The following is a 55,436-nucleotide window of genomic DNA, read 5'->3' as shown; positions in this document are numbered from 1 at the left end:
CCGCGGTCGGCTGGTCGGCGGCGTGGGCGAGCACCGCGTCGAGCGCGTCGAGCTCGGCGTCGCGCCCGGTGAACCCGCGAACGTCCAAAGGCAGTTGCGCCGGTGGGGTGGACCTGAGGTCCGCCGCCGGACCGCCCGCACTCGCGGGGCTCCCCGGACCACCCGCACTCGCTGCGCTTGCGGGCGTCGCGGGTGAAGCGGCGCCGGCCCCGGCGGGTTGCGCCGGCGCGGGCGCCGCACGCGCCTCGCCGGCGTTCCCGTGCAGGATCGCCCGGTGCAGCTCCCGCAGTTCGTCCCCCGGATCCAGGCCGAGCTGGTCGGCCAGCCGCCGCCGGAAGGCGGCGTAACAGTCCAGGGCCTCCGGGACGCGTCCGGTGGCGTGCAGAGCGCGCATCAGCGCGGTGACCAGCGGTTCCGCCAGAGGGTTCTCCAGCAGCAGGTCGGCGAGCGGGCCGATGACCGCGGCGGCCTCGCCCAGGGCCAGTTCCGCCTGCGCCCAGCGCACCGCCGCGTCCAGGTGCTGCTGGTGCCACGCCTGCCGTACGCGGTCCGCCCAGTCGCCGTCGATGCCGCCCAAGGGAGTGCCCCGCCACAGGCCGAGGGCCTGCCGCAGCAGCCCCGCCTCCTCGGTCCCCGTGCACCGCCCGTCTCTGGCCTGTCCGACCAGGCGCCGGAAGCGGTGCACGTCGATGCTGTCGGGATCGACCTCCAGCGCGTAGCCGCCGCTGCGGCGTCCGAGCCTGGCCGGCCCCTCCTCGCCGAGGCTCACCTGTTCCAGCACCCGCCGGATGCGGGCGAGGTAGACGTGCAGCGCGTGGCGGGCCCGCTCCGGCGGAGCCTCGCCCCACACCCGGTCGACCATGGTCTCCACCGGCACCGGCCGTGGCGCGTCCACCGCCACCGCCGCCCAGACCGTCCGCTGCCGCGGAGGTCCGAGATCCACCTGCCCGCTCCCCGACCATAACTCCAGCGGGCCCAGCATCCGTAACTCCACGTCGATCCCCCCGTAGCCCCGGTTTCGCCTGCTCACGCACTGACCTGGTGATTGAGAAAGTTGCAGGGTTTTGGCCACTTTCTTGGCCGATGCTGAACCCGGTGATCACCCCGTGTCAACGGGTTCACGGGGCGAGGTACGGACCGGAACGTCCGAGCAGCGTGATCGGCGATCCGGTCCAGAACGCGAAGGAGAGAGCATGAGCCGTCTCATCGACCGGATGATCGACCGGATCGTCCCGAAGGCCACCGTTTCCGCCTGCGACTACCGCGACGTCTGCAACGCCGCCGGCCACCCGGGCCTGTGGTGGCGCGAGTGCTGCGCCCAGACCGGCTGCCACTGGACCTACGTCGGCTCCTGCTGACCGGTCGCCGCGACGACGCCGGGCGGTGGCGGCCCCACGCCGCCGCCCGGCCGGCGCCTCGGCGCGCCCGCCGGGCCTCGTCACCTCGTCCGCAACGACGCGCTGATGGCCGTCACCGTGCTCGGCCTGCCGGCGCCCCAGGGCTCCCCGGCGCCGGCCGGCCTGGCGGTGGCGGCCGAGGCGGGCCTCGTCGGAGCGGTCCTGATCATCTCGTTCGACGACGTCGTCGACCTGTTCGCGAGGAGTTCCCGATGACCTACCTGGCCGCCGCCGTGGTGCTGCTCGGCACGCTGTGCCTGCTGAACCTGGTGCTCACGATCGGCATCCTGCGCCGGATGCGGGCGCAGGCCACGCTGACGGGCGGGCCCGCCGGGGCGCCGTCCGCGCTGGGGCCGGGCGCCGCCATCGGGACGTTCACCGCTGTGACGACGGACGGCGAACCGGTGTCCTCCGCGACCCTGACCGGGCTGGTGGGATTCTTCTCCTCCGGGTGCGAGCCCTGCCACACGCTGCTGCCGAGGTTCGTCGAACGTGCGCGAGAACTCGGCCGTGAGGATGTGCTGGCGGTGCTCGGCGGTGCCGACGAGGCGGCGCTGCGGGCCCTGCGCCCGGTCGCCCGGGTCGTCGTGGCCGAGCGCGACGGCGGGCCGGTGGCGCGCGCGTTCCAGAACACCTGGACCCCCATGCTGTACCTGATCGGCGAGGACCACCGGATCGCCGCCGTGGGCACCCGGATGGAGGAGCTGCCCCTCCCGAGCCGGCGCGACGACGGCGCGACTCCCCACGCAGGCGCGGTGGACGTCGCCGGGCTCGCGGGCAAGGGGCGCAGGTGAGCGCCGCCCCGGACGCCGACCCGCAGCACATCGGCGCGCGGCGACTGCGGGCCTCCGTCGCCCAGGCCCTCTCGCTCATCTGGCACTCGGCGCCCGCCGACGTGACGGGCGTCCTGCTGCTCACCCTCCTCGCGGCCGCCGCTCCGGTCGCCGCCGCCTGGCTGACCAAGCTGGTGCTCGACGGGCTGGCGACCCCGTACGGGGCGGTCGCCGGGCCGGCACTCGGGCTGATCGCCACCGGGCTGGGGGCCGCCGCCCTGCCGGTGGCGCTGCGCTACCTGAGGGCGCACGTCGGCCGGTCCGCCAACCTGGCCGCCACCGAGAGGCTGTTCGCGGCGACCGAACGCCAGGTCGGCCTGCGCGCCTTCGAGGACCCGGCGTTCCAGGACCGGCTCAGACTGGCCCAGGGGGCGACCGGGCGCATCGCCGAACTGGTGGACGGCATCGGCAACGGCCTCGGCGGCGCGCTCTCCCTCGTCGGCTTCGTGGCGTCCATGCTGGTCCTCAGCCCGGTGATGACCGCCGTGGTGGTCCTGGCGGCCCTGCCCGCGCTCGTCGCCGAGCTGTATCTCTCCCGGAGCCGGGCGGGCACGGAGTGGAGCGTCGAACGGTACTACCGGCGGGAGTTCTTCTACAGCCAGTTGCTCACCGGAGTCGCCGCGGCCACCGAGATCCGCCTGTTCGGCATCGGCGCGTTCCTGCGCGCCCGGATGACAGACGAACGCCGGTCGGCGAACGCGGCGATCCGGCGCATGGACCTGCGCGAGCTGCGCACCCAGGCGGGCCTGACGGCGGTGAGCGCCATGGTGGGCGGGATCGGCCTGTGGTGGGCGGTCGGCGCCGCGCGGCGCGGCGAGCTCGGCATCGGCGACATCGCCATGTTCCTCGCGGCCGTCACCGGTGTGCAGTCCGCCCTGGGCGCGCTGAGCTCGTCCCTCTCCGGGTGGCAGGCGCGGCTGCTCGCCTTCGCGCACTATGTCGCCGTCGTCACGGCCGAACCGGACCTGCCGCGCGCCGAACGGGGGCGGGCGCCGCGGCTGCGGAAGGGCGTGGAGCTTCGGGACGTGTGGTTCCGGTACAGCGACGACCATCCCTGGGTCCTGCGCGGGGTGAACCTGACCATCCCGCACGGGTGCGCCGTCGCGCTCGTCGGGCTGAACGGCGCGGGAAAGAGCACGCTGGTCAAGCTGCTGTGCCGGATGTACGACCCGACCCGAGGCCGGATCCTGTGGGACGGAACGGACCTGCGCGACATTCCTCCGGCCGCCCTGCGCGAGCGGATCAGCGCCGTGTTCCAGGACCACATGAACTACGACATGACGGCCCGCGACAACATCGGCCTCGGCGACCTGAGCGCGCGGGACGACCCGAAGCGCGTCAGGGAGGCGGCCGCGCGCGCCGGGCTGCACGACACGCTCGCCAGGCTGCCTCGCGGATACGACACGCCCCTCACCCGCACCTTCATGATGGGCGAGGACGAGGACGGCCCGGCGACCGGCGTCGTCCCCTCCGGCGGGCAGTGGCAGCGCCTCGCGCTGGCGCGCGCGTTCGTACGGTACGGCAGGGACCTGATGATCCTCGACGAACCGAGCTCCGGCCTGGACCCGGAGGCCGAGCACGAGATCCACACCCGCATGCGTGCCTACCGTGAGGGCCGCACCAGCCTGTTGATCTCCCATCGGCTCAGCGCCGTCCGCGACGCCGACTACATCGCGGTCCTGGAAGAGGGGCGGATCACCGAACACGGCTCCCATGACGTGCTGCTGGCCGCCGACGGCGGCTACGCCCGCCTGTTCCGCCTCCAGGCCACCGGCTACCAGGGGACCTGGTGAGGCCCGCGCTCCCGCCCGCCGGACACGGGGAGGCGCGCGGTCGGGTCCGCCGGTCAAGGAAGGCGCGCGATCGGGTCCGCCAGTTGCGGGTGGCGCGCGGTCCGGGCCGCCGGTCACGGGAGGCGCCGATGACACCGGCCCCTGTCGCCGCCGGAGGTGAGGAGGCGCCATGACGCTCGCCCTCTGTCTCGCCGTGGTGCTGCCGGCCGTCGGCCTGGCGGCGCTCTGGGTGCGGCGGGGCTTCCTGGCCACGACCGTCCACGGCACGAGCATGGAACCGACGCTGCGCCCCGGCGACCGCCTGCTCGTCCGCAGGACCAGACGCGTCCGCGCCGGCCAGGTCGTCGTCTTCCGCTACTCCGCGCCTTCCGGCTCTTCCGCCACGGCGCACGACGAAGAACCCGTACCTGGACAGGACGGCGCGCTCCTCATCAAACGGGCCGTGGCCGTGCCGGGCGAACGGGTGCCCGACGAATGGGAGCGGCCCGACGTCCACCACATGGCCGGCACGGTGGTGCCGCCCGGATCGCTCGTCGTGCTGGGCGACAACCGCGCCACCAGCTGGGACTCGCGGCACTACGGACTGGTGTCCGGCGACCGCTTCATCGGCGTGGCGATCCGCCGCCTCGGCGCAGGGCCCACTCCACTCCCGGGCAGCGGTTCATGACGACGTCGAGCCCGGCGTCGAGGGCGCGCTGGGCGGCGGCCTCGTCGACCACGCCGAGCGGGAGCCAGACCGCTCCGGCGCCCGCCGCGATCGCCTCGTCCACCGCCTGCCCGGCGAACTCCGACCGCCGGTACACCCCGACGACGTCCACCTTGACCGGCACCTCGGCCAGTGACGCGTATCCCTGCTCACCCAGCACGGTCCTGGCCGCCGGGTGGACGGGGAAGATCCGCTTGCCTCTGGTCTGGAGCAGCCGCGCCTGCTCGTAGGCCGTCCGCGACGGGTCGTCGCCGAGCCCGACGAACGCCCACGTCCCGGACTCGCCGAGCAGCCTTCTGATGACATCCACATCCGCGAAACGATCGTCCACGTCGTGCGTCAACGCCGGGAACCGGCCTCCGCTTCCCGCCCCGGAGAAGGCGCAGGTGGACCGGATCCCCGATGGCGTCGGCGTTGTGGCCTCAGAGCCTGGTTCCGCACGCGTCAGTCACCGGCGGCGCTCACGGCGGGGCGTCGTGCTGCCAGAGCTGCTCGCCGTCGTCGAAGTGGGAGGTGGGAGCGAGCCCGGCGCGGTGGGCGACGGAGGCGGAGGCGGCGTGGTCGGGATGGATGTGCGCCTGCACGCGGACGACCCCGCGGGAGCCGAGCCAGGCGACCATGGCCCGAGCGGCCTCGGAGGCGTACCCCTGCCCCTGCCAGAGGGAACCGACGACCCAGGCGATCTCGGCCCGCCGCCCGTCGTCCATGATCGTCGCCTGGACGTAGCCGACCGCGCGCCCGTCGGCCTGCCGGCGGATGATCCAGTTGTGCCATTCCTGCAGACCGTCGGGGGAGCCGCCGGCGACCTGCCGGGCGTACTGGGCGCGCAGTTGCGGAAGGGTGGGCGCGGAGCCGCCGATGAAGGTGTAGAGATCGTCGCCGGCCAGCACCTCGACCATCTCGTCGGCGTCGCCCGGCGCCAGCGGGTCGAGCCGAAGCCGGTCAGAGGTCAGTCGGGTGCTCGCCATGTCCGTCCCAGTGGTCGGTGGCCCCGGGCGTCCTCACCGGGGCGCCGGTGCTCGCTTCAGAGGCCGCGCCGGCGTTCGCGTCGCGCTTCGCGCCGGAGTTCGTGTTGTCGAGGCTCGCGTCGGGGTGGGTCAGGGCCATCAGGGCGGGGCGGGCGATGGCGGCGATGCGGGCGGGGGAGACCTCGCGCAGGGCGGTGAGATCGAGCAGTTGGTGGGCGATGGTCACCCCGAGCATCGTGCTGATCATCAGGGCGGCGCGCAGCTCGGGGTCCTGCGCCGATATCGCGCGGCCGAGCTGCTCCACCTGCTCGTCGAGCCGGGCGCGCACGCCCGCGGCGGCCTCGGGGTGGGTCAGCATGGAACGCATCATGGCCAGCGACGCCTGCGGAATCGGCCCGATCTTCATGCCGATCCTCGCCAGCAGCTCTTCGACCAGCTCGTCCAGGGCGCCGTCCAGCGGCGGGATCGCGGGGATGCGCACGGCCTGGTCGAACAGCTCCTGTTTGGAGCCGAAGTACTGCATGACCAGCGCGGGGTCCACTCCGGCCATGGACGCGATCGCCCGGATGGTGGCGCGCTCGAAGCCGCGCTCGGCGAACACGGTGCGCGCGGCGGCGAGGATGCGCTCCTCGGAGCGGCGCCGGCGCTCGGCGCGGCTGGTCGGCGTGTCCATCACCGCTTGACTCTACCGGTGTTGACCGATGTCGCCGTTTCGCTCTACAGTCGTTGACTCAACGGTTGTAGAGCGAATGGAGTCACCCGATGACGACCCGGTCCGACCGCACCCCTCGCGACGTGCTCGCCCTGTACCAGCAGGCCATGGCGGCCGGATCGGCCGACGATCTCGCCGGCCTGTACGCGGTGGACGCGGTCCACGAGTTCCCGTTCCGGGCGCCGGGGTTCCCCGCCCGCTTCCACGGCCGCGAGGAGGTGCGCGCCGGCTACCACAAGGCGTGGGACGCGAGCCCGGTCCGGCTGGCGGAGGTCGGCGACGTGGTCGTGCACGAGGCCGCCGACCCGGAGGTGATCGTGGCGGAGTGGCGCGGCACGGGGACGGTCGGACCCGACGGGCGGCCGTTCCAGGCGTCCGGGCTGCTCATGTTCCGCGTTCGCGGCGGCGAGATCGTCGAGATGCGCGACTACATGGACGTCTTCGGCACCTTCCACGCCATAGGCCGCCTGAAGGACATGGTGGCCGCCATGGACGCTCCGGCGGCGAGCTGAGCTGGCGGCCGGTCACATTCGGCCCCTTCTGCGGGAGGAATGAAGTAGTCAACTGGTCTACTACGAAGAGCCGACCGGCCGTACACTGAAGACATGGGACGCACCAGTGATGCGCGGGACAGGATCCTCGCCGCCGCCCAGTCGCTCATCGAGTCGCGCGGCTACTCCGCCCTGGGCGTGGCCGAGATCTGCAAGGCCGCCGGGGTGCCCAAGGGCAGTTTCTACTACTTCTTCGAGTCCAAAGAAGCCCTCGCGCTGGCCGTCATCGACGAGCACTGGAGCCGCCAGCGTCGTGACTGGTCCGCCGTCCTCGACGGGGACGGGGAGCCGCTCGATCGGCTGCGCCGGCTGTTCGAGATCACCGAGGCCGCGCAGCGCGCCGGCCAGCAGACCTGCGGCACCGTGTCCGGATGCCTGTTCGGCAACCTGACCCTGGAGCTGAGCAACCAGGCCGAGACGATCCGCGTCCGGCTGCAGGAGATCTTCGACGCGCAGGTCGACATGGTGGAGGCGGTGGTCGCGCAGGCCGGCGAGCGCGGCGAGGTCGACGTCCCGGACACCCGTGACGCCGCCCGGTCCCTGGTGGCCCAGTTGGAGGGGCAGGTGCTGTTCGCGAAGCTCTTCAACAACACCGGCCGCCTGGACGCGCTGTGGGCGAACTGCCTGGCACTGCTGGGCGCCCGTCCCCGGCAGGAGGCGCCGGCCCGCTCGTGACCGGCGGGTGGGGTCTGCCGGAGCACGGCCCGCTCGTGACCGGCGGGTGGGGTCTGCCGGAGCGTCCCCGTGAAGCGCGCGGGCGCGCGGCCACACCCCTCCGGCCGCTCCGGTGGGCCGGGTGTGGTCCGCGCGCCCGTGGCCGCTCCCGGGGGGAGCGGGTGCGCTCAGTGGCCGGCGTTCTGGCCGCCGTCGACGTGCAGGATCTCACCGGTGACGAACGGCGCGTTCTCCAGGTAGATGACGGCGTCGGTGATGTCGTCGATCTCTCCCATCCGGCCCACGGGGTGCAGGCCGGACAGGAACCCGTGGGTCGCCTCGGCGTGCATGGGCGTCTTGATGATGCCGGGGGAGACGGCGTTGACCCGGACTCCGCGCGTCGCGTACTCGATGGCCAGGGCCTTGGTGGCGGACTGCAGCCCGCCCTTGGTCAGCGAGGCCAGGGCCGACGCCAGGCTGGAGTTCGGCTGGTCGACCAGGCTGGTGGTGATCTGGACGACATGCCCGCCACCCTGGCGCAGCATGTGCGGCAGGGCGTGCTGGGTGGTGCGGAAGAACCCGCCGAGGTTCACCGCGACCAGCGAGGAGAAGTCCTCCTCGGTGTACTCGGTGAAGGGCTTGGCGACGAAGAACCCGGCGTTGTTGACCAGGGTGTCGATGCGGCCGAACCGTGCGACGCCCGCGGCGATGACGCGCTCTCCGGTGGCGGGGTCGGCGATGTCGCCCTGCACGGTGAGGACGTCCGGGTCTCCGGAGGGGGCGATGCCGCGCGAGGTGGCGACGACCGCGTAACCGAGCTTGCGGTAGGCGGCGACCAGGCCTGCGCCGATGCCCTGGGACGCTCCGGTGATGACGGCGACCTTCTGCCCGTGGCTGCTCATGATGACCCTTCTTCTGGCTGGTGGAAATTAGTAGACCGGTCGTCTATATTGAGCGATCAGGAGGCTCGCTGGCATCGTGGCGCGCTCATGTACTAGACGAACGGTCAACTATGAAAGTAGGCGGCCCGACGGGACATGTCAAGGGCGTGCGACGGCAGGCGGGGTATGGCGGAGAGCGGCCCGGCTCCGAAGCCGTCATGCGACTGGCTGCCGACACCGGAACCGTTCACGTGATCGCCATCGCCGGCACCGCGGACGGCTGACCGCCACCTCTGTCGCCGTCCCATGAGATCTCGTTCAGGAGAATGCGGAGGGACTCGCGCGAGCCGACATGATCGCTGACATGAAGAAAGGGCGGGTACTGGCCCGCCCTTCCCCTTATGCTGCTATCTGAGCTGATCCAACAGCATCTTCAACCGGGAGACGCTGCTCTGTAAATGTGCCGCCGCCTTCGCCGGCGGGTCGCCGTCCCACGGCTTCGCGATGAGCGAGCGGATCGGGACCGGACGCCCTGGGGTCAGCATAAGGGCCGCCATGACCAGCCGTTCCTTGGCTCAGCCGAGATCGTGCCGCCGCTCTCGGACGCACGGCTCCACCGGGCCGAGAATGCGAGATTCCATTCGAGTCCCTTCTCGGGACACCGCCCCTTTGTCCGGATTAATATCACCCCCGAGCCGATCGATCCAGTGATGCGCCGCGATCGGTAGCGCGCCTCGCGGAAGTCCTCGGCCGCCTCTTCCAACCGTCCGAGGTCGCGCAGCGCCAACCCCGTGCGGTTGAGCATCTTCGCCTCGGCCTGGACGTCGGAGCAGGCCCGGGCCGCCTCCAGCCCGAGCCGGTCCACCGCGAGCCGCTCGGCGCGGTGGCCCCGGTAGAGGAACAGCGGCCAGATCGCGTCGACCATCCGCCATGCCGTCTGGAACGCTCCCAGCTCGAAGGCCGCGCGCGCGGCGGCGCGCACGTTGGCGAACTCGTTCTCCAGCCAGTCCAGGGCCTCGTCGCGGCCGGTGAAGGCCAGGGGCTCCGCCGGCGGGTAGGCCGGCGGCGCGGACAGGCTCCGGTACGGCAGGACGGCGCCGCTCGCGGCGAAGGTGGCGTGCAGGAACCAGTCCAGCGCCCGCCGAACGGTCTCCTCGCGCACGGCCGGGACGTCGACCTCCTCGGCCGTCTCCCGCGCGTGGAGCAAGGTCAGGTCGTGGAACCGGTAGTGCCCGCCGGGGACGTCGTCCAGCAGGTTCGCGTCCACCAGCACCCCGAGCAGGTGGCGGGTGCGCGCACGCGGGAGCCCCACCGTGGCGGCGGCGGCCCGGCTGTCGAACGTCGGGCCGGGGAACAGCCCCAGCAGCCGGTAGACGCGGGCGGCCTCCGGCGAGCCGAGGCCGCGGTAGGACAGCGTCAAGGTGGCCCGGATCGTGATGTCCTCCTCCACCGACAGCGCGTTCAGGCGCCGCCTCTCGTGGCGCAGCGCGTCCGCCATCTCGGCCAGATCCCAGCCCGGCCGGGCCGCGAGCCGCGCCCCCGCCACGCACAGCGCGAGCGGGAAACCCGAGCACAGCTCGGCCAGCTCGCGGACCGCGTCCGGCTCCCGTGCGGCGCGGTCCTCGCCGAGGGTCCGCCGCAGCAGGTCCAGCGCCCCCTCGGCGCTGAGGCGCTCGAGCCGGATGCCACGGCCGCCGCGCATCAGCAGCCCGGCCAGCCGCCACCGGCTGGTGACGACGGCCATGCCCGCCGCCGAGGCGGGCAACAGTGGACCGACCTGGGCGGCGGAGAGCACGTCGTCCAGGACGACGACGACGCGGCGTCCGCTGACGAGGGACTGGTAGAGCGCCGCACGTTCGGCGGCGTCGGCCGGGATGCGTTCGGGGGAGATGCCGAACGCCCGGATGAACCGGCCGAGGACCTCCGCCGGCTCGACAGGCTCGCCCGCCGCGTGCCCGCGCAGGTCGGCGTACAGCTGGCCGTCGGGGAACGCCTGACGCTCGCGGTGCGCCCAGTGCAGCGCCACGGCCGTCTTCCCGATGCCCGCCGGGCCACTGAGCACGGCGACCCTGGGCGCCCCGGCGGCCTGGTCGTCCATGCGGACCGAGTCGAGAGCGGCCAGCGCCTCCTCCCGGTCGACCAGAATGCCGGCCGGGGGGAGCTGGAACGGCGGGGGAAGCGGCTCGAACCCGTGGTGGACCCGGATGCCGCCGTGGATCTCGCGGGCCTGGACGAGCGGACCCGTGAGCGACCCACTGACGTCGTTGACGTGACCGTCACGCACCTCGTCGTCGCCGGGACCGCCGTTCATGACGCCGCCGGCATCCAGAAGACCCGGCATAACGGGGATTTCGGTAAATCGGCCGAAAAAATGGAGCACCGTGATGACCGGTGAGAACTCCGAAGCCAGCGGATGACCGTCTCCCTGTCGGCACGAAACCGGACTTCCATGCTTGCTCGCGCCCGAACACCCCGTCAAGGCCGATCGCACGATCGGTCTCGGGGGACAGCGGCGACGGACGTCCCGCGGCCGCCGCGTCGGCCCTACCCGGAGCGCCGCGCCGCGGTGGCGTCCAGGAGCTGGGCGACGGTGCGGCGGGGCACGTCCTGCCGGGCATCGGCACGGAGCGGCGTCCCCTCGCGGAAGCGGTGGAGCACCTCCATGCGCACACGGTCGGCGTCGCCGCGCACGGCGCGCAGGAGAAGGGCGTTCTTGTCCTGCTCCGGCAGCCCTTCGAGCCACGCGGTCAGCGGGTCGTCCCGGCCGGACGGCGGCTCGGGGCTCGCCGTCGCGGCGGTCGCGAGCAGGTCGGCGTCCAGGCGCAGGAAGTCGGCCAGGGCCCGCTGGGCCGGGGTGAGCGAGGCCATGCCCGGGGGGACGGGGGGTTCCTGCTCGTCCTCCATCTCCTCGTCGAAGGCGTCCTCGTCGCGCTCCCAGGCGCCGATGGCGGCCAGCCAGGCCAGGTACAGCGGCCGCAGGTCGCCGGAGGCGAGTTCGGCGCGGAGGCCGGCCATGGCCGGGAGCAGGCGGTCGGGGGCCTCGATCGGGTCGGCGTCCTCGTCCTCGCTCCGGAAGTCGAGGATGAGGTGCTCACCCGCGACCCACGCCTCGACCCGCTCGTCGAGGAGGTAGGGCTCCACGGCGTCGATGCCGAGCAGCTTGCCGGGGATGCGCAGCATCACCTGGGCGGCGCCCCAGTCGGCGACGTACACGTGGGCGTCGTAGTACCGCTCCATCATCAGCGCCGGGTCTCCGCCGAACTCTCCGGAGGTGTCGTCGTCGGCGAAGGTCGTCGAGGTGACCCGGGCATCGGGGGAGATGGAATGCACCTCCGCTCGCTCGTCGTCGGTCAGCGGGCGGTCGATCGCCACGAACTCGTAGTACTGGTACTCGCTCACGGATCAGTCGCTCCAGTGCCGCTAGGCGTCCATCGGAAAACCGTCGGTCGCCGACAATAGCGTCGGCCGCCGACAATAGCGGGGAGCGGCCTCGCCTCCATGGCCGGTCCGCCGCGGTCGCGGCCGTGGAGGCGGGCGTCGACCGGCGCGCGCGTGCCCGGCGCGGCCACCGGCTCGTCGGGGGCCTACCCCCGCGGGGTGTAGCCCGGGCCGGAGGGATACGGGTGCCCGGGGTGCCGGTGGTGGTGACCGTAGGGATGCCCGTGGTGCCAGTGGTGGTGGCCGCCGTGGTGCCAGTGGTGGACACCCTGCGGCTGGCCGTAGTAGCACCCGTTGGCGTACCGGCCGTAGGGAGCCTGGGGGCACGGATGGGCCGGGGAGCCGGCCGCCGCGGTCATGGCGTCCGGGCCGCCGGACCGGGCCAGGGCGGCGGCCGGAATGGCGAGGCCGAACGCCGCCAGCGAGGCGGCGGCGAGAGCGGTCTTGAGCATCGGAGACCTCCGTGTCAGGTGATCGAGCCCGGCGTGGTGCCTGGACTCACGGAGCGCCGAACCGGCTGCGCAAGGGTCGCCGGAACGACGTCCACTCCTGATCACGCTAGTCACGGAACCGCGGACGATCACGTCGCGCGGGCAAAGGCCAGGACCGGGATCGTCGGTGATTCGACCGGCCGACGCCCTCATACGGCTACTCGGGGCTCGTCGCGGTGGCGGCGAGGCGGGCGCGGCGGGAGTCGCGGCGGTCGGTGAAGCGGGTGGCGGAGACCTCCAGGCGGCCGAGGAACTCCGACAGCTCCTCACGGGCCTTCTCGCCCTCCGGGGACAGGCCGGTGAGGTCGAAGACCGACCACTGGCGCAGCACGGGCAGCAGGACGTCGTCCAGATGCAGGCGCAGGTCGTAGATGCCCGCGTTGGCGATGGTCATGGCCTTGCGGGTGAAGCCCTCGATGCCGGCGCCGGGCATCTGGAAGGTGGTCACCACGTCGGTGACCGCGCGCATCGTCTGGCTCGGGGCCAGCTCGAACGCCGCGCCGAGCAGGTTGCGGTAGAAGAGCATGTGCAGGTTCTCGTCCGCGGCGATGCGGGAGAGCAGGCGCTCGCAGTCCGGGTCCAGCGAGACCTTGCCGGTGTTGCGGTGGGACACGCGGGTCGCCAGCTCCTGGAAGGAGACGTAGGCCAGCGAGTGCAGCACGCCCTCGTAGGAGTTGGCGAACCCCTCGCCCATGTGCACCATGCGGGCGCGTTCGAGGGCGACCGGGTCGACGGCCCGGGTGACCGTCAGGTAGTCGCGGATGGCGACGCCGTGCCGGCCCTCCTCGGCGGTCCACCGGTGCACCCACGTGCCCCAGGCCGCGTCCCGGCCGAACGTGGTGGCGATCTCGTGGTGGTAGCTCGGCAGGTTGTCCTCGGTCAGCAGGTTGACGACCAGGGAGACCCGGGCCTCCTCCGGGATGGCCGAGTGGGTGTCGGCCCAGGCCTCGCCCCCGAAGACGCCGTCGTAGTCGCGGCCCCTGGACCAGGGGATGTACTCGTGGGGGAACCACTCCTTGGCCACCTTGAGGTGCCGGTCCAGCTCGCCGGCGACCACCGGCTCCAGCTCGAACAGCAACTCGGTGTCAGTGAACTCGCGCACAGGACGTTCCCCCCGTTTGGCTTACCGGACCGTAACTTACGCTAGCGTAAGTTACGAGCCTTTGCGCGGTTCGCCGCGGTAGGTGCCGAAAGACCACAAGTTGCCCTCGGGGTCGCGAACGGCGAAGTCGCGGGAGCCGTAGTCGGTGTCGCGGGGCGCGTAGAGCGTTTCGGCCCCCGCCGCCGTGGCCCGGGCGTACAGCGCGTCGAGCTCGTCGGTCACGACGTACGCGCCGAAGGTGCCCGGCGGCAGCCACCAGGGGTTGTCCTCGCCGCGCTCGCGGTCGGAGCCCAGCATGACGCCGCCGCCGAGCGGCCAGTCGAGCTGGGCGTGGTCGACGCGTTCGCCGTCGCCGTACACGACGGTCTCCTCGAAGCCGAACGCCTCGACGAGGAAGGCGATGAGCCGCCGGGCGTCACGGGCGCGCAGCGTGGGCCATACCTGGGGAGGTGGTGTCTGGGTCATGCCGTCGAGTCTGGCGCGGGAGCCGTGCCGGAGGCTTGGACGAATCGGAACTCCTCCGTCAGCCACCTGCTCGGCGGACATCCCGCCAGCTCCCGGAACTCCCGGGCCAGATGCGCCTGGTCGTAGTACCCGTACTCGGCCGCCACCTCCGCCAGCCCGGCGAGACCCTCCCCGGCCGGACCTTGTGCCGAGCCGGCCGAGCCCCGCGCCGCACCGATCCGCTGGAGTTGGCGGCGCGCCCGGTCGAAGCGGATGACCCGGGCGGCGGCCTTGGGACCGAGCCCGGTCTCCGTGGTGAACCGGGCGGACAGGTGGCGGGCGCTCCAGCCGACCTCCCGCGCCAGCTCGGCGACCGTCATGGCCCCGCCGGTGGACATCAGCAGCCGGAAGGCCCGTGCGACCTCGGCCGGGACGTCGCGCCCGAGGTCGGCCCGGCGCAGCAGCAGCTCGTCCAGGATCGCGAAACGCCGCTCCCAGCTCGGCGCGGCGTTCAGGCGCTCGTGCAACTCGTGGGCCGCGTGGCCGAGGACCATGGCGGCGTCCACGTCCAGGTTGCGCAGCGCGCCCGCGGGCAGGCCGAACAGGGCGCGCGCGCCGAGCGGGCTCAGCGCGACCTGCACGCCGGCCTGCCTGCCCCCGTTGGCGATCAGGGCGGGCGTGGTGTGCAGGCCGCCGACCAGCGTCTCGTATCGGCCCGGCGACTGGGCGGGGTCGGGATGGGCCTCGACGACCAGCGGCTCGTCCAGGGTCACGATGAGCGTCAGATACGGGGACGGCAGCCCCCGATGACGGCCCGGCGTCCCGTCGAGCTCCCGGTACCCGTGGTAGTGGCCGATCAGGGGGCGCAACGCGGAAGCGGGCCTGCCCTCCACCATCTCCATGACCGCCTCCTCCCGCCGCCCCGACCACCGTACGCAGGACGGGCGCCGTGCGCACCCGCGACGCCCTCTCCACTGCCGGTGAACGCCGGTGAACAAGGTGCGGAACACCGCCGACCACCACGCCCCGGATACGGCGGTGCGCACCTCGAATCCCCGCCGGCCGCGATCTCCGCCGTTCCTATGGCGCGTACGGTTTCGAACGCGTCACGAGTATTGACAGAACGGACATCCGGAATTTACGTTCGGGCCTACTTATCCGGTTCAGTATGGCGGCTCGGCCGGCCGCACAGCGCCTGGTCAGGGGCGTGTGTGCGGGTGAGGCAGGAATCCTGGCCGGTCACGGAAACATCGAGCGCATCTCCGCCGGCCCGGTCTGGGAGCGCTCCCACAGCCCGTGGGGTTCGCCTCACGGGCCGATTCCATCGGGGCTTGGCGAACCGCGGACCTCCGCCGGACGTGCGGAGGAAGGAGAGATGTGATGCGAAACCGGTTACGGACCCTGCTCCCGATCCTGGCGACGGCGGGTGTGCTGGCCGCCGCCGGGTGCACCGGCGGAGGCTCCCCTTCCGCCTCCCAGAGCTCCCAGGCGGGTGGCGCCCCGGCGACCGGCGCCGCCGCCGACCCCAACTCGCTTCCCCGCAACGAAACCCTGTACACCAGCGGCGTGCAGTGGGGACCGCCGGCGAACTACAACCCGATCCGCGAGTGGGACCACGCCGCCGGCACCAAGGGCCTGGTCTACGAGACCCTGTTCCACTTCGACACCACCACCCTCAAACTCACCCCCTGGCTGGCCGAAAGCGGCTCCTGGACCGACGACACGACCTACACGCTGAAACTCCGGCCAGGGATCAAGTGGTCCGACGGCACCCCGTTCACCGCCAAGGACGTCGCGTTCACCTACGAACTCGGCAAGATGGAGACCAGCCCGTACCACCAGTTGTGGGAGTGGCTGAAGAACGCCGAGGCGGTCGACGACCAGACGGTGAAGTTCACCTTCTCCACCGCCAACTACCAGGAATGGGACTTCAACCTCTACGGCCGCGCCATCGTCCCCCAGCACATCTGGAGCAAGCTCTCGGAGGAGGACGTGCTGAACGGTGTGAACGACGACGCCGTCGGCACCGGCGCCTACAAGTTCCTCAGCAAGGACCAGGACCGCGTCGTGCTCCAGCGCCGTGACGACTGGTGGGGCAAGACGGCGCTGAAGATGGAGCCCAAGCCCAAGTACATCGTCGACATCGTCAACGGCAGCAACGAGGTCGCGATGGGCCTGCTGCTGCAGAAGGGCCTGGACCTCAGCAACAACTTCCTGCCCGGCATCGCCAACCTCGTGCAGGGCGGCAAGTTCGGCATCACCACCTACTACAACGAGCCGCCGTACATGCTGTCGGCCAACACCGCCTGGCTGGTGCCCAACACCAAGAAGAAGCCGATGGACGATCCGGCGTTCCGCAGGGCGCTGGCCGCCTCGATCGACACCAAGAAGATCGTGGAAGGCGTCTACGGCAACCTGGTCAAGGCCTCCGACCCGACCGGGCTGCTGCCGCAGTGGGACCAGTACATCGACAAGACCCTGACCGGCGGCGCGGGCTTCTCCTTCGACAAGGCCAAGGCCAAGAAGCTGCTCGCCGACGCCGGCTACAAGGACGGCGACGGCGACGGGTTCGTGGAGAACAAGGACGGCTCCAAGATCAGCCTGAGCCTCATCGTGCCGTCCGGCTGGACGGACTGGATGGAGGCGTCCCGGTCGATCGCCGGCAGCGCCAAGGACGCCGGAATCAACATCACCCCGGACTTCCCCGACTTCAACGCCCTGGTGGAAAAGCGCGGCAAGGGCGATTTCGACCTGGTCATCAACAACGAGCGGCAACTGTCCAACAGTCCGTTCACCTACTACCAGTACGTGTTCCAGTTGCCGGTGAACAAGGTGCAGAACACCGTCAACTTCGGCCGCTACGAGAACAAGAAGGCCTGGGAGCTGGTGCAGAAGCTCGACCAGGTCAAGACCGACGACGTCGAGGGCATGAAGTCGATCCTGTCGGAGATCGAGAAGATCCACCTGGACGAACTTCCGGCCATTCCGCTCTGGTACAACGGCCTGTGGTCGCAGACCAGCACGGCCGTGTGGAAGAACTGGCCCTCCTCGGCCCAGGGTGCGCCGAAGACCCCGGCCGTCACCTGGCGCAACTGGTGGGAGCTCGGCGGCTTCGAGACGCTGACCCAGCTCCAGCCCGCGGGCTCCTGAACTCGCATGCCGCCGCCCCTCCCCCTCCCGCCCGCGCGCGAGGGGGAGGGGCCTGCCCGGGAGGCATCTCGTGCGTCGTTACTTCGGCCGGAAACTACTGATCTACGGGCTGACGTTCGTCGTCGCCGTCACGGTCAACTGGATGATCCCGCGTTTCATGCCCGGCGACCCGGTCGCGAGCATGCTGGCCCGGGCCAACGTGTCCCAGCCGCAGGCCGTGGAGGCCATGCGCTCGTACTACTCCAGCCTGTTCGGGTTCGACCAGCCGCTGTGGCGGCAGTACCTGAACTTCTGGGGCGCCCTGTTCCGCGGCGACTTCGGCACCAGCATCTGGGTGTTCCCCACGCCGGTCGGCACCGTCATCATGGGAGCCGTGCCCTACACCCTGGGCCTGATGATCCCCTCGGTGCTGCTCAGCTACTTCGTCGGCAACCGCGTCGGCGCGTACGCGGCCCGGCGCAAGCTGCTGGACAACACCGTGCTGCCGATCGGCTACGTGCTGACCGCCACCCCGTACATGTGGCTGGCCGTGCTGCTGGCCTGGGGGCTCGGCGTCGTCGCCGGCCTCTTCCCGGTCGCCGGGGGCTACAGCTTCTCCATCCGGCCGAACTGGTCGCTGGACTTCCTGCTCGACCTGCTGCACCACTGGGTGCTGCCGTTCTTCTCGCTCTTCCTGGTCGCACTCGGAGGCTGGGCCATCGGGATGCGCAACATGATCATTTATGAGCTGGAGTCGGACTACTCCACCTACCTGTCCGCGCTCGGCGCGCCGCAGCGGCTGATCCGCAGGTACGCGTTCCGCAACGCCGTCCTCCCGCAGATCACCGGGCTGGCGCTCCAGCTCGGCGTGCTGGTGGCCGGCGCGCTGGTCACCGAGATCGTGTTCTCCTATCCGGGCCTCGGCAGCCTCATCCTCAAGGCGATCCAGAACCAGGACTTCTTCCTGCTGCAGGGCATCTTCCTGTTCATCGTGCTCGGCGTGCTGGTCGCCAACTTCGTCATCGACATCGTCTACGTGCTGGTCGACCCACGGACGCGCACGGGAATGGCGGGTGCGTCGGCATGACCGGACCACGCGAGACGCGGACACCTACGGGAACGGCGGGTGCGTCGGCATGACCGCTCTGCAGGAGATCTCCACCCGCAGGACGCCCGCCCCGGGCAGCGCCCGCCGCGAGGCGCTGTACTTCGCCCTGCGCAACCCCAAACTGATCGTCGGCGTCTCCGTCGTGCTGGTGTTCCTGCTGGCCGGCATCGTCGGCCCGCTGCTGGTGAGCGGCGCGCCCAACGAGTACGTCGGCCGGCCGATGGACCCGCCGTCCGCGCGGTACTGGTTCGGCACCACGACCTTCGGCCAGGACGTCTTCGCCCAGTTCGTCCACGGCCTGCGCACGACCTTCCTGGTCGGCGTCCTCGGCGGTGGGGTGGCGGCGATCGTCGGCATGGTGGTCGGCTTCGTGGCCGGCTACCGCGGCGGGATGGTCGACGAGGTGCTCAACATGATCACCAACATCATCCTGGTGCTGCCCGCGCTGGCCGTGCTGCTGATCGTCAACGCCTACCTGGGCATCCGCAGCGTCGGCGCCCAGGCGCTGTTCATCGGCCTGACCTCCTGGCCCTGGGCGGCCCGCGCCATCCGCGCGCAGACCTTCTCGCTGCGCGGACGGGACTTCGTCGACCTCGCCCGGCTGAGCGGCGCGAACACCTGGAAGATCATCACCAGGGAGATCGGGCCGAACATGAGCTCCTACCTGCTGCTGACCTTCATCCTGTTGTTCGGCAACTCCATCCTGATCGCCTCCTCGCTCGACTTCATCGGCCTCGGGCCGACCGAGGGCGTCTCGCTGGGCCTGATGTTGCAGAACGCCGGCCAGTGGAGCGCCATGCAACTCGGCCTGTGGTGGTGGTTCGTCCCGCCCGGCGCCGCCATCACCGCCATCGTCGGCGCGTTGTACGTTGCGAACGTGGGCCTCGACGAGGTCTTCAACCCGAAACTGAGGCGGACATGAGCCTGCGCGTCAGCGACCTGAGGGTGCACTACACGACGCTGAAGGGCGACGTGCGGGCGCTCGACGGGGTCTCCTTCGAGGTGGGGGACGGCGAGATCCTGGGCGTCGCGGGGGAGTCGGGGTGCGGCAAGACGACCCTCGGCAAGAGCCTCATCCGGCTGGACGGCCGGATGCGCCACGTCGGCGGCGAGGTCGAACTGGACGGCGAGAAGCTGCCCATCGGCGACGACCGGCGGATGAACCCGTTCCGCTTCCACAAGGTCTCGCTCGTCCCGCAGTACTCGATGAGCGCGATGAACCCGACCCGCAAGATCGGGAAGATGGTCGGCGAGCTGCTCAGGTCGCGCGGCGTGCCGCTCGACCAGGCCAAGCTGGAGGGCCGCCTGGAGCTGGTGGGCCTGTCGCCCGAGGTGCTGCGCCGCTACCCGATCGAGCTGTCCGGCGGCATGAAGCAGCGGATGGTGATGGTCATCTCGACGCTGCTGGACCCCTCGCTGCTGATCGCCGACGAGATCACCTCCGCCCTCGACGTCTCGACGCAGAAGGCGGTGGCCACCGCGCTGGCCGGCTTCCGCGACGGCGGGGTGGTGAAGAGCATGGTGTTCATCACCCACGACATCTCGCTCACCTACCAGATCGCCGACACGATCATGGTGATGTACGCCGGGAAGCTCGCGGAGAAGGCGCCGGCCAAGACGATCGTCGAGTCGCCCCGGCACCCCTACACCAAGCTGCTGATCGACTCGCTGCCCGAGGTGGGCGTCCGGCACACCGAGCGGCGGCTGACCGGCATCCCGGGCGGCCCGCCCTCCCTGCTCGACCCGCCGGCCGGGTGCCGGTTCCGCGACCGGTGCCCGCTCGCCTTCGACCGGTGCGTCCAGGAGCCGCCGGCGCGCGAGGTCGAGCCCGGCCACGTCGTCGCGTGCTGGAAGGCGGACGCCTGATGCTGGAACTGGACAACGTGACCAAGGTGTTCAAGGTCGGCGCGTTCGGCGGCACGACGCTGACCGCCGTCGACCGGGTCAGCTTCGAGGTCCGCCAGGGCGAGGTGGTGTCGCTGATCGGGCAGAGCGGCAGCGGCAAGAGCACACTGGGCCGCATGATCCTCGGCCTGACCCCGGTCACCGGCGGGACGATCACCTTCGACGGCGCCCCGGTCAAGCCCGGCAAGGCGTACTACCGCAACGTGCAGGGCGTGTTCCAGGACCCGTTCAGCACGTTCAACCCCGTCTTCAAGGCCGACCGGGTCTTCGCCATGATCCGCGAGGCGTACTTCCCCGGCGTGCCCGACGCCGACTGGACCGACCGCCTGGACGCCGCGCTGCGGGACGTGCGGCTCGACCCCGGCCAGGTGCTCGGCAGGTTCCCCCACCAGCTCAGCGGCGGCCAGCTGCAGCGCCTGCTCATCGCCCGCGCCCTGCTGCTGGACATCCGGCTGCTGGTGGCCGACGAGATCACCAGCATGCTGGACGCCTCCACCCGCATCGACGTGCTCAACGTGCTCGCCGACCTCAAGGAGCGCGGCCTCGGCGTGCTCTACATCACCCACGACCTGTCCCTCGGCCACTACCTGGCCGAGCGGACCGTCGTGCTGCGGCACGGCGAGGTGGTGGAGACCGGCCCGACCGAGGCCGTCTTCACCCGCCCGCTGCACCCCTACACCCGTCAGCTGCTGTCGGCGGTGCCGCGGCTGCACGCCCCGTGGGAGGATGCCGAGCCGGTCGAGGCCTGCCTCTACCACAAGCACGGCGCCTCCGGGCGGTTGTACGCCGCCGAGGAGGACCACCTCGTCGCCTGCGCCAGGCTGGGCGACTGCCCTAAGGAGAGCTAGTTTGAGCGCCTATCGTGCACTGCACGACGGCTGGACCCTCACCGCCGCCGACGCGGACGTCCCGATCTCGGACGTGCCAGGCGACGGTGTCCCGAACTCGGACGAGCCGGGCGCCGGTGGCCCCATCTCGGGGTTGCCGGGCACGGGTGTCCCGATCTCCGGGGTGCCGGCGGCGGTTCCCGGGTGCGTGCACACCGACCTGCTCGCGGCAGGGCTGATCGAGGACCCCTACCTCGACGACAACGAGACCCGGCTGTCGTGGATCGGCCGCACCGAATGGGTGTACGAGACCTCCTTCGCCTGGGCCCCGGACGAGCACGAGCGCACCGACCTGGTCTGCGCCGGCCTGGACACCGTGGCCACGGTCGTGCTCAACGGCGTCGAGGTGGGCCGCACCGCCAACCAGCACCGGTCCTACCGCTTCCCGGTGCGCCACCTGCTGCGCGAGGGGGACAACACCCTCAGCGTGCGCTTCGCCTCCGCCTACGCCTACGCCGAGGCGCAGAGGGCGGCCCTCGGCGACCGGCCCGGCGCCTACGACGAGCCCTACCAGTTCATCCGCAAGATGGCCTGCAACTTCGGCTGGGACTGGGGGCCGACGGTGGTCACCGCCGGCATCTGGCGGCCGATCGGTCTGTCGAGCTGGTCGGGCGCCCGGCTGGCCGAGGTGCGTCCGCTGGTCACCACCGACGGCCGCACCGGCCACGTCGAGGTCCGCGTACGGGCCGAGCGCACCACCGAGGAGCCGCACGAGATCACCGCCGAGGTGGCCGGAATCCAGGCTCGGGCGCTTCTGGCCCCGGGCGCCCGGGAGGCGGTGCTGCGGCTGGAGGTGCCCGACCCCGAGCTGTGGTGGCCGCGCGGCCACGGCGGCCAGGCCAGGTACGACCTCACCGTCAGCATGGGCGAAGAGCGGTGGCACCGGCGCATCGGCTTCCGCTCGGTCGAGTTGGACCGCGACGCGTTCGCCATCTCGGTGAACGGCCGGCCGGTGTTCGTCCGCGGCGTCAACTGGATCCCCGACGACTGCTTCCCCTCCCGCGTCACCCGCGACCGCCTGGCCGCCCGCCTCGGCCAGGCGGTCGAGATGAACGTCAACCTGCTGCGCGTCTGGGGCGGCGGCCTGTACGAGAGCGAGGACTTCTACGACCTCGCCGACTCCCTCGGCCTGCTGGTGTGGCAGGACTTCCCGTTCGCCTGCGCCGCCTACCCGGAGGAGGAGCCGTTCCGCTCCGAGGTGGCGGCCGAGGCGCGCGAGAACGTCTCCCGGCTCGCCCCGCACCCGAGCCTCGTGCTGTGGTGCGGCAACAACGAGAACCTGGAGGGCCACGCCGACTGGGGGTGGCGCGACCGGCTCGGCGGCCGCAGCTGGGGCGCCGGCTTCTACCACGACCTGCTGCCCTCGATCGTCGCCGAGCTGGACCCGACCCGCCCGTACTGGCCCGGCAGCCCGTACTCCGGCGCCCCGGACCTGCCGCCCAACGACCCCGCACATGGCACGATCCACATCTGGGACGTGTGGAACCGCGAGGACTACACCCGGTACGCCGAGTACCGGCCCCGGTTCGCCGCCGAGTTCGGCTTCCAAGGCCCGCCGGCCTACGCCACGCTGCGCCGCGCGGTCAGCGGCGAATTGTCGGCCGACGCCCCGCTGGTCCTGCACCACCAGAAGGCCATAGACGGCAACGCCAAACTCCTGCGCGGCCTCGCCGACCACCTGCCCCGCCCGCGAGCCTCCACCGACGGACACCACCCGACCAAGCCCAAGGGCACCGACGCCGGAACGCATCCGCCCCGGCCAGAGGGTGCCGACGGCGGTCACGATGTGGCCCGGCCGGAGAGTACCGACAACGGTCTATACGTGCGCCGGCCGGAGGGTGTCGAGGAGTGGCATTACCTGACCCGGCCGGAGAGGTTCGACGACTGGCACTACCTGACCCAGGTCAACCAGGCCCGCGCCGTCGCCTTCGGCATCGGCTGGTTCCGCACCCTGGCGCCGTACTGTTCCGGCACCATCATGTGGCAGCTCAACGACTGCTGGCCGGTCACCTCCTGGTCGGCCGTCGACGGCGACGCCCGGCGCAAGCCCCTCTGGTACGCCCTGCGCCGCGTCTACGCCGACCGCATCCTGGAGATCCGGGACGGCGCCGTGGTGGCGGTCAACGACTCAGACGCGCCCTGGCGCGGCGACCTGTCGGTGATCCGGTACGCCCTCGGGGGTGAGCCGCTGGCCAAGGGCACCTTCCAGGTGGCCGCCGAGCCCCGCTCGGTGGCTCGCGTCGAACTGCCCCGCCCCCTGGCCACACCCGGCGACCCGGCCGCCGAGGTGCTCGCCGCCCGCCTGGACGACCGGCGGGCGCTCACGTTCTTCGCCGAGGACGCGGCGGTCGCCTTCCCCGCGGCCGACTTCGACGCCCGCGCCGAACCGGCCACGGGCGGCTACCGGGTCACCGTGACCGCACGGACGATCGTCCGCGAGCTGGCCCTGTTCCCCGACCGCCTCGACCCGGCCGCCGAGGTCGACGACATGCTCCTCACCCTCCTCCCCGGCGAAACGGCGACCTTCCACGTCACCACCACCCGCGCCCTCGACCCCGCCGCCCTGACCACCCCGCCCGTCCTGCGCTGCCTGAACGAGCCCGCCGCAGGGTGAGACGCCGGAGTCCCGTGCGACACATCGCGGCCTCCCACGCCTGCCATCACACCGGGAGGCCGCCGCACGTGAATACTCCGTTGACCTAGACCGCGGTCTAGCATCTAGCGTTCGCGGCATGGCAAGCCACTGGATCACCAGCGCGGCCGGCCCTCCGCCGGCGTAGAGGGCAGCGAGATGGGCCAGGTCCGTCTCGCCGGGCCCGGCTCTCCATGGTGCTCCCGAGCCCGCGACCAGGACGCCGGCGTTCGGGGGCTTCACCGGCCCGTTCTCGAAGGGGGCCTCATGGTCACGGGGACGTGCTTCGGACACGGACGAGAGAGGGAGATCATGCATCACGGGGGTTGGTACTTCCGATTACTGGGTCCGGTCGAGGTGTGGGACGACGACGGCCCGATCACTCTGCGCCGACGCGCCCAACGCTGCCTGCTGGGCCTGTTGCTGCTGGAAACGGGGCGGGTCGTGCCGGTGGACCGACTGCTGGAACTGCTCTGGGACGGCGAGCCGCCGGACCAGGCCCGGGGGAGCCTGCACAGTCACGTCGCCAGGCTCCGGGGGACGCTCGATCCCGACCGGGCCGGATCCCGGGGGTTCCGGCTGCTGCGCCGGGGTGACGGATACCTGGCCGAGACCCACTTCAACGCGGTGGACGTCCATCGATTCCATGACCTGGTGGGACGGTCCCGTCGTGCGGCGGGCCCCAAAGAGCGGTCTCGGCTGCTGAGGGGCGCGCTGTCGTACTGGCGTGGGCCGTTGCTCGCCGATGCCGCTACGGATCGGCTGCGGGACCGGGTGGGCACCGGCCTTGAGGAGCTTCGGTTGTCGGCGACCGAGTCGTGGGTCGACGCCGAACTGGAGTGCGGCCGGCATCGCGAGCTCCTCCCGGAGCTCGCCGACCTGGTGCGGCGCCATCCTTTCAGGGAGGCACTGATCCGGGCGTACATGCTCGCGTTGTACCGCGACGGCCGTCAGCCGGACGCGCTGGCGGCGTACCGGACGGCCCGCCGGTGGTTCGGGCGGGAACTGGGCCTCGATCCGACGAGAGAACTCCAGGACCTGCACGACCGGATGATCCGCGCGGACGACTCCCTCCACTTCGCGCCTTCACGCTCTCACGCTCTGGGCGCCTGACCCCGTTCGCGGCGAGCCGCCGGGATGAGCAGCGGTCGTGGCAAGTCCGCGTCAAGCCGTGGTCGTCATCCTTCCAGGACAGCGGTCACCGCTCAGGCGCCGAGCGGTGCTCACGACATCGCATCAGTGGCCTTGGTGAGGCAACGGGATTCGCGAAACTCTCGCGCGCACTTCTCCGCCGCCGAGCGATACAGCCACAGATACAGAGGAGAGACATGTCCAGATCAAAAATCATGGCCGGACTGCTGGCCGGCATCGTCACCGTGATCGTGGCCGCCACCGGCCCGAGCCAGGCGATGGCCGACTCCAGCACCGACATCGGCCCTGGTCCGACGGTGATCGGCCCCGGTCCCACTACGGCGCGGGCGGACTCGTCAGGCGATCTCCCCGCGCCTCCTGCGCATCGAGTGCGCATCGAGCTCACCAACTCGGGAGGAGCGACGAGCGAGCAGGGGGGCGCCCCCAAGGCAGGAATCGCATCCCTCGCCGGTGGCGCCTATGGCAGCCCCAAGTATCGCTCCAGCTACTACGACGGCTCGAACGGCGCCGCGTTCTTGTGGCGGGCGCCCGGTTGTGGCTGGTGGAACTTCGGCAGCACGAGCCAGTTCAACCCTGTGATCAACGATCGTCTCACGTCTGTCGACAACAACAGTGCCAGCTACCTTGACCTGTACAACTGGACCGGTACCTGGACCTACATGGGCACCATATTTCCCTGGACGGCGGGCAATCTCCCCTCCGCCTACAACAACATCGTCGACGCGGTAGACATCAGCTGCTGAGCGGCTCGCGCAACAAGGCACAGTGATCGGTTCGCAACATGATCCCGGCCGCCATCTGGCGGCCGGGATCCACCGCGGTCAGAGTCGTGCCGATTGAGACCGACCACATCCGGCCATCTCTGAACCGGAGTTCTCCGTACGTGACCACATGACGATGCTGAGCTCACGGAGGATTCAGCGTTCCAGTGATGAGGCCCATGGCGAGAGAGGACGCCGTCATGAAACCGTGTTCGCCGGTCGCACGCAGCTCGGCCTCGAAGAGGAACAGGTCGCGCCAGAGGTGGCCGTATCGGTGCTGGTCGTCGAGGGGGAGCCGGGGGACGTGGGCGCGACGGGGGTCGAAGCGGCTGACGCCTGACTGCGTGGCACCGCCGCCGGCCGACAACGTGCGGATGAACCCGGCGAGGAAATAGGGATCCAGGCGATCAGGGTGGGGTCTCAGCAGCGTGAGACGCGGGCCGAGGAGGAGCTCCGGCACCTCCACCACCCTGGTCGCGATCTCCCGGTCGCGGGTCGCGACCACCACGTCACCCGCCTTGATCATGACCCTGTCCTCCGGGTGTGCGCGCGTCATCGGCTGCCCGCCGGTGAAGACCTGACCGGCTTCGAGCACAAGGTGACCGGCGCCTTCGGCGTCGTAGCGGCCGGACTGGAGGATGGAAAGGGCGCCGGTGCGTTCGAGCTCGGACAGCGCGACCATCGGCATCTCACGCGCGTGGCCGGGAACCGCCTCGGGAACCAGCGCCGCGAGGCGTTCCAGGCGGCCCAGGAAATCGGCCCGGACCGCGAGGTAGTCGCCCGGTTGCCCGTCGGCGACGCCGACGTGCCGGGCCGGGCTGATGTCGACGTCCTCGTCGACCAGGTCGATGATCGGGACGGTGCGGCTCTCACCGGGCACGTCGACAGCCAGATCGGGATCGCGGCAGAACTCCCGCCACCGGTCCGCTATCGCGCCGAACGCGGCCGGCTCGGCCATCGCCATCAGCACGCGCGACGGCGTGCGGTCATCGCCGGCGGGCTTGCGCAGCACCCAGACGTGCACGGGCAGGCCGGTGCCGGGTGCGATCTTCGGCGGGAGGCCGATCACCGCCTGGACGGCGCCGCGGCGGAGCAGGTTGCTGCGGATCCGGCGACCGGATCGCCGGTTCGCGGCGATCTCCGGCATGAGCAGCACCGCCACGCCCCCGGGCCGCAGATGCGCCAGCGCGTGCTGCACCCAGGCCAGTTCGGACTCCGACTTGGGCGGCAGGCCGTACTCCCAGCGCGGGTCGCTCGCCAGCTCCTCGTAGCCCCAGTTGCGCTCGTTGAACGGCGGATGGCACACCACCGCGTCCACGACGAGGCCCGGCCAGGCGTCCTGGCGAAGAGAGTCACCGGTCTTCACGCTGCCGTCCACCTCGGACAGGGCCAGGCGCGCCTGCGCCAGCCGGGCCAGCGGCTCTTCGTACTCCTGCCCGTACGCCCGGTCGGCCTGGGTCGTCACGGCCAGGAGCGTCCCCAGTCCGCAGGCCGGGTCCAGGACCGTCGTGACGTCAGGGCCGGTCAGCTCGGCCATGAAAGCCGCCACCTCGGCGGGCGTCTCGGCCAGCCGCCGCGACTGGACGTCGGCGAAGCGGTCGACCAGAAACCGGACCACCTCCGCGGCGCCCTGCTCCTCGGCGTACTGCTTGATCAGCTTCCAGGCGGGCCGCGGGACCAGCCGCGCCTTTCCTCGGCCGTGCAGCAGCTCGGTCGCCTCGGCGACCACCTCTCCAAGGCGCAGATCGTCGGCCGCCATCCTGATGTGCTGCCAGACCCGCTCACGCAGCGGCAGTTCCTCGACCTTGCCCTGGCCGAGCAGCCACGCCTCGACGGCCTTGAGAGAGAACGTCGGACTGGTCGCCGTCCCGCCGACCGGCTCGGGAAAGTCCTCGTACCGCCGCCGCCAGTTGCTCACGGCCGCCCGGCCGACACCCGCCATCCGCGCGATGTCGGCCGAGGTGATCGTCGCCTCGTCCCCGCTGATCGCCGGCCTCCCGGTCTTCCGCACCCGGCGCGTCCTCGCGCCGGTCCTCCTGTGTGGAAGCCAACGTAGCCCAAGAGCCTCTGCCTACAAGGTTACGGGTCGGAAACACGTGTATGCCATTCACGCTCCCGCGTGACCGCGCGGGTGTGCGGGCGCGATACTCCAGCGACACGACAATGGATGGTGGGCATGAGCGGGTCGAAGCGCAGGGTTCGGATTCTGGCCGATGAGGAGACCGCGGCGTTTCTGGCGGACGAGCTGGCCGCTGCGGGGGAGAGCGTGGTCGACCGGGCGCCCGTGGCCGACCCGGGCCGGCTGGCCCTGGACCTGGGCACGGTGGAGTCGATCGTCGCCCTGGTCTCGGCGCTTTTCATCGAGGGGCCGATCATCCCCCGGCTGTGGGAGCGCATGCGGTCGGGCAAGACGCAGAAACTGGTCTTCGAGGGACCCCTGCGCAAGGTGACGATCGAGGCGAAGAGCGACCTGACCCAGGAGGAGATCAAGGCGGCGTTCCGGCTGGTGACCGGCATGGTCGAGCCGTGAGCACGGTCTTCGGCGACTTCGACCCGCGATTCCCCGGCATCGCGCTCACGGCGGGTTCGGCCGAAAGGTGGGACCAGTTGCGGCGTTACGCGCTCGGGCCCGACGTGCCGGGGCGGTTGTCCGAGCTGGACGATCGGGCCTTCCTGGACGCCGTCTCCAGTACGTCCGTGCTCTCCCACGAGATGCGGCATTTCCATGACTTCCTGCTGTCTCCGGCAGGGGCACGGCATATGCGCACGCGCGTGGTGCTGGGCCTGAACGTGCTCCAGCTTCTCATCAACCTGCGTGAGAACGGCATCTGGGACCGCGCGGACGCGTTACCCGTGCCGATCACCACCTGGTGCCGCATGTCACCGGGTGAGCGTGAGGACTGGGCGGCCACGCTCGCCGACATGGGGGTGCGGCTCCGGTTACCGATGGATCTACCGCTTCTTCCCGACAAGCCTGACTACTCCATCTACACGAAGACGAACGTCATGCCGACGGATGCGACCAGCCTGGCGCATCTCGTCACCGTGTGCGAGGGGTATCGCGCCCGGCTCGTCGAGACGCCTGTGGCGGGTAGCGGCTTCACGGCGGCGCACCTGAAGGAGGCCTCTGCTTTCCTCGTCCAGGCGCAGGACGCGTCCGACTCCCTCGGACCTGACGTCGCGGAGCGCTTCCTGGCCCTCATGACGGCGGCCGGCAACCGGTACGGCGTGGCCCTGCGTTACCTGGGCAACGCCTTCGCCCTTGCCGGTGCGCCCCCGATGTCCGATCTCATGGCGATGTTCACCGGCTGGGTGCTGCTGGGCGACCCGGTCGCGGCGCAGGACCAGGCCGATCCTCTGATCCGGTTCGCGCTGCTCACCAAGGCGATGCACGCGACCGGCCCCCGCGCGTTCTTCGGGGACGGGGACACGACCCGCGCGTTCGCCCGGTGGGACGAGTTGACCGGGCAGCCGTCCACCCTCGATGCCCTGCGCGAGTCATTGGACCGCGACGAGCGTTCCCTCGCGTCGTTCCGCGCATCAACCGACCACGTACAGCCTGACCTCGCCGACTGGGTGACCGGAATCCTGGACGGCTACCAGGAGTTCGTCCACGCCCGGCGCCTCATGGTGGGCGTCTTCCTCGGTCGGCCGTGGGCCTATCTGTCACCGGCCGGCTATCTGCGCAACGCCGAGCACTGGGTGGCGCCGCAGCTCAGGGTGACCTTCCTCGGGAACTCGGCGCTGGACATGGGCACGGCCACCGACCGCGGGTGGGCGGTGGCCCACGGGTTCGAGGACTCCGGCGGCCGGTCCATCGCCAAGGTGATCTACACCGACGCCGAGCCGGCGGGGGTGCCGTGCATCAGCCGGGAGGGCGCGGACGGGCTGCACTCCCTGTTCGCGGCGGCCGACGTGATCGTCGGCCCCAGCCCCGCGGACGCCTCCGAGGTGGAACTCCTCCTCGCCCAGAAGATCGTCGGAGACGACGTCACCCTCACCCGCCTCTTCTGAACCGAGGCGGCGGACTGGCGTACGACTGCGCGACGTGGGGGTATGGACGTGAACGACGCCGGGTGGCGAGACATCACGCGGCGGGCGCCCGCGAGTCCGGCTGACCTCGCCTACGCGACGTCGGGCCGGGTCATCAGTGGTGATCGCAGGTGGGACGCCAGGCTGGGGGTGGTCAGGGGCACGATGTTCCACGTGGCCACCGCTGTCGCCGTGTCGGCGTCGACCATCAGCCGCACGCGGTGCGGGGTCGTGATGACGTAGAGGTCGGCGACGAACGTGGTGCCCTGCCAGGCGCCGGCCGCGACGACGGGGCGGCCGAGCGGTGAACTCTCCCGCCATTCGCCGTGGCCGACTGCGATGTCGAGTAAAGACCCGAGTCGCAGGAGCCACCCACCGTGCACGGGATCGACGATCACCGTGGTCCCGTCGGGCAGAGCCGAACCCTCGGTGGCGGCGTCGATGCTCGCCTTGACGGAACGCTCCGGCGCGGCCGAACCCGGCACCGGCGCGAGTGACAGCCGCCGCAGCCGATCGGCGAGGATCTCGTCGTCCCGCGTGCCGCCCGCCTGGTCCATGCCGGGCAGCAGGCACTCCCATATCGCGTCGAGGATCACCTGCGCCTGCCTGTGGGCGCCGGTCACGGCGACCACGAGGTCGTGGGACGGGACGACCACGCAGAGCTGGCCGAAGGAGCCGTCACCGTGGTACCCGTGACGCGACACCCAGAACTGGTAGCCGTAGCCGCGAAGGTAGTCGGCGTCTCCCGACCCGTCCTCGAATGGCAGGGTGTCGATGTGCCGTCTGGTCGCGAGCTCCACCCATTCGTGCGGGACGAGCCGCCGGTCGCCCCAGAGGCCTCCGCGCAGCAGCAGTTCCCCGAAGGCGGCGACGGCCTCGGTCGTGAGGTGCAGCCCGTGGAATCCGAAGGCGGCGCCGCTCGCCACCCGATCCCATTCGGCGTGCTCGACGCCCATCGGCGTGAAGAGGCGCTCGTCGAGCAGTTCCGGCAGGCCGCGGCCGGTGACCCGTTCCACCATCCGGGCCAGGACGAAGGTGGTCGCGTTGTCGTAGGCGTGCCGCGTTCCCTCGGGCTCGGTAAACGGCACGCGCAGGAAGCCCTTCACCAGGTCGCCCGGTTCGAGTCGCCATGCCTCGGCAAGGCTGTCCGTGCGGCGCCCGGTCGTCATGGACAGCAGGTGGTGAACGGTGAGGCGGCGTCCCTGCTCCGAGATGCCGGCCGGAACGTGGTCGGGCAGCACGTCCACCACCCGATCGTCCAGCGAGAGCAGCCCGTCGCCGATCGCGAGCCCCACGGCGATCGCGGTGAACGACTTGGTCAGCGAGTAGAGCAGGTGTGGACGTTCCGCTGAGTACGGCGCCCACCAGCCTTCGGCGACGACATGACCGTGGCGCACGACCATGATCGAGTGACACTCGACGGATCGCTCGTCGAGCCGGTCCAGCAGCGCGGCGACCCCACAGGACGACACCCCCGACGCGGCCGGCGTCGCCCGCGGCAGCAGGGCACGCTGAGAGGACATCCAGGAACCGTAACAAGACCGCCCCGATCATGGCGCGGGATATATGGCCAGGGCGATCACCTGCTGTGGCTGAGAGCTCCGAGCGGGCTTGGGTCGGCCGCCTGCTTTGCGACGTGGAATCTCAGGTGCGTCACGTTCGGTGACTCGAGCGACCTCTCTCGTTCCAGCTCGATGTGATCGGTGCCCAGGTGGTCGAAGAGCCGGGTGCCCGAACCGAGCAGCACGGGCACCAGTTGAATCTGGATCTCGTCCACGAGTCCGGCCCTCACGAACTGCTGTGCGGTGTTCGCCCCACCCATGATGAGGACGTTCTTGTCGCGCGCCGCGGCCCGGGCCTGCCGGAGCACGCTTTCGACCCCGTCAGGGACGAAGGTGAACGCCGCGCTTCTCATGACCAACCGTTCGCGGGCTTCATGGGTGACCACGTAGCACGGCACGGGGAACGGAGTGTCCCCCCACAGTTCCACTCCCACGTCGAACGTGCGCCTGCCCAGCACAACAGCGCCGGTCGACGCGAGAATCTCCTGTGCGACCTGGGCGTCCACTCCATTCGGTGATGTGCCGCCGGCGGCCGTGGCCCGATCCGAACCGCTGGTGAACAGCCACTCGTGGAGCCGCTCACCGCCTTCCCCCATGGGGTGCTCGGCGGTCACATCGGGTCCGGCGCTGAAGCCGTCCACTGACACACTCATGTTCAGCACGACGTTCGTCATGGGGCCCGCCTTTCGCTCGTCCCTGACCGTAGGACGGGATCCGGTTCAGCCGTAAGGTCCAGTTCCACGCCGCTCGACCGGGCCGGTTCCCGGTCACACCTGTCGCAGGTCGGCCGAACCGGTCATCGGGCCGATCTCTGGTCGTTCGGCCGGAACGGCTTGCCGCTCCAGCGCGGCGGGTGTAATCGTCATCACGTTCTGTGGCCGTTCGTTTGCCGGAGGGGTCGTCGTGGGAGTGCAAGGACGGCGCATCGGTCGCTCAGGAGTGGACTTCACGCGGCGGCGCATGTGGGCCTTCGCGCGCGGCCGAGTTTCTTGATCGGAGGCAACTGCTGTGACTACATGCATGCCCCTGGCCTCCATCTGTGCGAAAATCGTACACATGGCTGAGGTCGACGAGAAGACGCTTGGTGCCAGAGTCCGGGAGGCGCGCGAGCGGGCCGGCTTGAAACAGGGCGAACTCGCTCAGCTCGTGGGCCTTGAGCGAACGGCGGTCAACAAGATCGAATGCGGAGTCCGCAAGGTCAGCGCGCTTGAGTTGTCGGACATCGCGGCGTCCCTTGGCGTGAGCATGGCCTCCTTCTTCGCGGAGCCCATTCCAGCGCTGGTCTCTCATCGCTCTGGCCAAGGCCTGGATACGGCAGACTCGAAGATCGACAGACTCTTGGCGAATATCGCCGCCGATGTCGAGTTCGTGAATGGACTGGCCCCAGACGAACTCGCGCTGCCTGACGATGGCTTGGCGCCGTCGCCCCCTCCCAGAACGCCATCGGACGCCGACGCTCTAGCGATCGCCGCGCGGACGATGCTCGGCCTCTCTGATGCAGAACCCATCCATGACCTGGTGGGGAAGGCCGCAACGATCGGTCTTCTGGTCTTCTCCATCGACCTGGGAGTCGATACGGCCGACGCAGGGACGATCTTGCTCCGTCGTGGCGGGGTCGCCCTGGTGAACAGCCATAACGAGGTGGGACGCCGCCGCCTCGCAGCGGCTCACGAGTTGGGTCACTACCTGATCGCTGACGAGTACACCGTCGACTGGAGAGTCGCCGACCGACAGAGCGGTGACCTTGAGCCGCGCCTGGACAGGTTCGCGCGGTCGCTGCTGCTGCCCGAGCGCGGAGTGCGCGCCGCGTGGGCTGAGTGCGAGACGCGTGAGCTTCGCGAAGCCGCGGTGCTCCTTGCGAGCAGGTTCCGGGTCGACATGGCGACGCTCGCCAGAAGGCTTGAAGAGCTGGATCTCCTCGACGGGGAAGGCGCCGCACTGGTCCGAGGTGTCGTCACGACTCGTGCCGATATCGTGGAACTCGGGCTGATCGTCGCAGCCGACCTTGAAGGTACGAGTCTGCCTGTCTCCTATCAGAAGGCGGTCCTGTGCGCGACTCGCGACGAACGGATCAGCCAGGAACGTACGCTTGAGCTACTCCATGGCACTTTCACCGAATCCGATCTGCCCGCGCGCCGGGTGCGCAGGGAGGACGAGATCTGGAAGTTCGTGTCGTGACACCGACACCAATGTCGGACGCGTTGGTCTTCGATACCGGTCCGCTACGGCATTTCGCATTGAATGGGTGGTTGGGCGTTCTGAAGTTTCTCGCCGGCGACCGCCCCGTTGTCTTCCCAGAGAGTGTCGAACGGGAACTCAAGAGTCAGGTTCACTATCACCCCGCCTTGCATCAGGTCCTCGACGCAGGGTGGATCACTGTCGACCGCAGCAACGACATGGGCTTCCTGGCTGCCTTCGCGGGCTACGAGCAGCGACTGGTCGCCGACGGGCGCAATCGCGGCGAATGCGGAGTGCTCGCTCTCGGGAAGACCCGCGGGTTCGAGGTGGTGCTCGATGACAGCGTTCCACGCACCATCGCCGAAGAGGAACACATCCGCGTCACAGCGACTCTTCCGCTGCTCTGCAGTGCGATCAGGGAAGGTCAGCTGACTGTGCGGATGGTGGAGGCGCTTGCCGATGATCTGATCTCGGGTAAGTATTTCCTCCCATTCGGTCCCGGTGGCTTCCGGCGATGGGCGCAGGAGGAAGGGCATATCGAATACGAATGAGCGGGCATCTCGAAGCGCTGGTGGCTATTCGGGAATGCCTGCGGATCGCTGATCGCGGACCGTAGTGTCGCAGACAGTGCCGCGCCTCTGGGAGTGCGGAAGTGAGGCCGGGACTACCGAGGGATATCGGGTGCCCGGCCTTCGCGTTTTTGGGGCGGGGGCGGGCTTCGCTACTGCTGGGCGTGGCGGAGGGCGGTCATGATGGGGGTGCGGAGGGCGGGGGAGAGGGCGATGGTGGCGGCTGAGGTGGCGGTGTGGGGGGTGTCGTCCTGGTCGAGGACCAGGCCGCCGGCCTCGCGGACGAGGAGGACGCCCGCCATCGTGTCCCAGGGCTGGTTGGCCAGGATGATGGTCGCGTCGAGTTTGCCCTGCGCCACCCACGCCAGGTCGATGGCCGCGGTGCCGATCATCCTGATGCGCTGCGCCTGCCCGCCGAGCCGGGCGAGCAGGGTCATCCGCACGCGGTTCTTCGCCTCCGCGTCCGGACCGACGGCGAAGTCGCCGATCGAGATCATCGCCTCGGACAGGTCCCGCGTCTCCGAGGCGCGGATGCGCGCGTCTCCCATGTACGCCCCGTGCCCGGCGGCGGCGGTGTAGTCGACGCCGAGGAACGGCAGGTCGATCGCCGCCAGCACGCTGTTCTCGCCCTTGACGAGGGCCAGGGACACCGCGCACAGCGGGATGCCACGGGCGAAGTTCGCCGTGCCGTCCACCGGGTCGAGGGCCCACCACAGCGCGTCGCCGCCGGAGCCGGTGCGTCCGCGTTCCTCGCCGAGGATCGCGATCTCGGGGGTCTCGCGGGACAGGAAGCCGCGCACCGCGTCCTCGACGGCGAGGTCGACGTCGGTCACCATGTCGCGGTCGCCCTTCGCCACGACCGACCGCGGGGCCCGGGCCTGGATGATCCGGTGCGCCGTCGCGACGGCCTCCCTGGCGATGGGCAGCAGCTCGAGGTGGTCGGCCATGTCAGGCGTCCGCGGGGTCGAGCCGGCCGTGGCTGAAGGCGTCGAGGTGCGGCAGGTGGTGTCCGAGCCGGTCCCGTTTGGCGATCAGGTAGCGCAGGTTGTGGTCGGTCGCCTGGGCGAGGAGCGGAACCCGGGCCGCCACCGTGACGCCGTGCGATTCGAGGGCGTGGATCTTATCGGAGTTGTTGGACATCAACCGGATCGACTGGATGTCCAGGTATTTCAGCACCCGGGCGGCCGGGCCGAAGTCGCGGGTGTCCACCGGCAGGTCCAGCGCGGTGGCCGAGTCGACGGTGTCCAGTCCGTCGTGGTCCTGCAGCACGTGGGTGCGCACCTTGGCGACCAGGCCGATGCCGCGGCCCTCGTGCCCGCGCAGGTACACCAGCACGCCGCTTCCGGCCTGGACGATCGCGTCGAGCGCGGCGTTGAGCTGGTCGCCGCACTCGCACCGCATCGCGTCGAAGATGTCGCCCGTCACGCATTCGGAATGCACCCGGACCAGGACGTTCTCCCGCATCTTCGTCTCACCGTAAACGAGGGCGAGATGTTCGTGCCCGTCGATCGGGTCGCGGAAGGCGACCGAGCGGAAGGTGCCGCGGCGCGTCACCAGATCGGCCTCGGCGACGTCCTCGTCCGAGATGCTGAGGTCACCCATCTGTCTCTCCTCGTTGCCCGACGTCCGGCGTTCGGCGGCTGAAGCTGGATGTTGCGAGATCGGGGGTGGTGCCCCAGGCTGGCGGCCTATGGACGACTCCGCGTACCTGCTGCCGCTGGCCACCACGAACGAAGTACGGGATCGGCGCGCCGAGGTGGCGCTGCTGCCCATCGGCAGTTTCGAGCAGCATGGGCCTTTCCTCCCGCTGGCCACCGACACGATCGTCGCCTGTACGATCGCCGGCGCGGTCGCGGCGGCGCATAACGTGCTGCTCCTGCCGCCGGTCACCGTCTCCTGTTCGCACGAGCACGAGCACGCGGCCTGGCCGGGGACGGTCAGCATCTCGGCCGCGACGCTGTACGCCGTGGTCCGCGACATCGCGGCCTCGCTGCAGCGGTCGGGCATCACCAGGCTGGTGTTGGTCAACGGCCATGGCGGGAACTACGTGCTGGGCAACGTCGTCCAGGAGTCCGCCGGGTCCGGGATGCGGATGGCGGTGTTCCCGGGCGCCGCCGACTGGGAGGCGGCGTGGGCCGCGGCGGGCCTTGAGACCTCCGCCTGGAGCGACATGCACGCGGGCGAGCTGGAGACGTCCATTCTGCTGCACGCGCATCCGCGGCTGGTCCGGCCCGGTTACGAGTCGGGCGACCAGATGGCCGACGACCGTCAGCATCTGCTCACCCTCGGCATGGCGGCGTACACGGACTCGGGCGTCATCGGCAGGCCGTCACTGGCTTCGGCGGGCAAGGGCAAGGCCGTCCTTGCGAGCCTGACCGGGTCGTTCGGCGACTACCTCGCCGTCCTCGGCTCGTAGCGCGGCAGAAGGCACCGGTGCCGAAGCCAGTGCCGAAGCCGGTGACGGTGAAGGTGAAGGTGACGGTACGCGGCCGGCGGGGCGGGTGCCGCGACGCAGCAGCAGGACGACGGCGCCGGGCAGGCTCGCGACGAAGGCGAGCACCCCGTACACCACGGCGGTGGTGAGCCCCTGATGAGCACCGAGCCCCACCGCGCCGAACGCCAGCGCGGAGAACGCCTCGCGCGGCCCGAAGCCGCCGACGTTCACCGGCAGAGCCATCACGAGCAGCGCCAGCAGCGCCAGCGGGAGGAGCCGCCCGATCGGCGCGGCCGAGCCCGCGGTGCGCGCGGCGACGACGAACATCGCGACGTACCCGAGCAGCACCAGGGCGGACAACCCCAGCACGCCCGGCCAGGCGTCCCGGGCCAGCAGGCCGCGGCGCGCGTCCGCCAGGGCGGTCGTGACCGCGCGACGCCAGCGCGGAACGTCCTTCCTGCGCCAAGCCCAGGCCGCGAGCGCCCCTGCGGCGGCGAGCCCGCCCAGCAGGGCGGCGGTGACCCCGAGTCCGGGCAGGACGGCGCGGGCGAGGGTCGCGGCCAGCGAGGGCTCGACCAGCAGCGCGGTCACCCCGGCCCCGATCAGGACGACCTGCCCGGCGGTCCGCTCCAGCACCACGGCGCGGACGCCTCGGCCGACGTCACCGGCGTACCGGCCGTGACGGACCGCGCGGTGCGCGTCGCCGAGCACGCCGGCCGGGAGTACGGCGTTGAGGAACAGCGCCCGGTAGTAGTCCGCGACCGCGGTGAGCACCGGCAGCGGCAGGCCGAGCCGGCGCGTCAGCAGCCGCCACCGCCAGACGCCGAGCAGGGTGGTCAGCAGGCCGATCGCCAGCGCTGCCAGCACCGCCGGGCCGTCGACCAGCCGGAACCCGTCGACGAACGCGCCGGTGCCGAGCCGCCACACCAGCACGACCAGGATGGCCGCCGCGACCACCAGGCGCAGCCAGGGCCACATCCGGCTCATCAACGGCGTTCACCGCGCGCGGTTTCACCGTCGGGCGGGTCATTGTGGTCCGCCAGTGGGGCGGGGACCGGCTCGACGGGTTCGGCGCCGGGGGGGTCATTGTGGTCCGCCAGTGGGGCGGGGACCGGCTCGACGGGTTCGGCGCCGGGGGGAAGCGCGAGCAGGTCGTCGTGCCACACCACGACCCGCAGCGCGCCGTCCGCGCACGCTTCCAGCCTGCGCGCGAGGTAGGCCCGGCCTTCCGCCGCGAGGTCAGGGCGCTGCTCGCAGGCGGCGCCGACCCAGCCGCGCAACCACTCCGCGGTCAGCGTTCGCTGGTCGGCGCCGAGTCGCCAGGGGCTGGGCCGGGTGAGCACCGTGGCCCCCTGCCGGGTGAAGGCCGCCGTGGCGACGGCGGACGCGTCCGGTCCGAGCAGGCGGCGGCCACCGGTGACCCGGCGCTGGTGGGCGTTGAAGGCGGCGGCGAGGTCGGCGTCGAGCAGGTCGGCCGGGTCCAGCTCGACCCGGCCCACCACCGACAGGGTCAGCAACGCGGGCCGCCGGGCCTGGGTGCAGGCGCCGGCGAGGGCGTCCACCTCCTCGGCGGTGAGCAGGTCGAGCAGCGCGGAGGCGGTCACCAGCGAGGTGCCGGACAGGTCGCCGGGGCCGAGCCGGGTGAGGTCGCCTTGTTCGATGCGCACCGTGACCGGGGTGCCGTCGCCGGCCGGGCCGCGGACCCCGGAGGCGGCGAGGGCGAGCAGGCCGGGGTCCCGGTCGTGCAGGATCCAGTGCTGCGGGCCGGGCAGCCGGGCGGCCAGCCACCGTCCCATGGCTCCGGTGCCGCATCCGAGATCACGGATGACCAGCGGGCCGGCCGGTGAGCCCCCACTGGTTTCCGGGTCCGCGCCCGTTCCCGAGGCCGCGCCCGTTCCCGAGGCCGCGCTCGTTCGCGGAGCCGGGCCCGTTCCCGCGTCTGCGGCCGTGTCCGGCTTCGCGTTTCTTACCAGGTTCGCGCTCGTTCCCGGGGTCGTACCCGTGCCTGGTCCAGTGCCCGTACCAGAGCCGGCCAGCCAGGCGCGCAGCGGGTCGAGCAGGCCGGGCGCGCGGGCCGCGGCGTCAGCGGCCTCGCGCAGTGCCAGCCAGCGCGGGCTGTAGGAGGGCGCGGTCACGTCGCCGGCCAGGGCTGTCGCCGGAGCCGTTCCAGCACCTCCGCCATGCGCCGTGACGTCACGTCCCATCCGTCCAGCATGTCACGTCTGTCACACGCCGACCCCTTGATCCGTTTTCTTAGGCCGGGCTCGCCGAGCCAGCGGCGCAGCGCGTCCGCGAGCGCCGCCGGGTCCTCCGGGGGCGTCAGCACCCCCGGGACGCCGCCGTCGGGCGCGTGGCCCAGGGTCTCCGGCACCGCGTCCACGGCGGTCGCCAGCACGGGGATCCCGCGAGCCAGCGCCTCGGTCACCACCATGCCGTAGGTCTCACCCCGCGAGGCCAGCACCACCAGGTCGGCGGCGGCATAGCTCGCGGCGAGCGCCTCGCCGGTGCGCGGGCCGGCGAGCCGTACCCGATCCTCGAGGCCGAGCGAGGCGATCAGCTCCCGGAGGTGCGTGACGTACTCGGGCCGGCGGTTCAGGGTCCCGACGAGGTCGCAGCTCCACGGCAGGCCGGTCAGCGTCCCGAGAGCCCGCAGGAGCAGGTCCTGTCCCTTGCGCGGGGTGAGCGCGGCCACACAGAGGAGCCGGGACGCGCCGTCGGTGCCGGGCGCGAGCGGCGCGGGGTCGGCGCCGGGCGGGGCGACGTGGACCCGATGCGGGTCGAGGCCGTGGTGGCGGATCAGTGTGCGCCCGGCCCACGGGCTGGTCGCCACCACCGCGGTGGCCGCGCGCAGCGTCGTCCGCTCGCCCGCGTCGAGCTCCCCGGCCGCCGCGGGCGCGATGCCGGTCTCGGCGGCCAGCGGCAGGTGGACCAGCACCGCCAGGCGCAACCGGCGCGCCTGCGGGAGGACGACCTCGGGGACGCCGCACGCCACCAGCCCGTCCATCAGCACCACGGCGCCGTCGGCGAGCGCGGCGAGCGCCCGTCCCAGCTCCGTCCGGGCGTCCGCGCCGGGTGAGGGCCAGTCGCCGCCGACGGCGACCTCGTGGACCCGCCAGCCCTCGTCCTTCAGGCCCTGACACACGCGCCGGTCGTAGGTGTTGCCGCCGCTGGGCACGGTCGCGTCGTCCACGTCACCGGGGAGGAAGACGTGCACCGAGCGCGCTGCCGTGCCGGTGGACGCGGCGACGGGCGAGCTCAAAGCGCGCGCTCGTAGCTCGCCCAGGCGACGTGCGACTCGTGCAGGGTGACGGTGATCCCGGCCAGCCCGTGCGCCCCCTCGCCCAGCCGGCCCGCGCGCGCCCGGTCGGCGAGCCGGTCGGCGATGACCTTGGCGAGGAATTCGGTCGTGGTGTTGGTCCCGGCGAAGGCCGGCTCGTCGTCCAGGTTGCGGAAGGTCAGCTCGCCGAGCACGGCCTTGAGCTCCTCGGTGGCCAGGGCGATGTCGACCACGATGTTGTCGCCGTCGAGCTCGGCCCGGCGGAACGTCGCGTCCACGACGAACGTCGCGCCGTGCAACCGCCGAGCCGGGCCGAAGACCTCGCCGTGGAAGCTGTGCGCGACCATCATGTGGTCGCGAACGGTGACACTGAACAATGAGTTCATCCTCCAGGAGGTCGGCTACCCGTCAGTCCTCGGCGGGACCATACACGACTCGATGGCACAATCCGGGCAGATTGCCACTAGCGATGCGGGCCATCACCTCGGGCAGGTCCGTGAAGGCGCATTCGCCGGTGACCAACGCGTCGTACGCGGGGTCGGCGAGGAAACGCAGAGCCAGCGACAGCCGGTCGGCGTAGGTCCGCCGGGAACGCCGCGCGGGGGAGATGGAGCCCACCTGGCTGCCGCGGATGGTCAGGCGCCCGGAGTGGAAGGCCTCGCCGAGCTGCACGCCGACCCGCCGGTCGCCGTACCAGCTCAGCTCGATCACCGTGCCCTCGGCCGCGACGAGCTGCAACGACCGCGCGAGACCCGCCTCGGTCGCGCTGGCGTGCACCACGACGTCGCATCCCTCGGCGGCCTGCTCGGGGGTCACGAAGCGGACGCCGAGCGCATCGGCGACGGCGGCCCGCGCCGGGTCCACATCGACCAGCTGCACCTGCACGCCGGGGAACCCGGCGAGCAGTCGGGCCACGGAGCAGCCGACCATGCCCGCTCCGACGACGGCGACCCGGTCGCCGATGAGCGGCGCCGCGTCCCACAGCGCGTTCACCGCGGTCTCCACCGTGCCGGCCAGCACCGCCCGCGCCGGCGGCACCTCCTCCGGCACCAGGGTCACCGCGTCGGCCGGGACGACATAGCGGGTCTGGTGCGGATACAGGCAGAAAACGGTACGGCCCCGCAAGGCCGGTGACCCCTCCTCGACCACTCCGACGTTGAGGTAGCCGTACTTGACCGGCCCGGGGAAATCGCCCTCCTGGAACGGCGCCCGCATCAGCCGGTGCTGGCTCTCGGGCACACCGCCGCGGAAGACGAGGCTCTCCGTGCCCCGGCTCACGCCGGAATAGAGCGTGCGAACCAGCACCTCACCGGCACCGGGGCGCGGCACCGATACCGGGCGGATCTCCCCCTCACCGGGAGATCTAAGCCAGAAAGCATCTGAATTGAGCCGCATCGGCCTCCTCGCCGTACTACATCGCAGGGGAGTCGCTCCTACTCGGAGCGGGTCAGCGAATGCTATTGGACGCCCCGTATCCGGGGTCATGGAGCGGGAGGCGTAGTTGACCACACTGGATTGGCGCGTGACGGAGGTGCCGGTCCGCGGGCCGGCCGCCGGGGTGGTGACGCAGGTCGTCCTGCTGGCCGTGCTCTGGGCCGACGCGGGCCTGAGCCCGGCGGGCTGCCTGGCCGGCGTCGCCTGTGCCGTGATCCTGTCGGCCGTCCTCACCCGCTCCATGCGCCGATCCGGGATCCACTCGCTGGGACCGGCCGGCCTGGTCACCCTGGCCCGCGCCGAGCTGGCCGGGGGCGTCACGGCGATGGTGACGACCGGCCTGACCGGCGGAGACGTGCCGGTCGCCTCGCTGGTCGCGCTCGCCGCCGTCGCACTGATCCTCGACGGGGTGGACGGGTACGTGGCGCGGCGCACCGGGACGGTGTCTGAGCTCGGGGCGCGTTTCGACATGGAGACCGACGCCTTCCTCATCCTGGTGCTCAGCGTCCACGTGGCCGGGTCCACCGGCGCGTGGGTGCTCGCGATCGGCGCCATGCGGTACGTCTTCGTCGCGGCGGCCTGGGTGGCGCCCTGGCTGAGGGCGCCCTTGCGGCCGAGCTTCGCCCGCAAGACCGTGGCGGCGCTGCAGGGGATCATCCTGGTCATCGTGAGCGCCGAGGTGGCCCCGCCTCCCGTCGCCACCGGCCTTGCCGGGCTGGCGCTGGCGTCGCTGGTGTGGTCGTTCGGCCGGGACGTCCGGTGGCTGTGGCGAAGCCGGGACACCGGCCGGTCGCGATCGCGGTGGGAGCCGAGGCCCGCCGCCCACCACGACCGGCACCTCGGCCGATGGCGGGCACGCCGCGAGGCCAAAGGCACGGCGGGTGAGATCGCCCGCGAGGCGGTGGTGGACGAGCCGAGCCTGGTCGGTTCCGCCTGAACCATCGGCTCGGTTCCGCCTGAACCATCGGCGGCCGCGGGCCGTATACGTACACGATGCCGCCGGCCCGGGCCGGCGGCATCGCCCGGCACCGCGGCGGTGACCGGCGTCACCGGGCTCGGCATGGAAGGACCTGCGGATTGTCGTCCATCATCCGCTTTCGCCGGTCGTCCCAGAGAGGGACGCCCGCGAAGGATGCCCCCGAGGACGTCGTGGAGGACGCCTCGAAGGGCGCCTTGAAGGACATCTCGAAGGACGCCTTGGAGAACGCCTCGAAGGATGCCTCGAAAGACGTCCCGATAGACGTCCCGAAGGATGCTGCGGAGAACGACTCGAAGGATGCTGCGGAGGACGACTCAGGCGACGCCGGCGCGGCCGGACCCGCCGGCCGTCCCCGGAGGCACCCGGTCGCCGGGCCGGTGACCACCGCCTTGGCCTTCCTGCTCGTGCTGTTCGCCCTCAACGCGCCCGACCAGGTCGGTCACCTCACCCCGTGGGCCTTCGCCCGCGTCCCGCTGGAGGGACTCCTCGGCGTCGCCCTCGTGCTCGTCCTGCCGCCGAAGCCCAGACGGGTGGCGGCGGCGCTCGCCGGAGTGGCCCTCGCCCTGGTGACGATCGTGAAGTTCGCCGACCTGGGCTTCTACGCGACCCTCCAACGGCCCTTCGACCTGCTGCTCGACTGGGCCTTCCTCGGGAACGCCGTGGACTTCCTCACGGCGTCGTTCGGCGGGGCCGGCGCGGTCGCCGCGGTCGTCGCGGTCGCCGTCCTCATCGCGGGCGTGCTCGTCCTCGTCACGCTGTCGGTCATGCGCCTGGCCCGGGTCGTGGCCCGGCACCGCACCCCGGCGACCGGCGCCGCCGGGACGCTCGGGGCAGCCTGGCTCGTCTGCGCCCTGTTCGGGGTGCAGATCACCCCAGAGGCGCCCGCGGCCGCCCTCGTCCACGACCATGTACAGCAGATCGGCGCCGGTCTGCGCGACCAGCGGGTGTTCGCCGCGCAGGCCGCCGTTGACGCCTTCCGCGACACCCCCGGCAAGGATCTGCTGACCGCGCTGCGCGGCAAGGACGTCGTCTTCTCCTTCATCGAGAGCTACGGCCGCGACGCCGTCGAGGACCCGGAGTTCGCGCCGCAGGTCGACGCGGTCCTCGACGCGGGGAGCCGCCGGCTGCGCGCGGACGGGTTCGCCTCCCGCAGCGCCTTCCTCACCTCACCGACGTACGGCGGCGGCAGCTGGCTCGCCCACGCCACGCTGCTCTCGGGGCTGTGGGTGAACAACCAGCAGCGCCACGGCGACCTCGTCGCCGGCGACCGCCTGACCATGCCAAGCCTGTTCCGGCGCGCGGGCTGGCGGACGGTCGCCGTCATGCCGGGCAACACCAAGGCCTGGCCGGAAGGGGCGTTCTACGGCTACGACCGCGTGTACGACTCCCACAACCTCGGGTATCGCGGACCGGGCTTCAACTGGGGCACCATGCCCGACCAGTACACCCTGTCGGCCTTCCAGCGGCTCGAACGCGCGAAGCCGGGCCACGCCCCGATGATGGTGGAGATGCCCCTGGTCTCCAGCCACGCCCCCTGGGCGCCCATCCCCAGCCTCACCGACTGGAACGCCGTCGGTGACGGTTCGGTCTTCGGCCCCATGGCCGCCGCCGGCGAGTCGCCGGACGCCGTGTGGCGCGACGCCACCCGCGTGCGCACCGAGTACCGGCGCTCCATCGAGTACACGCTGAGCGCCCTCATCTCCTACGTGGAGACCTACGGCGACGACGACCTCGTGCTCGTCTTCCTCGGCGACCACCAGCCCGCCCCGATCGTCACGGGCGAGAACGCCAGCCGCGACGTGCCGATCACCATCGTCGCCCGCGACCGGGCCGTCCTGGACCGGGTCTCCGGCTGGGGCTGGCAGGACGGCCTGAGGCCCGGCCCCACGGCCCCGGTCTGGCGGATGGACGCCTTCCGCGACCGCTTCCTCACCGCCTTTGGCCCCCACCCCCAGCCCACCCGGTCATCTGCCCCGGCACCGCGATGACCGCGCTCGTCGCGGGCAGGCCGGGCGGTCGCTCACCCCGCCGGGCCGGGAGGTGGCGCCTGAGGGGATCGCAGGGGCACCGTGGTCGATTCACGCACCACCAGGTGGCAGGGAAGGGCGTGGACGCCGGGGGAGGGGGAGCCGTTGATGGCGGCGAGGAGCCGTTCGGCGGCCGATCGGCCGAGCCCTTGGAGGTTCATGTCGACGCTGGTCAGCGGGGGTTTGGCGCCTTCGATCATGACGTCCCAGTTGTCGAACCCGACCAGGGCGACGTCGTCGGGGATGCGGCGCCCCGCGGCCCTCAGGGCGTCGCCGACCCCGCGCGCGATCTGGTCGCTGCCGCAGAAGACGGCGTCGAACTCCGTGCCGCTGCCGAGCAGGATGCCGGCGGCCTGGCCTCCCCACGCCTCGCTCCATCCGCCGAACAGCGGCGGCGCGACCAGGGAACGCCCTTCTTCGGCCAGTCGCCGCGTCGTCGCCGCGGCGCGCACCCGGGCGGAGTTGTGGTGGTCGGGGCCGGTGATGTGCGCGATGCGGCCACGCCCTATGGCCAGCAGATGGTCGATCGCCTTGCGGGCGCCGCCCGCCTCGTCGGGGACCACCGAGCAGTCGCCGGGGTCGGCCGAGCTGATGAAGGCGTAGACGACGGGCACCGGGAGGCCGACGCCGATGGGGGCCCGTGCCTCGGTGCGCCGGCCGGTCACGATGATGCCGTCGACCCGCCGGCTGAGCAGGGTCTTGACGTAGTACTGCTCGCGGATCGGGTCGCCCCGGCCGTCGCACAGGAAGATCGACATTTCTCCGGCGCCCAGCGCGTCCTCCGCGCCCATCAGGACCGGGATGCTGAACCGGCCGATCGTGTCGGTCGTGATCATGCCCACCGTGTAGGTGCGGCCCGAGTGCAGGTTGCGCGCGCCGGCGTTCGCCTCGAAATTGAGCTGCCGGGCCGCTTCCCGGACACGCCTGCGGGTCTCTTCCCGTAGCGATCCGCGTCCGTTGAGGGCCTTGGAGGCCGTGCCCACCGACACGCCGGCCAGCGCCGCGACGTCGGTGATGGTGGCGTGACGCTCCAGTCTCCCCACGTTTCCCTCCGCTTTCGGTGGTCGTTGCCCTGTCCACTTTATAGCGCGACTTGTCGCGTCCCTGCACGCCCATGTAACCGCGCTGAAACGTACTGTTGACCCCTCCCCGACGGCGTTGGTAACGTGACGGCAATCGTTTTCCTAGGTTTCCTCATCGGCTGTGCCCCCCGTTCTGTCCTCCTTACCTGGGGTTGTTCCCGGCGACCGGCCCCGGCGGTCCGAACGGCCCGCTCGCCGGGGGACGAAGCCCCCGCGGCCGCGCGAGAGACCTCCGCATCCCCACACGAAAGACCGGAATGACCGAGCAGAAGCTGTCAGACACGCAGACCGGCCCCGGCATGGACAGGGCCGCGGAACCGGCCCCGTCCGGCCCTGGCGGCCCCGCGGGGCCGGCCGTCCCCGGGCCGGAGGCCATCGCCGCACTTCGGCCGCTCGGCGTGGACCAGGTCCGGCTGCACCCCGAGGGACTGCTGGGCGGTTGGCGGCGGCGCAACGCCGAGGACACGCTGCCGCACTGTGTGGACAACCTGCGCGGCAGCGGCAACATCGGCAACCTCCAGGCCGCCGCGGGAGAGGGCGAGCAGCCCTTCACCGGCATGTGGTTCGCCGATTCCGACGTCCACAAGACGCTGGAGGCCGCCCTCTGGGAACTGGGGACCTCCCCCGGTGACGCCTCTCTGGAGGCGTTCGTCGAGGACACCGTGGCACTGCTGGCCCGGGCCCAGCAGGCCGACGGGTACCTGAACTCCTACTTCACGGTGGCCGCTCCCGAGGAGCGGTGGCGCAGGCCCGACTGGGCCCACGAACTGTACTGCGCGGGCCACCTCATCCAGGCGGCCGTCGCCGGCGGCCGTGCCGGCGCTCAGCCCGTCCTGCTGTCCGTCGCCCGCCGCTTCGCCGACCTGCTGGTCGAGCGGTTCGGGCCGGACGGGGTGGAGGAGGTGTGCGGTCATCCCGAGATCGAGACCGCCCTCGCCGAGCTCTACCGGCTGACCGGCCACCGGCCGTACCTGGATCTGGCGCGGCGGTTCCTCGACCTGCGCGGGCACGGCCTGCTCGGCCGTGGCCGGTTCGGCCCCCGCTACCACCAGGACCACCAGCCGGTACGCGAGGTGCGCGAGGTCGCCGGGCACGCCGTGCGCCAACTGTACCTGCTGGCCGGCATGGTCGACGTGGCGGTGGAGACCGGCGACCTGCCGCTGCTGGACGCGGCCGAGCGGCTGTGGGTCGACGCCTTCCACACGCGGACCTACGTCACCGGCGCGCACGGTTCGCGCCACCGGGACGAGGCGTACGGCGACCCGTACGAACTGCCGCCCGACCGGGCGTACGCCGAGACCTGCGCGGCCATCGCGAGCTTCCAGTGGAACTGGCGGCTGCTGCTCGCGACCGGCCGCGCGCGCTACGCCGACGAGATGGAGCGGGCGGTGTACAACGCGGTCGCCGCCGCGGTGTCGGCCGACGGCCGGCGCTTCTTCTACTCCAACCCCCTGCACCTGCGCACCGGGCACGCGGGCTCCGGCGAGGAGGAGGCCGCCCGCCGCCTGCCCTGGTACTCGTGCGCCTGCTGCCCGCCGAACATCGCGCGGCTCATGGCCTCGCTGCCCGGCTACCTGGCGACCGCCGACGAAGGGGGACTGCAGGTCCACCTGTACGGCGAGGCCACCCTCACCGCCGCCGTGGCGGGGCGGCCGGTCCGGCTGGAGATGCGCACCGACTATCCATGGCAGGGCCGGGTCGAGCTGACGGTGGGAGGCGAGGCAGGGCAGAGCGGGCCCTGGACGCTCGCGCTGCGCGTGCCGTCCTGGTGCGAGGCGTACTCGGTGAGCGTCGGCGAGGAGACGGTGCGGGCGCCGGCGGCCGACGGCTACGTGCGGCTCACCCGCGTGTGGACGCCGGGGACCACGGTCGTCCTCGACCTCGACATGCCCGTGCGGCAGGTGAGCGCGCATCCGAGGGTCGACGCGGTGCGCGGGTGCGTCACCCTGGCGCGCGGGCCCCTGGTGTACTGCCTGGAGCAGGCGGACCTGCCACCCGGCGTCGTCCTGGAGGACGTGCGGCTGGCCCCCGCCGCGCCCATCACGGCGGCCCACCGGGACGACCTTCCCGGCGCCCCGGTCGTGCTCAGCGCACGCGGCGTGCTCGCCGACGCGCACGACCCGCTCTACACCTCCGGTGCCTCGCGTGAGCGGACGAACACCCCGCTCACGCTCACGGCGGTGCCGTACTTCCTGTGGGGCAACCGGACCGAGGGCCCGATGCGGGTCTGGATTCCGCTCGCCACCACCGGATGACCGCGGAGGGTCGTGCCGGTGGCCACCGGCACGACCCTCCGCGTGGGACCGCCCGCGGTGCGCCGCCGGCTCGGGGAGGGACGGTCCCGTTCCACCTCCTGCTCGCCCCCCAACTGAGCACAGAAAGAGCGAGGTAGCTGATGAGCAGACCCCGACTCACGCCGGGACGCGCGATCGGCCTCACCGCGGCACTGCTTGCCGCGGGATTCGGCGGGCTCGTCCCCCTGGCGCCCGCCGAGGCGGCCGGGACCACCCTCACGGTGAACGTCGCCCAGCCCTTCCGGCCGGTCACCCACGTCGCCACCGGCGGACTGTACGGCCTGGCCGAGAACAGCAGGCCCGCCGACTCCACCCTGCTGCCGCTCAAGGTGAACTCCCTGACGCAGCCCGCCCCCGGCGTGGGACAGCGGCCCAACGGCCAGCCGCCGGGCGGGGACTCCCTGAAGGTCTCCCCGCAGGCCACCCGGGTCGGCGCCGGGGAGTACATCCGGATGCCGGACATCTATCCCAACTTCCCCTACCAGTGGGTGAGCTGGAACGACTGGCTGGCCAAGGTGGACACGATGGTCCGTGCCCGCCTCAACGCGACCTCGGTGACCAACGTCGTCGGCTGGGAGCTGTGGAACGAGCCTGACTGGACGTGGAACACCGGGGCCGCCGGTGCCTTCAACGACGGCTGGGCGCGCACCTTCCGGGCCGTGCGGGCGCTGGACGCCACCACGCCGATCGTCGGGCCGAGCATCTCCTACTACAACCGCTCCTGGCTGTCGTCCTTCCTGACCAGCGCCAAGGCCAGCGGGACGCTGCCCGACATCATCTGCTGGCACGAACTGGGCAGCCCCAACAACATCGCCGCGAACATCGCGAACTACCGGGCGCTCGAGTCCTCCCTCGGCATCAGCCCTCGCCGCATCTCCATCAACGAGTACGCCGCGACGAGCGAGGTCGACGTCCCCGGCCGGGTCGCCAGCTACGTGGCCAAGCTGGAGCGCGGCGGCGTCGAGACCGCGCACCGCGCCTTCTGGTACGAGTACGGCACGATGAACGGGCTGGTCGTCAACGGCAACCAGCCCACCGGCACGTGGTGGCTGTACAAGTGGTACGGCGACATGGCGGGCAGGATGGTGACCACCACCCCGGCCAACCAGACGGCGCTGGACGGCTTCGCCGCCTACGACGGCACCCGCAAGATCGTCAACGTGGTGTTCGGCAACGAGTCCGGCACCAACACCGTCCGCGTCACCGGCATCGGCGCCCTGGGCTCCAGCGTCAGGGTGACCCTCCAGTCGACCCCGGCCAACGGCCGCTTCACCGCCGTGACGGCGCCGACCACGATCTCGACGACCACCTCCACGGTGAGCAACGGAGAGATCAGCGTCTCGGTGCCCAACATGTCCGCTACGAGCGCCTACAACCTGGTCATCCAGCCGGCGAGCGGGGTGCCCTCCTACCAGCAGCGCTACGAGGCGGAGAACGGGTCGGTCTTCCGCGCCCAGCGGCTGACGAGCTCCAGCGCGTCCGAGGGCGGCTACGTCGGCCGCATCGACAACAACACCGGCACCCACCGCGACGACAGCTACGTCGACTTCGTGGTGAGCGTGCCGTCCGCGCGCTCCTACACCATGACCGTCGGCTACGCCAACGGCACCGGTGCGACCGCCACGCAGGGAATCGCCTACAACGGCGGCGCGTGGGGCACCATCAGCTACCCGCCCACCTCCGGCTGGGGCCAGTTCGGCGCGACGGTCGCCACGACCGTCAACCTGCAGGCCGGGTACAACGTGATCCGCCTGGCCAAGGGCTCTCCCGGCTTCAACGGTGGCACCGGTTATGCCGAGCTGGACTACATCCAGCTCACCTGAGCGTGTCCGCGCGGGTTCGCATCCTGACCGTGCGAACCCGCGCGGCCGGCCGACAGATCCAGCCGGTGATCCGGCTTCGAAAGGAAGACCTATGGAAAGTCGCCGTTCAGGACGACGGGGCCTTGGCGCGGCCCTCGTCGCCGTCACAGTGGCGAGCGGCGCCGCGGCGTGCTCGTCCGCGCCGTCCTCCCCCTCCGGCACCGACGCCGGCAAGGCTTCGGCCGGGGGCGGCGCCTACACGATCTGGGACCCCTACCCCCAGTTCGACGACACCTCCGACTGGGTGAAGCTCCTGCGGTCCTGCGGGACCCAGGTCGGGGTGACGGTCAAGCGCACCGGGTACGACACCACCGACCTGACCAACAAGGCGCTGCTGGCGGCGCAGCAGGGCAACTCGCCGGACGTGCTGATCGTGGACAACCCGGTGGTCTCGACGCTGGCCGAGGCGGGGGTGCTGACCTCGACCGACGAGACGAAGCTCGACACCTCCACCATCTCGCCGAACCTGCTGGCCGCGGGCCAGATGGGCGGCAAGACCTACGGCATCCCGATCGGGGCCAACACGCTGGCGCTCTACTACAACAAGGGCGTGCTGAAGAAGGCCGGGGTGGCCGCGGCGTCGGTCAAGGACTGGGCGTCGCTGACGGCCGCGCTCGCGAAGGTGAAGGCGGCGGGCAAGAAGGGCATCACCTTCGCCGCGATCGGCACCGAGGAGGGCAGCTTCCAGTTCCTGCCGTGGTTCTGGGGCGCAGGCGCGCAGCTCACCAAGCTGGACTCGCCGGAGGGGGTCGCGTCGCTGTCGCTGTGGACCGACTGGCTGAAGAAGGGATACGCCCCCAACTCGGTGATCAACAACACCCAGACCACGAGCTGGCAGGAGTTCGCGACCGGCGACTTCGCCTTCAGCGAGAACGGCACCTGGCAACTGGCCAACGCCAAGAAGACGGGCTTCGAGTACGGCATCATCCCGATCCCCGGCAAGGACGGCGGAGCCGCCCCCGCCCCGACGGGGGGCGAGTTCGTCGGCGTCCCGGTGCAGAAGGACGCCGCGCGCTACGCCGTGTCGCAGAAGCTGGTCACCTGCCTGACCAGCACCGAGAACTCCTACACCACCGACACCACGCTGTCGTACATCGCGCCGACCGAGAACGTGCAGGCCAAGCAGGTGACGGAGAACCCGGAGCTCAAGGTGTGGGTGGAGGCGGTCAAGGCGGCCAAGGGCCGCACCAGCGATGATCTCGGTACGAAGTATCCGAAGATCTCCGAGCCCATGTGGAAGGCGATGCAGGCCGCTCTCAGCGGAGCGCAGCAACCGCAGGAGGCGATGGCCGCCGCCCAGGCCGCCGCGGCCGGCGCGATCCAGTAGCGGCGACGCGCACAAGCCGGGGGAGGACCCCGGGGCGCGCCGCCGCCCCGGGGTCATGGACGCTTTCACTTCTCTGCCGATCTCCGCCGATCTCCACCGAAACAAGGACAGCATGAAACACGCAACACAGACGCCGGCCGCGTCCATCGCGGGCGGCCGGCCGAGACGGCCGCCGGCTCCGCCGCCCCGCGGCGGACGGCGCGCTGCCGCTCGGCGGCGGTCAGGGCAGTGGGCGGCGTGGGCGTTCCTCGCGCCCGTCGTCGTCTATCTGCTGGTCTTCTACGCCTACCCCCTCTACCGCAACCTGGACCTGAGCCTGCGCGACTACACGGTGCGGTCCTTCGTGCAAGGGGGGGCGCCGTTCACCGGATTCGCCAACTACGGCAAGATCTTCGCCAATCCGACGTTCGGCCCGGCGCTGTGGCACACCGTGGTGTTCACCGTGGTGTCGCTGGTGTTCCAGTTCACCATCGGCCTCGGCCTCGCGGTGTTCTTCACCCGGCACTTCCGGCTGGCGGCGACCCTGCGGGCGCTGTTCCTGGTGCCCTGGCTGCTGCCGCTGATCGTGTCGTCCTCGACCTGGTCGTGGATGTTCAACAGCGACTCCGGCCTGGTCAACGCGATGCTGACCGCGTTCGGGGTGTCTCCGGTCAACTGGCTGACCTCGCCCGACTGGTCACTGTGGTCGGTGACCATCGCCAACATCTGGATCGGGATCCCGTTCAACCTGGTCGTGCTGTACAGCGGCCTGCAGGCGATTCCGGCGCACATCCACGAGGCGGCCGAACTCGACGGCGCCACGGGCTGGCAGCGGTTCTGGAAGGTCACCTTCCCGCTGCTGCGCCCGGTGTCGGCGATCACGCTGCTGCTGGGGCTGGTCTACACGCTCAAGGTGTTCGACATCATCTGGATCATGACCAAGGGTGGGCCGAGCGACTCCTCCACGACGCTGGCCACCTGGTCCTACCGGCTGGGCTTCGGCAACCTGCTGCCGGCCTTCGGCCCCGGCGCGGCGGTGGGCAACCTGCTGATCGTCATGGCCCTGGTCTTCGGGCTGCTCTACATCTACGTGCAAAGAAGGCAGGCCTTCGCATGATCGCCTCACGCCGCTGGGCGAAAAGCGCGATCGGGCTGGTGCTGACCGGCCTGATGCTGTTCCCGGTCTACTGGATGATCAACGTGTCCCTCACCCGCGACCAGGACATGCGCAAGAGCCCGCCCTACCTGTGGCCGAGCAACGGGACGCTGGAGGGCTACCGGGCGGTGCTGGAGCAGCAGGGGCCCTACCTGGTCACCAGCCTGGTGATCGGGCTCGGCACCGTCGCGCTCACGCTGGTCATCGCGGCGCCGGCGGCGTACTCGCTGGCCAAGTTGCGTCCGAAGGGTGGCGGGGCGCTGAGCTTCGTGCTGCTCATCGCCCAGATGGTCCCCGGGATCATCATGGCGATGGGGTTCTACGCCATCTTCCTCAGCACCGGCGTGCTCAACACGGTCCCCGGGCTGATCGTGGCCGACTCGACGCTGGCGGTGCCGTTCGCGGTGCTGGTCCTCACCACGTTCATGTCCGGAATCCCCGAGGAGCTGATGCAGGCGGCCAGGGTGGACGGGGCGGGGGCGATGCGCACGTTCTGGTCGGTCGTGCTGCCGGTCAGCCGCAATTCGATCATCACGGTGTCGCTGTTCGCGTTCCTGTGGGCGTGGTCGGACTTCATCTTCGCCAGCACCCTGGACCAGGGTGGCGACCACCAGCCGATCACCCTCGGCATCTACCACTACATCGGCAACAACAACCAGCAGTGGAACGCCATCATGGCCACCGCCGTCGTCGCCTCGATCCCGGCCACCGCGCTTCTCGTCATCGCCCAGCGCTACGTCGCCGCCGGAGTGACCGCCGGCGCCGTCAAGGACTGACAGACCGGCCGGGCGGCAAGGACGCCGAGCGTTCGTACCTCACCGGGTGTCTTCACCACGGACGGCGTCGATCTCGGCGAACATGTCGTCCATGCTGTCGAAGGTCCGGGTGCGGCCCTCGCGGAAATCCGCGTCCGCCTCGGCTTCGGCGGACTGCCAGCCGGGAGTCCAGTACCAGGCCTCGTCGGCGGGCACGATGGCCGCGACGCGGCGACCGTGGTCGGTGAGGTAGGCGATGGTGTTGCGTTCGGCCGCCGCGCTGATGACATCGGGCAGGTGGCCGTCTGCCTCGTCCAACGGAACTTCGAACGCGTCCTCGCCCATGTCGCGAGTGTAGGCGGTCGCCTGTGCGGGGGTCACGTAGCGAAGCGTAGCAACGAAACCGCTGACGGTGACGACTTTCCATCGTCGAACCGTCGGGATGCCGCGGGGGGCGGCCATAACGCGAGCCGGGGCCCGCACCTCGAAGGTGCGGGCCCCGGCCGTGGAGCGTGGCGCGTCAGACCGGAACGATGTTCTCGGCCTGCGGGCCCTTCTGGCCCTGGGTGACGTCGAAGGAGACCTTCTGGCCTTCCTGCAGCTCACGGTAGCCCTGGGCGGCGATGTTCGAGTAGTGGGCGAAGACGTCGGCGCCGCCGCCGTCCTGCTCGATGAAGCCGAAGCCCTTTTCCGAGTTGAACCACTTCACGGTGCCAGTCGCCATGTCGATCTCCTTACAATCAGAGGGGCTGTGCCGGAACCGGCCCTGTGCCGATTCCGCGTCGCCGTGATAAGCCCGTCCGGAGATGACCGGTAAAACAAAAATGCACCCGACGTCACAATTCCCGTCAAGTGCGCAAAAAGTTCACGGTTACCACAACTGCAACTGGCATCAGCCTAGCACGCTTCGGCCGTCCGCATCCAACCCGCAAGCGCGAGATCTTCGGTGGCCGGGCCGAGCGACGCCGGCTCGGCAGGCCCTCCGCCTCACCCCGCTCGGTTCGGGAGTGAGGCCGCGTCAGATGTGCACGAACAGGTGGCCGTCGGGGTCGATGCGGAGGGGGTAGGACCGGAGTGGGGGCTGGCCGGTGGTGGAGCAGCCGGTGGCGAGGTCGAACATGTGCTGGTGCAACGGGCAGATGACGACGTCGCCGTCGATCTGGCCGTCGGCCAGCGGGCCCTGGGCGTGGGTGCACACGGCGGACACGGCGCGCGCGTTCCCGTCCCGCAGCCGGAACACGGCGATCTGCTCGCCGTCCACCGTGAACGCCCGGCCCTCGCCGACCGGGATCTCGTCGAGGCGCCCGAGGCTGTGCGCCCGGACGCCCGGGGCCGCGGTCATCGCTTCGGCACCGGGAGCAGCGGCAGGGCGGGGCGGAACTGGCCTGGGGTGACGGGCTCCCCACCCTCCTGCCAGGGATCGCGGTAGGCGTCCACGGAGGCCTGTACCGCCTGGTCCAGGCCGGCGGCGATGCCGTCGGCGTCGTCGACCACGATCTCCCGGATCCGCTCGATGCCGACGCGCGGCACGAACGCGTAGGTGCGCTCGAGCCAGTTGGCGTTCTCCCGGTAGTACTGCAGGAAGCGCCCGGTCAGGGTGATGACCTCCTCGGCGGTGCCCACCGTGGCCAGCAGGTCGCCCTTGCGGATGTGCGCCCCCGCCGCTCCGCCCACGTAGATCTCCCAGCGGCCGCCCTCCACGGCCACCACGCCGAGATCCTTGACGTAGGCCTCGGCGCAGTTGCGCGGGCAGCCGGTGACGGCCAGCTTCATCTTCGCGGGCGCTTCGAGTCCTTGGTACCGGGTCTCCAGGGCGATGCCCAGCGCGGTGGAGTCACCCAGGCCGTACCTGCAGAAGTCCAGGCCCACGCAGGTCTTGACCGTCCGGAAGCTCTTGCCGTACGCGTGGCCGGACGGCATGCCGAGATCCGCCCACACGGCGGGCAGGTCCTCCTTGCGGATCCCGAGCAGGTCGATGCGCTGGCCGCCGGTGACCTTGACCAGGGGGACCTGGTACTTGTCCGCGACGTCGGCGATGCGGCGGAGCTGGTCGGGAGTGGTGCAGCCGCCCTTCATCTGGGGCACGACGGAGAACGTGCCGTCCTTCTGGATGTTGGCGTGCACCCGGTCGTTGATGAAGCGGGCGTCGCGTTCGTCGACGTACTCGCCGGCCCACATCGTGCGGAGCAGCGACGCCAGGCCCATCTTGCTTTTCGCGTCCTCCTTGCCCGCGGGGGCGAGCTCCGCGAAGACCGCGGAGACCGATCGGAGGCCGCGCGCACGGATCTCGGCCATGAGCTCCTGCTTGGCGAGCGGGACGCCCGGCACGTACCAGCCGGCCGAGGGGTCCTCCTCGGTCTGTCCGCCGGCCGCCCACTCGACGATCTGCGTGACCAGCGACCGGCAGGAGCCGCATCCCTTGCCGGCCCGGGTCGTGTCCATCACCCCGGTCACGGACCTGGCGCCGTCCTTGACGGCCGACACCAGGTCCGCCTTGCTGACGCCGTTGCAGTTGCACACCTGCGCGTCGTCGGAGAGCTCCTCGACGCTGGTCTCGGCGGACGGCGCGCCCAGGTCGAACAGGAGCCGGACCCGTTCCTCGGGCAGCGGGAGCCCGCGGTCGAACGCCTGCATGAGGAAGGCCACCTTGCTCAGGTCGTCCACCAGGGTCGCCCCGACCAGCCGGCCGTCGCGGACCACGACGCTCTTGTACATCCCCCGCGTGGGCTCGGCCACCACCACGAACTCGTCGTCCTCGCGCTCCGGGCCCTTCAGGCCCATGGACGCCACGTTCACCCCGGCCACCTTGAGCTTGGTCGCGATGCGCGACCCGTGGTAGGCGGCGGTGGGATCGGTTCCGGTGAGGTGGTCGGCCAGGACCCTGGCCTGCTCCCACAGCGGCGCCACCACGCCGTACACCTGGCCGCGGTGCTGAGCGCACTCGC

General features: G+C 71.2%; 53 protein-coding genes (2 of these 53 only partly in view). 27 read left to right on the top strand and 26 right to left on the bottom strand.

Translation table 11 applies throughout. The features are described from left to right. Nucleotides 1-1,030, bottom strand: partial view of an AfsR/SARP family transcriptional regulator gene (locus ACFQSB_RS00725; RefSeq protein ID WP_380823730.1) — the beginning only. 1,913 nt of this gene lie to the left of the window's left edge; only the first 1,030 of its 2,943 coding nucleotides appear in the window; its start codon is at nucleotides 1,028-1,030; its stop codon lies beyond the left edge, outside the window. 163 nt (nucleotides 1,031-1,193) lie between these two features. Here ACFQSB_RS00725 and ACFQSB_RS00720 point away from each other — a divergent pair, with 163 nt between their 5' ends. The 5 genes from ACFQSB_RS00720 (at nucleotide 1,194) to ACFQSB_RS00700 (ending at nucleotide 4,690) form a co-directional block, all read left to right on the top strand. Beyond that, nucleotides 1,194-1,358 (top strand): hypothetical protein, encoded by a 165-nt coding sequence (locus ACFQSB_RS00720; protein WP_354834690.1) that lies wholly within the window; start codon nucleotides 1,194-1,196, stop codon nucleotides 1,356-1,358. A gap of 105 nt (nucleotides 1,359-1,463) precedes the next feature. Beyond that, on the top strand, nucleotides 1,464-1,613 hold the full coding sequence (locus ACFQSB_RS00715; RefSeq protein WP_354834687.1) for a hypothetical protein: 150 nt from the start codon (nucleotides 1,464-1,466) through the stop codon (nucleotides 1,611-1,613). Further along, entirely contained in the window at nucleotides 1,610-2,191 is a 582-nt protein-coding gene (locus tag ACFQSB_RS00710) for a peroxiredoxin family protein (protein ID WP_380823729.1), read from the top strand. The genes ACFQSB_RS00715 and ACFQSB_RS00710 overlap by 4 nt, the downstream gene beginning before the upstream one ends. Beyond that, nucleotides 2,188-4,023: an ABC transporter ATP-binding protein gene (locus ACFQSB_RS00705; protein ID WP_380823728.1), complete on the top strand. Its 1,836-nt coding sequence runs from the start codon at nucleotides 2,188-2,190 to the stop codon at nucleotides 4,021-4,023. The genes ACFQSB_RS00710 and ACFQSB_RS00705 overlap by 4 nt, the downstream gene beginning before the upstream one ends. A gap of 169 nt (nucleotides 4,024-4,192) precedes the next feature. After that, the gene (locus tag ACFQSB_RS00700) at nucleotides 4,193-4,690 is read left to right on the top strand and encodes a S26 family signal peptidase (RefSeq protein ID WP_380823727.1); all 498 of its coding nucleotides are present in this window, start codon (nucleotides 4,193-4,195) and stop codon (nucleotides 4,688-4,690) included. On the opposite strand, the gene ACFQSB_RS00695 is transcribed toward ACFQSB_RS00700, so the two are convergent. The 3 genes from ACFQSB_RS00695 to ACFQSB_RS00685 all read right to left on the bottom strand — a co-directional run bounded on the left by ACFQSB_RS00695 (nucleotide 4,626) and on the right by ACFQSB_RS00685 (nucleotide 6,370). Then, nucleotides 4,626-5,039, bottom strand: coding sequence for a CoA-binding protein (locus tag ACFQSB_RS00695; RefSeq protein ID WP_354915023.1), 414 nt, complete (start codon nucleotides 5,037-5,039; stop codon nucleotides 4,626-4,628). The genes ACFQSB_RS00700 and ACFQSB_RS00695 overlap by 65 nt on opposite strands. A 151-nt stretch (nucleotides 5,040-5,190) precedes the next feature. After that, nucleotides 5,191-5,697 carry a GNAT family N-acetyltransferase gene (locus ACFQSB_RS00690; protein WP_380823726.1) on the bottom strand — a complete coding sequence of 169 codons (507 nt, stop codon included), beginning with the start codon at nucleotides 5,695-5,697 and terminating at the stop codon, nucleotides 5,191-5,193. Beyond that, nucleotides 5,672-6,370, bottom strand: coding sequence for a TetR/AcrR family transcriptional regulator (locus ACFQSB_RS00685; protein ID WP_380824044.1), 699 nt, complete (start codon nucleotides 6,368-6,370; stop codon nucleotides 5,672-5,674). The genes ACFQSB_RS00690 and ACFQSB_RS00685 overlap by 26 nt, the downstream gene beginning before the upstream one ends. A gap of 89 nt (nucleotides 6,371-6,459) precedes the next feature. On the opposite strand from ACFQSB_RS00685, the gene ACFQSB_RS00680 reads away from it, so the two are divergent. Both ACFQSB_RS00680 and ACFQSB_RS00675 read left to right on the top strand, forming a co-directional pair. After that, nucleotides 6,460-6,921: a nuclear transport factor 2 family protein gene (locus ACFQSB_RS00680; protein ID WP_380823725.1), complete on the top strand. Its 462-nt coding sequence runs from the start codon at nucleotides 6,460-6,462 to the stop codon at nucleotides 6,919-6,921. Between the two features lie 93 nt (nucleotides 6,922-7,014). Next, nucleotides 7,015-7,635, top strand: coding sequence for a TetR/AcrR family transcriptional regulator (locus ACFQSB_RS00675; RefSeq protein WP_354915015.1), 621 nt, complete (start codon nucleotides 7,015-7,017; stop codon nucleotides 7,633-7,635). Nucleotides 7,636-7,802: 167 nt separating this feature from the next. On the opposite strand, the gene ACFQSB_RS00670 is transcribed toward ACFQSB_RS00675, so the two are convergent. From ACFQSB_RS00670 to ACFQSB_RS00640, 7 genes are all read right to left on the bottom strand, one after another. Beyond that, nucleotides 7,803-8,516, bottom strand: a complete 714-nt coding sequence (locus ACFQSB_RS00670) for an SDR family NAD(P)-dependent oxidoreductase (RefSeq protein ID WP_380823724.1) — start codon at nucleotides 8,514-8,516, stop codon at nucleotides 7,803-7,805. Between the two features lie 517 nt (nucleotides 8,517-9,033). After that, the gene (locus ACFQSB_RS00665) at nucleotides 9,034-10,836 is read right to left on the bottom strand and encodes an NB-ARC domain-containing protein (RefSeq protein WP_380823723.1); all 1,803 of its coding nucleotides are present in this window, start codon (nucleotides 10,834-10,836) and stop codon (nucleotides 9,034-9,036) included. 203 nt (nucleotides 10,837-11,039) lie between these two features. After that, nucleotides 11,040-11,894, bottom strand: coding sequence for a hypothetical protein (locus ACFQSB_RS00660; RefSeq protein ID WP_380823722.1), 855 nt, complete (start codon nucleotides 11,892-11,894; stop codon nucleotides 11,040-11,042). A gap of 185 nt (nucleotides 11,895-12,079) precedes the next feature. Next, on the bottom strand, nucleotides 12,080-12,385 hold the full coding sequence (locus ACFQSB_RS00655) for a hypothetical protein (RefSeq protein WP_380823721.1): 306 nt from the start codon (nucleotides 12,383-12,385) through the stop codon (nucleotides 12,080-12,082). A 196-nt stretch (nucleotides 12,386-12,581) separates the two neighbouring features. After that, nucleotides 12,582-13,526, bottom strand: coding sequence for an acyl-ACP desaturase (locus tag ACFQSB_RS00650; RefSeq protein WP_380823720.1), 945 nt, complete (start codon nucleotides 13,524-13,526; stop codon nucleotides 12,582-12,584). A 51-nt stretch (nucleotides 13,527-13,577) separates the two neighbouring features. Continuing rightward, nucleotides 13,578-13,991, bottom strand: a complete 414-nt coding sequence (locus ACFQSB_RS00645) for a VOC family protein (RefSeq protein WP_354914986.1) — start codon at nucleotides 13,989-13,991, stop codon at nucleotides 13,578-13,580. Further along, nucleotides 13,988-14,872 carry a helix-turn-helix domain-containing protein gene (locus ACFQSB_RS00640; protein WP_380823719.1) on the bottom strand — a complete coding sequence of 295 codons (885 nt, stop codon included), beginning with the start codon at nucleotides 14,870-14,872 and terminating at the stop codon, nucleotides 13,988-13,990. Before ACFQSB_RS00640 ends, ACFQSB_RS00645 begins: the two co-directional genes overlap by 4 nt. 478 nt (nucleotides 14,873-15,350) lie before the next feature. Between ACFQSB_RS00640 and ACFQSB_RS00635 the strand changes: the two genes are divergently transcribed. From ACFQSB_RS00635 to ACFQSB_RS00600, 8 genes are all read left to right on the top strand, one after another. Beyond that, nucleotides 15,351-17,120, top strand: a complete 1,770-nt coding sequence (locus ACFQSB_RS00635; protein ID WP_380823718.1) for an ABC transporter substrate-binding protein — start codon at nucleotides 15,351-15,353, stop codon at nucleotides 17,118-17,120. A 70-nt stretch (nucleotides 17,121-17,190) separates the two neighbouring features. Then, complete coding sequence (locus tag ACFQSB_RS00630; protein WP_380823717.1) at nucleotides 17,191-18,186, top strand: ABC transporter permease; 996 nt, start codon at nucleotides 17,191-17,193, stop codon at nucleotides 18,184-18,186. Nucleotides 18,187-18,235: 49 nt separating this feature from the next. Beyond that, a complete protein-coding gene (locus ACFQSB_RS00625) occupies nucleotides 18,236-19,129 on the top strand; it encodes an ABC transporter permease (protein WP_380823716.1) in 894 nt (297 codons plus the stop codon). Next, complete coding sequence (locus tag ACFQSB_RS00620; RefSeq protein WP_380823715.1) at nucleotides 19,126-20,073, top strand: ABC transporter ATP-binding protein; 948 nt, start codon at nucleotides 19,126-19,128, stop codon at nucleotides 20,071-20,073. The genes ACFQSB_RS00625 and ACFQSB_RS00620 overlap by 4 nt, the downstream gene beginning before the upstream one ends. Continuing rightward, the gene (locus tag ACFQSB_RS00615) at nucleotides 20,073-20,960 is read left to right on the top strand and encodes an ABC transporter ATP-binding protein (RefSeq protein WP_380823714.1); all 888 of its coding nucleotides are present in this window, start codon (nucleotides 20,073-20,075) and stop codon (nucleotides 20,958-20,960) included. Before ACFQSB_RS00620 ends, ACFQSB_RS00615 begins: the two co-directional genes overlap by 1 nt. A 1-nt stretch (nucleotide 20,961) precedes the next feature. Next, the gene (locus ACFQSB_RS00610; RefSeq protein WP_380823713.1) at nucleotides 20,962-23,613 is read left to right on the top strand and encodes a glycoside hydrolase family 2 protein; all 2,652 of its coding nucleotides are present in this window, start codon (nucleotides 20,962-20,964) and stop codon (nucleotides 23,611-23,613) included. 330 nt (nucleotides 23,614-23,943) lie between these two features. Then, complete coding sequence (locus ACFQSB_RS00605; protein WP_380823712.1) at nucleotides 23,944-24,744, top strand: AfsR/SARP family transcriptional regulator; 801 nt, start codon at nucleotides 23,944-23,946, stop codon at nucleotides 24,742-24,744. Nucleotides 24,745-24,959: 215 nt separating this feature from the next. After that, nucleotides 24,960-25,526, top strand: coding sequence for a hypothetical protein (locus ACFQSB_RS00600; protein WP_380823711.1), 567 nt, complete (start codon nucleotides 24,960-24,962; stop codon nucleotides 25,524-25,526). Nucleotides 25,527-25,689: 163 nt separating this feature from the next. Here ACFQSB_RS00600 and ACFQSB_RS00595 read toward each other — a convergent pair whose 3' ends face one another. Then, nucleotides 25,690-27,555, bottom strand: a complete 1,866-nt coding sequence (locus ACFQSB_RS00595; RefSeq protein ID WP_380823710.1) for a class I SAM-dependent DNA methyltransferase — start codon at nucleotides 27,553-27,555, stop codon at nucleotides 25,690-25,692. A gap of 165 nt (nucleotides 27,556-27,720) precedes the next feature. Between ACFQSB_RS00595 and ACFQSB_RS00590 the strand changes: the two genes are divergently transcribed. After that, a complete protein-coding gene (locus tag ACFQSB_RS00590; RefSeq protein WP_380823709.1) occupies nucleotides 27,721-28,074 on the top strand; it encodes a hypothetical protein in 354 nt (117 codons plus the stop codon). Continuing rightward, nucleotides 28,071-29,558, top strand: coding sequence for a hypothetical protein (locus ACFQSB_RS00585; protein ID WP_380823708.1), 1,488 nt, complete (start codon nucleotides 28,071-28,073; stop codon nucleotides 29,556-29,558). The genes ACFQSB_RS00590 and ACFQSB_RS00585 overlap by 4 nt, the downstream gene beginning before the upstream one ends. A gap of 110 nt (nucleotides 29,559-29,668) precedes the next feature. Here ACFQSB_RS00585 and ACFQSB_RS00580 read toward each other — a convergent pair whose 3' ends face one another. Both ACFQSB_RS00580 and ACFQSB_RS00575 read right to left on the bottom strand, forming a co-directional pair. Then, nucleotides 29,669-31,099, bottom strand: a complete 1,431-nt coding sequence (locus ACFQSB_RS00580) for a serine hydrolase domain-containing protein (RefSeq protein WP_380823707.1) — start codon at nucleotides 31,097-31,099, stop codon at nucleotides 29,669-29,671. A gap of 56 nt (nucleotides 31,100-31,155) precedes the next feature. Continuing rightward, complete coding sequence (locus ACFQSB_RS00575; protein ID WP_380823706.1) at nucleotides 31,156-31,812, bottom strand: dihydrofolate reductase family protein; 657 nt, start codon at nucleotides 31,810-31,812, stop codon at nucleotides 31,156-31,158. A 382-nt stretch (nucleotides 31,813-32,194) separates the two neighbouring features. On the opposite strand from ACFQSB_RS00575, the gene ACFQSB_RS00570 reads away from it, so the two are divergent. Both ACFQSB_RS00570 and ACFQSB_RS00565 read left to right on the top strand, forming a co-directional pair. Then, the gene (locus ACFQSB_RS00570) at nucleotides 32,195-33,316 is read left to right on the top strand and encodes an ImmA/IrrE family metallo-endopeptidase (RefSeq protein WP_380823705.1); all 1,122 of its coding nucleotides are present in this window, start codon (nucleotides 32,195-32,197) and stop codon (nucleotides 33,314-33,316) included. Between the two features lie 71 nt (nucleotides 33,317-33,387). Further along, the gene (locus tag ACFQSB_RS00565; RefSeq protein ID WP_380823704.1) at nucleotides 33,388-33,867 is read left to right on the top strand and encodes a hypothetical protein; all 480 of its coding nucleotides are present in this window, start codon (nucleotides 33,388-33,390) and stop codon (nucleotides 33,865-33,867) included. Nucleotides 33,868-34,037: 170 nt separating this feature from the next. Here ACFQSB_RS00565 and ACFQSB_RS00560 read toward each other — a convergent pair whose 3' ends face one another. Next, nucleotides 34,038-34,832 (bottom strand): inositol monophosphatase family protein, encoded by a 795-nt coding sequence (locus ACFQSB_RS00560; protein ID WP_380823703.1) that lies wholly within the window; start codon nucleotides 34,830-34,832, stop codon nucleotides 34,038-34,040. Nucleotide 34,833: 1 nt separating this feature from the next. Continuing rightward, nucleotides 34,834-35,487: a GTP cyclohydrolase II gene (locus ACFQSB_RS00555; protein ID WP_380823702.1), complete on the bottom strand. Its 654-nt coding sequence runs from the start codon at nucleotides 35,485-35,487 to the stop codon at nucleotides 34,834-34,836. An 88-nt stretch (nucleotides 35,488-35,575) separates the two neighbouring features. Between ACFQSB_RS00555 and ACFQSB_RS00550 the strand changes: the two genes are divergently transcribed. Further along, a complete protein-coding gene (locus tag ACFQSB_RS00550; RefSeq protein ID WP_380823701.1) occupies nucleotides 35,576-36,301 on the top strand; it encodes a creatininase family protein in 726 nt (241 codons plus the stop codon). Here the strand turns inward: ACFQSB_RS00550 and ACFQSB_RS00545 are convergent. Genes ACFQSB_RS00545 through ACFQSB_RS00525 form a run of 5 tightly spaced genes read right to left on the bottom strand, consistent with a single transcriptional unit; the run spans nucleotide 36,215 to nucleotide 40,991 of the window. Further along, entirely contained in the window at nucleotides 36,215-37,306 is a 1,092-nt protein-coding gene (locus ACFQSB_RS00545; protein WP_380823700.1) for a lysylphosphatidylglycerol synthase transmembrane domain-containing protein, read from the bottom strand. The two genes, ACFQSB_RS00550 and ACFQSB_RS00545, sit on opposite strands and share 87 nt — an antisense overlap. Continuing rightward, a complete protein-coding gene (locus ACFQSB_RS00540; RefSeq protein WP_380823699.1) occupies nucleotides 37,306-38,523 on the bottom strand; it encodes a class I SAM-dependent methyltransferase in 1,218 nt (405 codons plus the stop codon). The genes ACFQSB_RS00545 and ACFQSB_RS00540 overlap by 1 nt, the downstream gene beginning before the upstream one ends. Continuing rightward, nucleotides 38,451-39,578 carry a glycosyltransferase family 4 protein gene (locus ACFQSB_RS00535; RefSeq protein WP_380823698.1) on the bottom strand — a complete coding sequence of 376 codons (1,128 nt, stop codon included), beginning with the start codon at nucleotides 39,576-39,578 and terminating at the stop codon, nucleotides 38,451-38,453. The genes ACFQSB_RS00540 and ACFQSB_RS00535 overlap by 73 nt, the downstream gene beginning before the upstream one ends. Continuing rightward, the gene (locus ACFQSB_RS00530; protein WP_380823697.1) at nucleotides 39,575-39,973 is read right to left on the bottom strand and encodes a 6-pyruvoyl trahydropterin synthase family protein; all 399 of its coding nucleotides are present in this window, start codon (nucleotides 39,971-39,973) and stop codon (nucleotides 39,575-39,577) included. The genes ACFQSB_RS00535 and ACFQSB_RS00530 overlap by 4 nt, the downstream gene beginning before the upstream one ends. Nucleotides 39,974-40,004: 31 nt before the next feature. Then, on the bottom strand, nucleotides 40,005-40,991 hold the full coding sequence (locus ACFQSB_RS00525; RefSeq protein ID WP_380823696.1) for a zinc-dependent alcohol dehydrogenase: 987 nt from the start codon (nucleotides 40,989-40,991) through the stop codon (nucleotides 40,005-40,007). A gap of 106 nt (nucleotides 40,992-41,097) precedes the next feature. Between ACFQSB_RS00525 and ACFQSB_RS00520 the strand changes: the two genes are divergently transcribed. Further along, a complete protein-coding gene (locus tag ACFQSB_RS00520; RefSeq protein ID WP_380823695.1) occupies nucleotides 41,098-41,967 on the top strand; it encodes a CDP-alcohol phosphatidyltransferase family protein in 870 nt (289 codons plus the stop codon). Between the two features lie 419 nt (nucleotides 41,968-42,386). After that, the gene (locus tag ACFQSB_RS00515) at nucleotides 42,387-43,997 is read left to right on the top strand and encodes a sulfatase-like hydrolase/transferase (protein ID WP_380823694.1); all 1,611 of its coding nucleotides are present in this window, start codon (nucleotides 42,387-42,389) and stop codon (nucleotides 43,995-43,997) included. A 32-nt stretch (nucleotides 43,998-44,029) separates the two neighbouring features. On the opposite strand, the gene ACFQSB_RS00510 is transcribed toward ACFQSB_RS00515, so the two are convergent. Beyond that, nucleotides 44,030-45,079, bottom strand: coding sequence for a LacI family DNA-binding transcriptional regulator (locus ACFQSB_RS00510; protein ID WP_380823693.1), 1,050 nt, complete (start codon nucleotides 45,077-45,079; stop codon nucleotides 44,030-44,032). A gap of 296 nt (nucleotides 45,080-45,375) precedes the next feature. On the opposite strand from ACFQSB_RS00510, the gene ACFQSB_RS00505 reads away from it, so the two are divergent. The 5 genes from ACFQSB_RS00505 (at nucleotide 45,376) to ACFQSB_RS00485 (ending at nucleotide 52,512) form a co-directional block, all read left to right on the top strand. After that, the gene (locus ACFQSB_RS00505; protein WP_380823692.1) at nucleotides 45,376-47,373 is read left to right on the top strand and encodes a glycoside hydrolase family 127 protein; all 1,998 of its coding nucleotides are present in this window, start codon (nucleotides 45,376-45,378) and stop codon (nucleotides 47,371-47,373) included. Between the two features lie 140 nt (nucleotides 47,374-47,513). Then, on the top strand, nucleotides 47,514-49,235 hold the full coding sequence (locus tag ACFQSB_RS00500; RefSeq protein ID WP_380823691.1) for a hypothetical protein: 1,722 nt from the start codon (nucleotides 47,514-47,516) through the stop codon (nucleotides 49,233-49,235). 91 nt (nucleotides 49,236-49,326) lie between these two features. Beyond that, nucleotides 49,327-50,601: a sugar ABC transporter substrate-binding protein gene (locus ACFQSB_RS00495; RefSeq protein WP_380823690.1), complete on the top strand. Its 1,275-nt coding sequence runs from the start codon at nucleotides 49,327-49,329 to the stop codon at nucleotides 50,599-50,601. A gap of 112 nt (nucleotides 50,602-50,713) precedes the next feature. Then, on the top strand, nucleotides 50,714-51,697 hold the full coding sequence (locus tag ACFQSB_RS00490; protein ID WP_380823689.1) for a carbohydrate ABC transporter permease: 984 nt from the start codon (nucleotides 50,714-50,716) through the stop codon (nucleotides 51,695-51,697). Continuing rightward, nucleotides 51,694-52,512: a carbohydrate ABC transporter permease gene (locus ACFQSB_RS00485; protein ID WP_380823688.1), complete on the top strand. Its 819-nt coding sequence runs from the start codon at nucleotides 51,694-51,696 to the stop codon at nucleotides 52,510-52,512. The genes ACFQSB_RS00490 and ACFQSB_RS00485 overlap by 4 nt, the downstream gene beginning before the upstream one ends. 39 nt (nucleotides 52,513-52,551) lie before the next feature. Here ACFQSB_RS00485 and ACFQSB_RS00480 read toward each other — a convergent pair whose 3' ends face one another. From ACFQSB_RS00480 to nirB, 4 genes are all read right to left on the bottom strand, one after another. Then, complete coding sequence (locus ACFQSB_RS00480) at nucleotides 52,552-52,836, bottom strand: hypothetical protein (protein WP_380823687.1); 285 nt, start codon at nucleotides 52,834-52,836, stop codon at nucleotides 52,552-52,554. Nucleotides 52,837-53,011: 175 nt separating this feature from the next. After that, on the bottom strand, nucleotides 53,012-53,215 hold the full coding sequence (locus tag ACFQSB_RS00475) for a cold-shock protein (protein WP_350929493.1): 204 nt from the start codon (nucleotides 53,213-53,215) through the stop codon (nucleotides 53,012-53,014). 294 nt (nucleotides 53,216-53,509) lie between these two features. Then, nucleotides 53,510-53,833 (bottom strand): Rieske (2Fe-2S) protein, encoded by a 324-nt coding sequence (locus ACFQSB_RS00470; protein WP_380823686.1) that lies wholly within the window; start codon nucleotides 53,831-53,833, stop codon nucleotides 53,510-53,512. Then, nucleotides 53,830-55,436, bottom strand: partial view of a nitrite reductase large subunit NirB gene (gene nirB, locus ACFQSB_RS00465; protein ID WP_380823685.1) — the 3' portion only. 847 nt of this gene lie beyond the right edge of the window; only the last 1,607 of its 2,454 coding nucleotides appear in the window; the start codon falls outside the window, past its right edge; its stop codon occupies nucleotides 53,830-53,832. Before nirB ends, ACFQSB_RS00470 begins: the two co-directional genes overlap by 4 nt.

Origin of the sequence: Sphaerisporangium rhizosphaerae, from assembly GCF_042665155.1 — a bacterium.
GTDB lineage: Bacteria > Actinomycetota > Actinomycetes > Streptosporangiales > Streptosporangiaceae > Sphaerisporangium > Sphaerisporangium rhizosphaerae.
This window is presented reverse-complemented; position numbering and strand designations above follow the sequence as displayed.

Excerpts from the sequence above, each read along its gene's own strand:
- ACFQSB_RS00575 (WP_380823706.1), bottom strand. The coding sequence starts at position 31,812 with ATGACGAACGTCGTGCTGAACATGAGTGTGTCAGTGGACGGCTTCAGC.
- ACFQSB_RS00485 (WP_380823688.1), top strand. The coding sequence starts at position 51,694 with ATGATCGCCTCACGCCGCTGGGCGAAAAGCGCGATCGGGCTGGTGCTG.
- ACFQSB_RS00605 (WP_380823712.1), top strand. The coding sequence starts at position 23,944 with ATGCATCACGGGGGTTGGTACTTCCGATTACTGGGTCCGGTCGAGGTG.
- ACFQSB_RS00675 (WP_354915015.1), top strand. The coding sequence starts at position 7,015 with ATGGGACGCACCAGTGATGCGCGGGACAGGATCCTCGCCGCCGCCCAG.
- ACFQSB_RS00690 (WP_380823726.1), bottom strand. The coding sequence starts at position 5,697 with ATGGCGAGCACCCGACTGACCTCTGACCGGCTTCGGCTCGACCCGCTG.
- ACFQSB_RS00670 (WP_380823724.1), bottom strand. The coding sequence starts at position 8,516 with ATGAGCAGCCACGGGCAGAAGGTCGCCGTCATCACCGGAGCGTCCCAG.
- ACFQSB_RS00655 (WP_380823721.1), bottom strand. The coding sequence starts at position 12,385 with ATGCTCAAGACCGCTCTCGCCGCCGCCTCGCTGGCGGCGTTCGGCCTC.
- ACFQSB_RS00620 (WP_380823715.1), top strand. The coding sequence starts at position 19,126 with ATGAGCCTGCGCGTCAGCGACCTGAGGGTGCACTACACGACGCTGAAG.
- ACFQSB_RS00665 (WP_380823723.1), bottom strand. The coding sequence starts at position 10,836 with ATGCCGGGTCTTCTGGATGCCGGCGGCGTCATGAACGGCGGTCCCGGC.
- ACFQSB_RS00495 (WP_380823690.1), top strand. The coding sequence starts at position 49,327 with ATGGAAAGTCGCCGTTCAGGACGACGGGGCCTTGGCGCGGCCCTCGTC.
- ACFQSB_RS00720 (WP_354834690.1), top strand. The coding sequence starts at position 1,194 with ATGAGCCGTCTCATCGACCGGATGATCGACCGGATCGTCCCGAAGGCC.
- ACFQSB_RS00490 (WP_380823689.1), top strand. The coding sequence starts at position 50,714 with ATGAAACACGCAACACAGACGCCGGCCGCGTCCATCGCGGGCGGCCGG.
- ACFQSB_RS00550 (WP_380823701.1), top strand. The coding sequence starts at position 35,576 with ATGGACGACTCCGCGTACCTGCTGCCGCTGGCCACCACGAACGAAGTA.
- ACFQSB_RS00555 (WP_380823702.1), bottom strand. The coding sequence starts at position 35,487 with ATGGGTGACCTCAGCATCTCGGACGAGGACGTCGCCGAGGCCGATCTG.
- ACFQSB_RS00700 (WP_380823727.1), top strand. The coding sequence starts at position 4,193 with ATGACGCTCGCCCTCTGTCTCGCCGTGGTGCTGCCGGCCGTCGGCCTG.
- ACFQSB_RS00480 (WP_380823687.1), bottom strand. The coding sequence starts at position 52,836 with ATGGGCGAGGACGCGTTCGAAGTTCCGTTGGACGAGGCAGACGGCCAC.
- ACFQSB_RS00500 (WP_380823691.1), top strand. The coding sequence starts at position 47,514 with ATGAGCAGACCCCGACTCACGCCGGGACGCGCGATCGGCCTCACCGCG.
- ACFQSB_RS00525 (WP_380823696.1), bottom strand. The coding sequence starts at position 40,991 with ATGCGGCTCAATTCAGATGCTTTCTGGCTTAGATCTCCCGGTGAGGGG.
- ACFQSB_RS00540 (WP_380823699.1), bottom strand. The coding sequence starts at position 38,523 with ATGGGACGTGACGTCACGGCGCATGGCGGAGGTGCTGGAACGGCTCCG.
- ACFQSB_RS00615 (WP_380823714.1), top strand. The coding sequence starts at position 20,073 with ATGCTGGAACTGGACAACGTGACCAAGGTGTTCAAGGTCGGCGCGTTC.
- ACFQSB_RS00710 (WP_380823729.1), top strand. The coding sequence starts at position 1,610 with ATGACCTACCTGGCCGCCGCCGTGGTGCTGCTCGGCACGCTGTGCCTG.
- ACFQSB_RS00560 (WP_380823703.1), bottom strand. The coding sequence starts at position 34,832 with ATGGCCGACCACCTCGAGCTGCTGCCCATCGCCAGGGAGGCCGTCGCG.
- ACFQSB_RS00580 (WP_380823707.1), bottom strand. The coding sequence starts at position 31,099 with ATGTCCTCTCAGCGTGCCCTGCTGCCGCGGGCGACGCCGGCCGCGTCG.
- ACFQSB_RS00635 (WP_380823718.1), top strand. The coding sequence starts at position 15,351 with ATGCGAAACCGGTTACGGACCCTGCTCCCGATCCTGGCGACGGCGGGT.
- ACFQSB_RS00590 (WP_380823709.1), top strand. The coding sequence starts at position 27,721 with ATGAGCGGGTCGAAGCGCAGGGTTCGGATTCTGGCCGATGAGGAGACC.
- ACFQSB_RS00640 (WP_380823719.1), bottom strand. The coding sequence starts at position 14,872 with ATGGAGATGGTGGAGGGCAGGCCCGCTTCCGCGTTGCGCCCCCTGATC.
- ACFQSB_RS00570 (WP_380823705.1), top strand. The coding sequence starts at position 32,195 with ATGGCTGAGGTCGACGAGAAGACGCTTGGTGCCAGAGTCCGGGAGGCG.
- ACFQSB_RS00470 (WP_380823686.1), bottom strand. The coding sequence starts at position 53,833 with ATGACCGCGGCCCCGGGCGTCCGGGCGCACAGCCTCGGGCGCCTCGAC.
- ACFQSB_RS00645 (WP_354914986.1), bottom strand. The coding sequence starts at position 13,991 with ATGACCCAGACACCACCTCCCCAGGTATGGCCCACGCTGCGCGCCCGT.
- ACFQSB_RS00475 (WP_350929493.1), bottom strand. The coding sequence starts at position 53,215 with ATGGCGACTGGCACCGTGAAGTGGTTCAACTCGGAAAAGGGCTTCGGC.
- ACFQSB_RS00625 (WP_380823716.1), top strand. The coding sequence starts at position 18,236 with ATGACCGCTCTGCAGGAGATCTCCACCCGCAGGACGCCCGCCCCGGGC.
- ACFQSB_RS00600 (WP_380823711.1), top strand. The coding sequence starts at position 24,960 with ATGTCCAGATCAAAAATCATGGCCGGACTGCTGGCCGGCATCGTCACC.
- ACFQSB_RS00685 (WP_380824044.1), bottom strand. The coding sequence starts at position 6,370 with ATGGACACGCCGACCAGCCGCGCCGAGCGCCGGCGCCGCTCCGAGGAG.
- ACFQSB_RS00680 (WP_380823725.1), top strand. The coding sequence starts at position 6,460 with ATGACGACCCGGTCCGACCGCACCCCTCGCGACGTGCTCGCCCTGTAC.
- ACFQSB_RS00545 (WP_380823700.1), bottom strand. The coding sequence starts at position 37,306 with ATGAGCCGGATGTGGCCCTGGCTGCGCCTGGTGGTCGCGGCGGCCATC.
- ACFQSB_RS00715 (WP_354834687.1), top strand. The coding sequence starts at position 1,464 with ATGGCCGTCACCGTGCTCGGCCTGCCGGCGCCCCAGGGCTCCCCGGCG.
- ACFQSB_RS00505 (WP_380823692.1), top strand. The coding sequence starts at position 45,376 with ATGACCGAGCAGAAGCTGTCAGACACGCAGACCGGCCCCGGCATGGAC.